This is a genomic window from Roseateles sp. P5_E1, assembly GCF_054049335.1.
The window spans coordinates 1-54,110 of record NZ_JBFUMN010000005.1 but is presented as its reverse complement, the minus strand read 5'-3'; the positions used below and the strand labels follow the sequence as shown (position 1 = coordinate 54,110).

The following is a 54,110-nucleotide window of genomic DNA, read 5'->3' as shown; positions in this document are numbered from 1 at the left end:
GCGGCGGCCGCGCTGCAACGGGCGGCGACGGCGCGCGGTAGCGAAGTGAGGGGCACGGTGCGGGTGACGGCCAGCGAGGTCATCGGCGTCGAGGTGCTGGCAGGCGTCTTCGCCACGCTGCGCACTGCTCACCCCGGCCTGGTCCTGGAGCTGGCCCTGAGCAACCAGCTGCAGGATCTGCTGCGCCGTGAAGCCGACATCGCTGTGCGCATGACGCCGCCCGAACAGGGCCAGTTGATCGCGCGCCGCATCGGCAGCATTGAGCTGGGCCTGCATGCGCGCACCGACTACCTCGACCGCCACGGCCGGCCGGCGACGCTGGCAGAACTGCAGGGCCACACGCTGATCGGCTTCGACACCGTGACGCCCTTCATCCGTGCCGGGTCCAAGCGCCTGAGCGGCATCAGCCGTGACAGCTTTGCGCTGCGCAGCGATTCCGACCTCGCCCAGCTGGCACTGGTGCGTGCTGGCGCCGGCATCGGCATGTGTCAGGTCGCACTGGCGCGGCGTGCGCCCGTGCTGGAGCGCGTGCTGGCCGACCAGTTCGCCTGGCCGCTGGAGACCTGGGTCGCCATGCACGAGGACCTGCGCCAGAACACGCCCTGCCGAGTCGTCTTCGAGGCGCTGGTGGACGGGCTCACGCGCCACATCGCCGTCTGAGGCTCAGCGCACGGGATTCGATGCCGGTGTGGACGCCGGTCCTGAGGCTGGCGGGAAGGATGGCGGCGAGGAGGAGGCGGGCGAAGACGGTGGCGGCAGCGGCGGCGGCGCAGCCTGCGAGGTGGCGGCGTTGGCCGACGGCAGCGGCTGCTGCTCGGAACGGCAGGCCGCCAGCGGCGCCACGGTGACCACGACCGCGAGCGTCAGTGCGCATCGACAGGATGTCAAAGCAGGGAGTGACATGGGCACCTCACTCAGCAGCGGCAAATGGACGCGTTACTTCTTGGGCGCAACGCTGAGCGCCTGGGCCATCTCCAGGTGGTGCCTCAGGCCGGGCAGGGTCCTTTCGGCCCAGGCCTTGATCTCGGGATCCTTGGCATTCTGGGCGGCGTCCTGGAAGAGCTTGATCGTGTTCTGGTGGGCCTTCACGCCGAAGGTCTTGGCGTAGCGTTCGTCGAACTTGTCGTTGTCGCCGGCATCGATGAGCTTGATCTCGGCCTTCTGCTTGACGGAAGGGCCGTCGGGCAGCGTGACGTTCTTGCTGGCAGCCAGGGCCTTGAGCTCATCGGCCACCTTGGTGTGGTCGGTGATCATCGAATCGGCGAAGGACTTCACATCGGCATTCTTGGCCTTGGACTGTGCGAGCTTGCTGGCCTCGATCTCGGCCGCGCCGGCGTGAGCTGCCTCCTTCATGAAGGACTTGTCCGAGCGGGCGTGGGCCTGGCCGGCAAAGGCGGCACTGGCAAGCATCAGGGTGACGCTCATGAATTTCTGGGCGGTGCGCATGGGGGCTCCTTGACGGGTTGAGGCGGACGGCTGAAGCCGGCATGCGCAACGGCACCACCGGACTAACGCCCAATCTAGGCGGCGGTACATGCCGACAGCGTCAGCCGAGGACGAAGCTGCTGTAGGAGAACCGGCGGCCGGCAGCTTCCGACAGCGGCGCGTGGCGCCGGCCGACAACCCGCCAGCCTCCTGCTGTCTAGGCTGCAGGATCAGTCAATGCCAAGGAGCCGACATGCACGACGACGACAGCCGCAGCTATCCATCGGACAATGACGTGAGCACCGAAGAAGACCTCAGTGGCCCGGCCGCCGCGAAGAAGATCACCGATCTCGTCAAGGCCGGCAACAGCTGCTTCTTCTGCACCCTCGGCATGGGCACGCGGCAACTGCATGCCCGCCCGATGACCGTCATCGAGGTCGACGACAGCGGCGCCCTGTGGTTCTTCAGCGAGATCGACAGCCTGAAGAACATCGAACTCGACCGCGATCCGCGCGTCACGCTGTTCTTCAAGGAGGGGGACAACGGCGGCCACCTCAAGCTCGACGGCAGCGTCGAGCAGGTCACTGACAAGGCCACCATCCACCGGCTCTGGAGTCCCAAGCTGCGGGCCTGGTTCACGCAAGGCGAGGACGATCCCCGCATCTGCTTACTGCGCGTCGACGCGCTCAGCGGCGAATACTGGGACAACCGCCACGGCAGCGCCATCGCCGGCCTCAAGCTGTTGTTCGGCGCCATCACGGCCCAGCGCGTTGACGAGGGTGTGCATGGGCATCTGAAGCTCTGAGGCACCTCCCCATTCGTCGCCCAACAAAAAAGCACCTGGCATTACTGCAAGGTGCTTGAGACTTTTGGTGCGCCCGGTTGGGATCGAACCAACAACCCCTGCCTTCGGAGGGCAGTACTCTATCCATTGAGCTACGGGCGCGAAGCCGTGCATTCTAGCAGCGGGGTACCAAGGCCCCGGGGCAGCGTCGGGGCCTGCCTATAATTCGGCGGTTTTTCGTGTCGCGCACCCAGCCCGGCATGAAGCGAGACCCGACCGACGAAGATCGACAAGAGGAATTCATGAGCGCCAGCCACGATCACGACCACGACCACGACGACGCCCACACCGGGCCGATCAAGACCCCCAAGCAACTCGCCTGGGCCGTGCTGTTCGCCTTCGTGGTGCCGGTCATCGTCATCATCCTGCTGGCCAATTACGTCACCACCGACACCAAGCCGGCGGCCGGCACGGCTGCCTTCGAGGCCCAGGCCATTGCCGCGCGCATTGCGCCGGTCGCTCACGTCGAGGTCAAGGACGTCAACGACGCCGCCACCATGAAGACGGGCGAGCAGGTCTTCCAGGCCCAGTGCTCGGCCTGCCACGCCACCGGCGCCGCCGGCGCACCCAAGCTGGGCGACGCGTCGGCCTGGGGCCCGCGCATCAAGAGTGGCTTCGACACGCTGGTGCATTCGGCGCTCAAGGGCAAGGGCAATATGGGCCCGCAGGGCGGCGGCGACTTCAGCGACTTCGAAGTCTCCCGTGCCGTCGTCTACATGGCCAACCAGGGTGGCGCCAAGTTCGACGAGCCCAAGATGGCCGCGCCGGCTGCTTCGGCCGCGCAGTAAAGCTTCGGCTTGAATCCCGCCAAGGGCTGCTTCGGCAGCCCTCGTCGTTTCTGGCTCAGGCGCCAGGGCGGCGCACGAAGCCGAAGCGCTCCGGCAGCTCACCCGACAGGAACTCCTGTGGCGTCCAGCGGCCCTGCTCGACGGCGTCGGCCGCCGGACCCATGTCGGCCGTGTGCACCAGGCCCAGACCGAGGTCAGTGAGCAAGTAGAGGCGCCCTTCCTCGTCCAGCCAGCTGGATTGCACGATGGCCTCGGCGCCGGTGTGGCTCAGCACCCGGCCATCGGGCTGCAGCCGCCAGATCCACGGCGTTGACTCCAGCTCCACATAGACCCGCTGCGGCCCGTTCTGGAAGAACCAGCAGCCAGCCGCGTCGGCCGCGTAGTTGCGCTCGATGAAGGCGCGCAGCTTGTCGTGGTTGATGCGGCTGCCTTTGACCTCGGGGAAGGGGCCGGCGTGCTGGATGCGTTCGTCGCGCATATACCAATCACCACGGGCGTCCAGCGCCAGCCAGCCGTAGCAGTGCGGGACGTTGGGCCACTTCTTGAGGGCCGCTTCGACGATGGGGTCCATGCAAGACCTCCTTCAGCGTTGCTTCCAGAGCCAGTCGCAGACCTGCTCGGGCATGGTCAGCAGATGGCCCGGCAAGCGGCCGGCGGGGAAGCCGACATGGCCGCCGTGGCCGGGCTGCCAGAGTGTCACATGGGCCCCCACCTCGGCGGCGTGTGGCAGGCTGCCCCCGGGCACGAAAGGGTCGTTGCGGGCGTTCAGCACCAGGGCCGGGATGCGGATGCGGTGCAGGTGCGGTTTGGCGGCCGCGCGGGTCCAGTAGTCCTCGGTGTTCCTGAAGCCGTGCAGCGGCGCGGTGAACAGGTTGTCGAACTCGTAGATGGTCGACGCGCGCTTGAGCCGCTCGCCATCGAACAGGCCCGGATGCTGCTGCAGCTTGCGCAGGGCCTTGGGAATCATGGTGCGCAGGAAGCGGCGCGCATAGACCTGCCTGTTGAAGCCGCGGTCGATGGCAGCGCCAGCGGCGGCGAGGTCGATGGGCGAGCAGATCGAGCAGACCGCCTGGGCGACCTGGGCCGCACTGTGGCCGGCTTCCTCCGCCCAGCGCATCAGTGCATTGCCGCCCAGGGACACGCCCGCGACGAGGAGCTTGCTGCCATGGCGCTCGCGCAGGCGCTGCAATATCCAGCCGACCTCCTCGAAGTCGCCCGAGTGGTAGGCGCGCGGGCCGCGGTTCAGTTCACCCGAGCAGCCGCGGAAGTGGGGCAGGGCCATGGCCCAACCGCGTGCGCGGGCGACGCTGGCGAAGGCGACGCTGGAGTGGCTGGTGCGATCGCCTTCCAGGCCGTGGAACAACACCAGCAGCGGCGTCTCCGGCGGGCGCCCAAGTCGGTCGCCGGGCCGCTCCCAAGACCGACTTGGCCCCCCCGGGGGGTCGGACGCGTACTCGCGTGCGGGGGGCTCACCACCAGCCAGGAAGTCGACATCAATGAAGTCGCCGTCCGGTGTGTCCCAGCGCTCGCGCGTCCAGTTCGGCGGCGGGCCGTCGTGTTGGCGGCTGAAGAGGGCGGGCCAGATGGTCTGGGCGTGGCCGCCGGGCAGCCAGCGGGGGGCGCGGTACTGCATGCGCCGACTCCTAGTGAAGCGTGCCGGCGTCGGCGACGAGCTCCTGGACATCACCCGCATTGCCGGGGCTGGCGTGGTGCAGCACCAGGCGCCAGCCGAGCGCCGTCTTCAGATAGACATTGGTCGCGATGACCCAAGCCTGCTGGGCCTCGCCATGCAACTGCACGCGCTCCAGCACATGGTGGATGGCGCAATCGCCGCTGTGCAGTCGGCGCACGCGCTCGGGGTGGACGCTGACCGCGCCACGCTGGAACACCGCTTCGAAGGCGGCGCGAATGGCAGGCAGGCCGACGATGCGCGGGCCGCCCGGGTGGACGCAGGCCACTTCCTCGTCATCGGCCCACAGGGCCATCAGGTGATCCAGGTCGGCGTGCTGCAGCGCCTCGTAGAACTGGGCCTCGGTGTCGTCGGGCGAGGCAAGCAGGGCGGCGGTCTGGGCGGCGGAGCGGGGCATGGCGCGATTGTAGGAAGTCGGACGGCGCTACATTGACCCCGCCCCAACCGCTGCCTGATCCCAACCGATGTTTTCGCTGAAAGCCGTTGCGTCCCTGTTCCTTTGTCTGTTGCTGGTGGCCTGCGGTGGCGGTGGCGGTGATGCCGCGCCAGCGCCTGGGCCGGTCACCGTGCCCCCCCTCGGGGCCCAATGCCTGAGCGGCTCCGTCGCGCGCCTGGCTCTGCCCGCCGCAGCCGGTGCGGGGCACAACCAGGAGCTGGCGGTGCTTGCCTGCCCCGGCTCGCGGCTGGACACGGTGCAGTGGCGCCAGACCGATGGCGCCGTGCAGGCCCTCGGTTCGGCGCGTTCGCAGGCCCTCAGCGTCGCACCGGCTGCGGCGGGCCGCTTCACGTTCAGCGTGGACTTCACCGACGCCAAGGGGGCGATCTACAGCGGCCAAGCCGAGCTCAACGCCACGGCACCCGACGCGACGCCGATGGTGATCCGCGGCGAACCGTCGGTGTGGGCGGGCGGCCAGACGTCGTTGCGCGCCTGGGTCGAGGGGCTGGCCGTGGCCGACTACCCGCTGGCGCGCGTGCGCTGGAGCCGCGTCGACGGCCCGGACGTGAACCTGGGCGATGCAAGCCAATGGCGCGTCATCTTTACCGCGCCTGCGGTGGCCGAAGACAGCCTGCTGCGCCTGCGCGCCGAGGCCACGCTGGCCGATGGGCGCAGCCTCAGCCAGGATTTCAGCCTGCTCGTGCAGGCCTCACCGCCCGCTGTGGCCTCGCCGCTGTTCGGCGCTGGCAACCTGTCCTCGCGCGCCTACCCCTATGTGGCCGGCGGCGCACACGCGGCCGAATTGCGCGACTGCATCTACACGCCCGCCCTGACCAATGCCACGCTCTGCACGCTGGGCCGCCTGCCGCTGCTCGGCACCGAGACGCGCGGCGAGCTGCCCACCGTGGAGCAGGTGATGGCCCGCGTGCTGGTGTCCAACGACTGGATGGGCCAGCGCTTCGAGGCCTTCCTGCGCGAGCAGGACGTGAACGGCGACTTCCGCCGCTTGCTCAACGCCACCACGGCCATCGTCATCGGCGGCCGGGTGCGGCCGGCCTTCTACTGGAGCGCCACCGGCGCCATCTATCTCGATGCCGACTACCTCTGGCAGACGCCTGCCGAGCGCGACAGCGTCAGCGAAGCGCCCGACCCGCGCAGTGACTATGGGCTAGACCTCGCCTACGCGATGCTGTGGCGCTATGTGCAGGGTAATCAGTCGGCCGGTGGGCGCCCGTCCGTGCTGGCGCGCGGCTCACGCGACAGCGCCGCGCTGATCCCGGCACTCGGCCGCCTGCTGTACCACGAGCTGACGCACGCCAACGACTTCCTGCCGCCCCGCGTGCACCTGCTGCTCAACAGCGGCTTGCGCGTCTACGAGGCCATTCCCGCCAACACTGCGTCCGAACAGCTGCGCACGCAACTGCCGTTCTATTCACAGGAGATGGTCGACCTGGGCCGCGTGCAGTTTTTCGGCGTGGCGTCCACGGCGGTGCAGCGCGCCTACCAGCCGGCCGACATCGTGCGTTTCTTCAGCAGCGACCGCGTCACCGACGACTACAGCTATTCCTGGCCCAGCGGCCAGAGCGTGCCGCGCGAGGATGCGGCGATGCTGGCCGAGGAGGCGCTGATGCAGCTGCGCCACGGCGTGCTGCGCGATGTCGCGGTGACGCCGCAATTCCTGAGCGGGGCGAGCGCCGACCAGCCCGTGAGCTGGGGCCAGCGCGGCCGCGTGGGTGATGCCGCCATCAAGTCGCGCGTGGCGCTGGTGCTGGCCCAGACCATGCCCTGGCTGCCCGCCGGTTTCACCGACGGCCTGGCCGCGCCAGTGCCGCTGCGGGCCGGCCTGACCTGGGGTCAGAACCTCGACCAGGGTGCGCTGGCTGTTGGGACGGTGAAGCCGCTGTCGGCGACGGAGCGCGCGCTGGAGGCTGATCTGGACACCCAGCGGCGCGGCAGCCGCAGGGCGGCCGCGTTGGCGCGTTAGTGTCCGCTGGAGAGGACCTCGCCGGCCTTGAGCTTGTAGGCCGTGCCGCAGTAAGGGCACTGGCCCTGGCCGCCATGGGTCAGGTCGATGAAGACCTTGGGATGCGCGCTCCACAGCGGCATCTTGGGGTTGGGGCAGAAGACCGTGCCGTTGTCGTTGCAGTCCTTGGCGGTCACTTCGACAGTGGCGGCGGGCGTGGTGGTGGTGCTCATGTTGTTTGCTCTCAGACCGCGGTCAGCCACTCGGCGTACTTGGGATTGCGGCCGTTGACGATGTCGAAGAAGGCCGACTGGATCTTTTCGGTGATGGGGCCGCGCGACCCCGAACCAATCTCGACACGGTCCAGCTCACGGATGGGCGTCACTTCAGCGGCGGTGCCAGTGAAGAAGGCCTCGTCGCAGATATAGACCTCGTCGCGGGTGATGCGCTTCTCGACCAGCTTGAGGCCCAGGTCCTGGCAGATCGCGAAGATGGTGTTGCGGGTGATGCCATTGAGCGCGCCGGCCGACAGGTCGGGCGTGTAGACAACGCCGCCCTTGATGACGAACAGGTTCTCGCCGGCGCCTTCGGACACGAAGCCGGAGGCGTCCAGCAGCAGGGCCTCGTCGTAGCCGTCGTCGGTGGCTTCCATGTTGGCCAGGATGGAGTTGGTGTAGTTGGACACCGTCTTGGCCTGCGTCATCGTGATGTTGACGTGGTGGCGCGTGTAGGAGCTGGTCTTGACGCGGATGCCGCGCTTCATGCCTTCCTCGCCGAGGTAGGCGCCCCAGCTCCAGGCGGCCACCATCAGGTGCACCTGGTTGCCCTTGGGGCTGACGCCCAGCTTCTCGGAGCCGATCCAGATCAGCGGGCGGATGTAGGCGCTCTTCAGGCCGTTGGCCTTGACCACCTCGCGCTGGGCCTCGTTGACCTGCTCCACCGAGAAGGGGATCTTCATGCGCAGGATCTTGCCGCTGTTGAACAGGCGCTGCGTGTGCTCCTGCAGGCGGAAGATGGCGGTGCCGTTGACCGTGTCATAGGCGCGCACGCCCTCGAAGGCGCCGCAGCCGTAATGCAGGGTGTGGGTCAGCACGTGGATCTTGGCGTCGCGCCAGTCGACGAGCTCGCCGTCCATCCAGATCTTGCCGTCGCGGTCATGCAGGGGGGCGGGAACCATCGTTACTCCAGTGCGTGCGGGGTGAAAGCGGGCGATTTTACGAAGCTTGGGCTGCGCGGATCAGCCGCCACTCGACGAGCTTGCCTTTCACCAGCTTGACTTCGACGGCGTCGCCACCGGCGTCGCGCCAGACAAAGGTCTCCGGCGCCTGCTTTTGCCCCAAGCTGCCGGCCAGGCCGATCAGGTCCACCAGCTTCATGCCGGCGTGCAGTTTGCTGTTCAACATGACGGCATTGGCCACCGAGCCCAGCGGGGCCGCGCCGGCCACCTTCATGACCCGCATCAGCCGCGAGATCTGCAACAGCAGCCAGAAGACGATGCCCGTCGTCGCGAAGATGACGCCCTGCCAGCCGAGCAGCGCCCCGCCACCAATGAGAGCCACCAGCGCCAGGCCAACACCGATCCACGGATTCATGCTTGCGGGTCCTTCAGCCCATCGTCGCGTTGCCAGGCATAGGCGCGCTCGACCTTGGCCACGCGCAGCGTGTAGTGCTGGTACCAATCGCTGCGGCCGGTGTCGCGCGCGATCTTGTGCTCGGCGTTGCGGCGCCAGGCGGCAATGTCCTCGGGGCTGCGCCAGTAGGAGACCGTGATGCCTAGGCCATCCTCGCCGCGGGTGCTCTCCACGCCCAGATAACCCGGCTGCTCGGAAGCCAGGGCCGCCATGCGGTCAGCCATGTCGCCATAGCCGCCGTCAACGGGCGTGCGCTGGCTGGTGAAGATGACGGCGTAGTAGGGGGGCTCGGGCAGTGCGCTCATGGCGCACATCCTGCCACGCCGTCAGGCCGCTAGCGGCAGGCGGGTCACCTCGACGCTGTCGGCCGAGCGCTGCGTCGGCCCATGGTAGACAGCCTCGATGTTGTTGCCGTCGGGGTCCAGCACGAAGGCGGCGTAATAGCCCGGGTGGTAGTGGCGCGGCCCCGGGGTGCCGTGATCGCGGCCGCCGGCGGACAGCGTCATCGCATGGAAGCGCCGGACCTCATCCTCGCTGTGGGCCTGGAAGGCCAGATGCACATGTGACACGCGGCCATCGGCCTTGTCGACGTAGAACTCGTCGGCGTAGAAGCAGCCCTCTGCTTCGCCGAAGGCCTCGAGCCGCCCGATGGCGTCCAGCGCCGCACGGTAGAAGCGCCGGCTGGCCGCCAGGTCGCTCACGCGCAGATGCACGTGGTCGAGCAGGCGGCCGCAGTGCTCCATATCCGTCCTACTTGGTTACTTTGAGCAGCACGCAGCGCACCCATTGCCCCGATTCGAGCGCGTCCTTGTGGCCGTTCAGGAACTGTTCGGCCGTCGAGTTGCGCGCGGTGAAGCACATGCCGTGCAGGATGCCCATGCGTGGCACGGGCCGCGACCATTTGCGCTCGACGACGCCGTTGAACCAGGACACCTGCTCATCGTCGCTGTCCACGTCGGCGCGGCCCAGCAGCAGCACGACCTCGTATTTGTCCTCGGTCAGCGGCTCGGCCGCGCTGGTCAGCACCTGCAGGCCGCCGTCGCTCATGTTCAGCACCAGGCCGGCCGGCCCCTGGCTGAACTGCACCGGCTTGAAGACCCAACCGGGCAGGGAGTCGGCATCGTGCTGGGCGGCCAGGAAATCGGTGCGGGCGTGCTGCCTGAGATTGGCGGGATCTGACATGAACGGGGTCCTCCGGTGCGAGGCCCCGATCCTAAGCAGACTTTGGCGTGGCGTGCACCATGGAAACCTGTTGTCTCAGTTTCAAATGAGCCCGCGCAAGACCTCGATGGCTTGCTCCACCCGCTCGACGGCATGGATGGTCAGCCCCTCGATGGCCTTCTTGGGTGCATTCGCCTTGGGCACGACGGCGACGCTGAAGCCCAGCTTGGCGGCTTCCTTCAGGCGCTCCTGGCCGCGCGGCGCGGGGCGAACCTCGCCGGCCAGGCCGACCTCGCCAAAGGCGATGAAGCCACGCGGCAGGGCCTTGCCGCGCAGCGAACTCTGGATGGCCAGCAGCACGGCCAGGTCGGCCGCCGGCTCGCTGATGCGCACGCCGCCGACCGCGTTGACGAACACGTCCTGGTCGCCCGTGGCCACGCCCGCATGCCGGTGCAGCACGGCCAGCAGCATCGCGAGGCGGTCGCGGTCCAGGCCGACGGACAGGCGCCGCGGGCTGACGCCGCCGCTGTCCACCAGCGCCTGCAGCTCGACCAGCAGCGGCCGCGTGCCCTCCAGCGTGACGAGCACGCAGCTGCCCGGCACGGGCTCGGCGTGGGTGGACAGGAAGATGGCGCTCGGGTTGGTGACGCCCTTGAGCCCCTTCTCCGTCATCGCGAACACGCCGATCTCGTTGACCGCGCCGAAGCGGTTCTTGATGGCGCGCACCAGGCGGAAGCTGCTGTGCGTGTCGCCCTCGAAATACAGCACCGTGTCGACGATGTGCTCCAGCACACGCGGGCCGGCCAGCGCACCTTCYTTGGTCACATGACCCACCAGCACGATGGCACAGCCGCGCGCCTTGGCCGTGCGTGTGAGCTGGGCCGCGCATTCGCGCACCTGGGCGACCGAACCGGGCGCGGACGAGAGTTGCTCGGAGTACAGCGTCTGGATGGAGTCGATGACGCAGAAGTCGGGCTCCTCGACGTCGATGGTGGCGAGGATGCGCTCCAGGCTGATCTCGGCCAGCACGCGCACCTTGGCGCCCGACAGGCCCAGGCGCCGCGAGCGCATCGCGACCTGGGCGCCACTTTCCTCGCCGGTCACGTACAGGACTTTCACGGTTTGCGACAACGACTCGACCGCCTGCAGCAGCAGCGTCGACTTGCCGATGCCCGGATCGCCGCCGATCAGCACGACGCCGCCGGCGACGATGCCGCCGCCCAGCACCCGGTCCAGCTCTTCCTGGCCCGTGGGCGTGCGCTCGAAGTCGCTGGCCTCGATCTCGGAGAGCGTGGCCACCGGCTGGCTCTTGGCCAGCGACTGGTAGCGGTTCTTGACGCCGCCGGTGGGCTCGGCGATGCCCTCGGTCAGCGTGTTCCAGGCGCCGCAGTGCGGGCATTTGCCCAGCCATTTGGCGTTGGTGCCGCCGCATTCGGTGCAGGTGTAGATGCTCTTGCTTGTCGCCATCAGCGCATTGTCGCGGCCGGGCGCACCCAGGCTGTCAGCAGCAGTGCCGCGGCCAGCGCGCAGCCGGCCGAGAAGCCGAAGGCGACGGTGGCCGACAGGCCCTCCCACAGCCAGCCGAACAGCAGCGAGGCCGGCAGCAGCATGGCGCCCATGACGAGGTTGAGCCAGCCGAAGGCGGTGCCGCGCTGTTCGGCCGGCGCCAGGTCGGCCAGCAGCGCGCGTTCGACGCCCTCGGTCGCGGCCATGAAGATGCCGTAGAGGCCGAACAGCAGGTACAGCCGCCAGCCCGGCGCGGCCCACGCCGCCATGCCGATGTAGAAGGCGGCATAGGCGACATAGCCGGCCACCAGCAGGTGAACGCGGCCGACGCGGTCCGACAACCCGCCCAGCGGCACCGCGAAGAGCGCCGCGACGCCCGACACCGCGGCCCACAGCAACGGCACCTGCGCCTCGGCGACGCCGAGCTCCTTGGCGCGCAGCAGCAGGAACATGTTGCTGGAGTTGCCCAGCGTGAACAGTGCAACGACGACGAGGTAGCGCCGCAGCGGCTTGGGCAGGCCAGCCAGCGTCCAGCTGAAGCGCGGTGGCGCGGTGGCCGGTGGCGGGGCTTCCCGCACCGCCAGCGTCAGCCCCAGRCAGAGCAGGCCGGGAATGATGGCCCACAGGAAAACCTGGCCCAGCGGCACGCCCGCACTCAGCAGCGCCCAGGCCAGCAGCGGCCCGATGACGGCGCCGGCGTTGTCCATGGCGCGGTGCAGGCCGAAGGCCAGGCCGCGCTGGCCGGGCACTATGTTGGCAGCCAGCAGCGCGTCGCGCGGCGCGGCGCGCACGGCCTTGGCGATGCGGTCGGTCAGGCGCAGGGCCAGCAGCAGCGGCCAGCCGGCGACAAAGGCGATCAGCGGCCGCGCGATGCCGGCCAGGCCGTAGCCGGCGATGACCCAGGGTTTGCTGCGCCCGCTGCGGTCCACCATGACGCCGGCCCAGAGCTTGAGCAGGCTGGCCAGCGCCTCGGCCAGGCCCTCGATGAGGCCGAGCATCCGCGGGCCGGCCATCAGCACGCCGCTCAGATACAAGGGCACGAGGGGGTAGACCAGCTCGCTGGCGCTGTCGTTGACGAGGCTGATCAGGCCGAGCAGCCAGACGCTGCGCGGCAGCGAGAAAAGGGCCCTGAGCATCGGGGCATGTTATGTCCTGGGTGCCAGACCGCCCGAGCGCAGCGAGTAGCTCTGGCATCCACTGAGCAGGGGCGTGGGACACTCGGCGCCTTGCAGTTTCTCGATGGAGCCGGTCATGGAGTTTTCGGTCTGGTTGGCCTTTTTTGCCGCATCCTGGGCGATCAGCCTCTCCCCCGGCGCAGGTGCTGTCGCGGCGATGAGCGCGGGCCTGAGCCATGGCTTCAGGCGCGGCTATTTCATGACCTTCGGCCTCATCCTGGGCATCCTGACCCAGGTCGTCCTCGTCGGCGCCGGCCTAGGCGCGCTGATCGCGGCCTCGTCGCTGGGTTTTGCCCTCGTCAAATGGGCTGGCGTGGCCTACCTCGTCTGGCTGGGTGTGCAGCAATGGCGTGCACCGGCCAAGCCCATGGTGGCGGCGGATGACGGCGCCGTGCTGGCCACGCRCCGCCAGCTGGTGCTGCGCGGCTGGGGCATCAATGCCGTCAACCCCAAAGGCACGGTCTTCCTGCTGGCCGTCGTGCCGCAGTTCCTCGACCTGCATGCCGCGTTGGCGCCGCAATACCTCGTCATCGGCTGCACGCTGGCCTTCACCGACCTGGTCGTCATGGCCGGCTACACCGTGCTGGCCGCGCGGGTGCTGGCGGCGCTGAAGAGCGAGAGCCACATCAAGGTGCTCAACCGCGTCTTTGGCTCGCTGTTCGTCGCGGCCGGTGCGCTGCTCGCGACCTTCAAGCGCGCGGCCTGATGGCGGCGGGAGACAAGCCCGGCCGCCTGCCCACCTGGTTCCTCTTCCTGGCCCCGGTCGCGATCTGGGCCAGCACCTGGCACGTCATCCTGTACCAGCTCGCGTCGACAGTGCCGGCGCTGACGTCGGTGGGCTGGCGCTTCGCGCTGTCGGCGCTGATGCTCGCCGGGCTGGCGCGCTGGCAGGGCGTGTCGCTGAAGCTGCCGCGTTATGCCCACGGCTACATGCTGGGCACCGGCGTCATCCAGTACGCCGGCAACTACTGGTCCATCTACGAGGCTGAGCGCTTTGTCCCCAGCGGCCTCGTCGCGGTGCTGTTCTGCCTGATGGTGTTCATGAATGCACTCGTCGCCTGGCTGCTGTGGCGCCAGCCGGTGAGCCGGCGCTTCCTCGTCGCGTCCAGCGGCGCGGTGCTGGGCGTGGCGCTGATCTTCTGGCCCGAACTCGCGTCTACCGGCGCGCGGCCGAATGCGGCCCTGGGGCTGGGCCTGAGCTTCTTCGCCGTCGTGGTGGCGGTCATCGGTGGCTTCTTCACCTTGGTGTTGACGCGCCGCGGCCTGCCGCTGGTGCCGGTGCTGGCCTGGAGCATGGGCTATGGCGCGGCCTTCCTGCTGGGGATGTCGCTGGCGCTGGGCCACGGCCTGCCCTTCGACGGCGCCTGGACCTATGTCGGCAGCCTCGTCTACCTGGCCGCCTTTGGCTCGGTCATCGCCTTCACGCTGTACTACAAGCTCGCCGAGCGCCGCGGCCCCGCTCAGGCGGCGCTCATCGGCGTGCTGGTGCCCGTCATCGCGCTGATCGTGTCGGCCGTGCTGGAGGGCTGGCAGGCGACGCCGCTAGCCATCGGCGGCATGGTGCTGTGCCTGGCCAGCCTGTTCGTCGCGACGCGGCCGCAGCGCTAAATGCGCTCGGCCGCCGCTTCGGCCTGGGCCCGCCGGACCTGCTTCAGCGCGGCCAGCGAGGTGGGGTCGGTCAGCGTGGGTGCGATGACGATCTCCTGCGCCACTTTGATGCCCAGGAAGCCGAGCCAGGCGCGCATCGCGGCCTTTTGCGTGTCCAGGTGACCCTGGGCCGAGCGGCCCTCGCTGCCATAGTCGCTCGCGCTGCTGTAGACCAGCACGGCGCGCTTGCCCGACAGCAACGGCCGGTAGCCGGTGTCACGCTGCCAGGCCCAGTTCTGGCCTGGCAGCGTGACCACGTCGATGTAGTGTTTGAGGCGGTAGGGCAGGCCCAGGTTCCACATCGGCAGGTTGATGACGTAGTGGTCGGCCCGGTTGAAGGCTTCGGCCAGCGCGACGGCGCGCGCCCAGTGGCGGCGCTGGTCGTCGGTCGCCTGCTGGCTGCGCAGCACGGCGAACTTGGCCGCGATCATGTCGGCGTCGAATTCGGGCAGCGCGAGTTGCCAGACATCGGCCACCTCGACCTGGGCGTCGGCACGGACGGCGCGGTAGCGGGCGACGAAGGCCTCGGCGATCTCGCGCGATGTGGAGGCCGGATTCGGCGAGCCCTGGATGTGCAGCAGCCGGCTCATCTTCAGCCCTCCAGCCAGCGCAGGCCGGCGATGCCGGCCACGATGAGGGCCATGCAGCCCAGCCGTGCGGGCGAGGCGCTGTCGCCGTGCACCCAGACGCCCAGCAGCGCCACGCCRASGGCGCCGATGCCGGTCCAGAYCGCATAGGCSGTGCCGGTCGGCAGGCTTTTGAGCGACTGCGTCAGCAGCACGATGGACAGCAGCGCGGCGAGCACGCCGGCTGCGCCTGGCAGCGGCCGGCGCCAGCCGTCGGACGCCTTCAACGCCGCGGCCATGGCGATCTCGACCAGACCGGCACTCACCAACAGAAACCAAGCCATGGGGTCTCTCCAAGTTGCAATGGGCTCACTGTGGGAGGCCAGGCACAGAATCGGAAGTACGCACCTTTTGGTAACCAGGGAAATCCAGACGATGGCCGACACCTCAACCGGCAATGTGCTCAGCGCCAGCTGCCCCTCGCGTGCCGCACTGGAGGTGGTGGGCAGCAAATGGGCGCTGCTGATCGTGCCGCTGCTGGCCCGGCAGCCGCTGCGCAACAACGAGCTGCTGCGCCAGGTGGGCGGCATCTCGCAGAAGATGCTGACGCAGACGTTGCGCGAACTGGAGCGCCACGGCCTAGTGCAGCGCACCGACCATCAGACCGTGCCGCCGCACGTCGACTACCAGTTGACCGAACTGGGCCGGTCCCTGAGCGAGGCGCTGGTGGTGGTGGACCGCTGGGCCGAACGGCACTACCCCGCCGTAGCATCGGCGCGCATGGCGTTCGACCGCCGGCGCTAGCCCTTCAGCTGCGCCTGTGCGCCGTCGATCAGCAGGCGCAAGGCGCGGTCGAACATCGTGTCGGGGTCGCCGCCCAGCGTCTGCGCCCAGCCGGCGGCCAGCAGCGGGTATTGCACCGCGTCGGGCCCGCTCAGCATCGACGAGGGCGGCGCATCGGGCGCTTGCGCGGACTGCTCCTCCAGCACCCAGCCGACGACGAAGCGCCCCACCGACATCATCAGTCGGGTGGCCTGCCCCGGCTCGAAGCCGGCATCGCACAGCAGGCGCAGGCGGGCCTCGATGGAATCGAAGTGCAAGGGGCTCGGCCGTGTGCCGGCATGCAGGCGCGCGCCGTCGCGGTAGGCCAGCAGCGCGCGGCGAAAGCTGTGGCCGTTGGCCATCAGCCAGTCCTGCCAGTGCTGGCCGAGCGTTGGCTCCGCCTGGGCGTGGTTCTCCAGCACGACGGCCTCGGACATCGCGTCCAGCAGCGCCGCCTTGCTCTTGAAGTGCCAGTACAGCGTCGGCGACTGCACGCCCAGGCGTTCGGCCAGCTTGCGGGTGCTCAAGGCGTCGATGCCGACTTCGTTGAGCAGCGCGAGCGCGGCGCGCAGCACGTCGTCGCGATTCAGTCGGCTGGAGCGTTCGGTGGCATTCATCCCTATCAATGATAGAGAAGTTCGTGCAAAATGTTCTCTATCGACGATAGAGAGGCATTCGTGAATCGAGCCCTGACCGTCATCTTGATGACGCTGCTGCTAGACGCCGTGGGCATGAGCCTGGTGTTTCCCATCCTGCCCGGCCTGCTGCGCGAGCTGGCCGGCGCCGAGGCCACGACCCACCACTACGGCGCCCTGCTGGCCGTCTACGCGGCGATGCAGTTCCTGTTTTCCCCGGTGCTGGGTGCGCTGAGCGACCGTTTCGGCCGCCGGCCGGTGTTGCTGGCCTCGCTGGCCGGGGCCGCGGCGGACTATGTGCTGATGGCGTTGGCGCCCAACCTGGCCTGGCTCTACGTCGGGCGGGTGCTGTCCGGCATCACCGGCGCCAGCATGGCCGTGGGCACGGCCTACATCACCGATGTGACGCCCGAGGCCGACCGCGCCAGGCGTTATGGCCAGATGGGCGCGGCCATGGGCCTGGGCTTTGTCGTCGGGCCGCTGATCGGTGGTGCTTTAGGCGAGTGGTCGCTGCGAGCGCCCTTCGTCGCCGCGGCCGTCATGAATGCCTTGAACCTGGGGATGGCCTGGTTCGCCCTGCCCGAATCCAACCAGAACCGCACGGCCCGGCTGGACGCCAGCAAGTTCAACGCCTTCTCGGCACTGCATCGCCTGGAGGGCAAGCGGCCCTTGCTGCCGCTGGTGGGGGTCTTTGCCGTCGTCGCGCTGGTGTCGCAGGTGCCGGCGGCGCTGTGGATCCTTTACGGCCAGGACCGCTACGGCTGGACTGCCTGGGTGGCGGGCCTGTCGCTGGCCTGCTATGGCGGCCTGCACGCGATCTCGCAGGCCTTCGTCACCGGTCCGATGGTGGCCAGGCTCGGCGAGAAGCGCGCGCTGCTGGCCGGCATGGCGGCGGACGGCCTGGGTTTCGTTGGCATGGGCGTGGCGGTGGCAGGCTGGATGCCGTTTGCGCTGCTGCCGCTGTTCGCCATCGGCGGGCTGGCCCTGCCGGCACTGCAGGCCATGCTGGCGCGGCAGGTGGACGAGCAGCGCCAGGGCGGGTTGCAGGGCACGCTGGCCAGCCTGACCAGCCTGATCGGCATCGGCGGGCCGCTGGTGGTCACGGCCGGCTTTGCGGCGACGCAGGGCGCCTGGCCTGGCTGCGTCTGGGTGATCGCCGCGGTGCTGTATCTGATCGCGCTGCCCATGCTGTTCAGTCGCCGCGCTCGCACCGCGTAACAACCAGCCGTTCCCCACCACTCGGCAAGGGCGTTACGCTGGCGCGCTCTTCACGGGGAGAACAGATGGCCTGGCAATTCGCTCTGACGCGCCTGTGCGGCGTTTTTGCCCTCGCGGGTGCCGCGCTGCTGGCCCATGCCGCCGACCCGGGCGTGCCGCCGACGCCGGTGAAGCCGGTCACCGACCGCTACGGCGACGTCAGCGTCAGGGACCCCTACCGCTGGCTGGAGAAAGCCAGCGACCCCAAGGTGAAGCAGTGGAGCGCTGCGCAAGACAAGCGCACGCGCGCCTATTTCGGCAAGCTGCCGGCGCGCCAGCCGATGTTCGACTGGCTGATGAAGCAGGCCACGGCCAGCTCCAGCGCCTATTACGACCTGCACGCCACGCCGGGCCAGCTGTTCGCGCTGTACAACCAGCCGCCCAGGCAGCAGCCCATGCTGGCCGTGCTGGGCCAGGACGCCGACCCCGCCAAGGCCCGCGTGGTGCTGGACCCGAACACGCTCAACCCCAAAGGCACGACGGCCATCGACTGGTATGTGCCTTCGCCGACGGGCAAGCTGGTGGCGGTGTCGATGTCGGAGAACGGCAGCGAGGACGGCTCGCTGCACATCGTCGACGTGGCCACGGGCAAGGATGTCGACAAGGTCATTCTCAACGTGCAATACCCCACCGGCGGCGGCAGCCTGGCCTGGCGCGAGGATGGCTCCGGCTTCTGGTACACGCGCTACCCCGGCGCCAAGGAACCGGCCGAGCGCCAGCACTTCTACCAGCAGATCTACTACCACCGCGTCGGCGACGATCCGGCAAAGGACGTCTATGTGCTGGGCAAGGACTTCCCGCGCGTCGCCGAAATCGCACTGGACGCCCGGCCCGGCGCGCCTGGCGTCATCGCCTCGGTCGCCAATGGCGACGGCGGCGAGTTCGCCCACTACCTGATCGCCAGGGATGGAGGCATCCGCCAGGTCACACGCTTCGAGGACAAGGTCGTCGCCGCAGCCCTGGGACCGGACGGGCTCTATCTCATCTCCCGCCAGGACGCGCCGCGCGGCAAGCTGCTCAAGCTGGCGCTGGACGACCTGACGTTAGCCAAGGCGCAGACCATCGTGCCCGAGTCTGATGCCGCGCTGGAGCCCGGCGGCGAGTTCGGCGCAGGCAACATCACCCTCACCAGGAACGCCATCTACCTGCGTGAGATCGTCGGCGGGCCGTCGCGCGTGGCCATCTACGGCCTGGACGGCAAGCCTCGCGGGCAGCTGCAGCTGCCCGAGGTGGCGACCGTGGACGAGATGGCCGTGATGGACGACGGCAGCCTGCTCGTCGCGGTGAAGACCTATCTCGAGCCGCCGCAGTTCATGCGCGTCGACGCCGACAGCGGCAGGAGCAAGCCCACGGCGCTGCGCCAGACCAGCCCGGTGTCCTTCGGCGACGTGGAGGTCGTGCGTGAGTTCGCGACAAGCAAGGACGGCACCCGCATCCCCCTCAACATCGTGCGCAGGAAGGGGCTGAAGCTGGATGGCAGCGCGCCGCTGCTGCTCAACGGCTATGGTGGCTACAACGTCAGCCTGGTGCCGCGCTTCCTGGGTGCGGCGACAAGGCTGTGGCTGGACGCCGGCGGCGTCTACGTCATCGCCAACCTGCGCGGCGGCGGTGAGTTCGGCGAGACCTGGCATACCCAGGGCGCGTTGACGAACAAGCAGAACGTTTTTGACGACTTCGCCGCCTCGGCCCAATACCTGGTCGACAAGGGCTACACCTCAAAGGAACGCATGGCGGCGATAGGCGGCAGCAACGGCGGGCTGCTGATGGGGGCGGTCTTCACCCAGCACCCGGAGCTGTTCCGCGCCGTCGTCTCGACGGTGGGCATCTACGACATGCTGCGCGTGGAGTTGGACCCGAACGGCGCATTCAACGTCACCGAATTCGGCACGGTGAAGAACCCTGAGCAATTCCAGGCGCTGTACGCCTACTCGCCCTATCACCACGTGAATGGCGGTGCGAAGTACCCGGCCATCTTCATGGCCACCGGCGAGACGGACGGGCGCGTCAACCCGATGCACTCGCGCAAGATGGTTGCGCGCCTGCAGGCGGCAACCGGCTCCGGCCGGCCGGTGCTGCTGAGTATCAACGCCCACGCCGGCCATGGCATGGGCAGCTCGCTGTCCATCCGCGTGAACCAGATGGCGGACATCTACGCCTTCCTGTTCGACCAGCTGGGTATGACGTCCCCGCTTCAGTAATCCTTGCTGCGCCGCCCGGCCTTGATGTCGCTGCGCTTGGCCTTGCCTTCCAGCCGGCGCTGCTTGGAGCCATAGGTCGGCTTGGTCGCGCGGCGCGCCTTGGGCACGTGCGCGGCGGCCTGCACCAGCTCGATCAACCGCGCGACGGCGTCCGCCCGGTTGCGTTCCAGGCTGCGCGAGTCCTGGGCCTTGATGACGACGACGCCTTCCGAGGTGATGCGCTGGTCGGCCCAGTTCAGCAGCCGCGCCTTGACGGCCTCGGGCAGGCTGGAGGCGTGGATGTCAAAGCGCAGATGGACCGCGTTCGAAACCTTGTTGACGTTCTGGCCGCCGGGGCCGCTGGCGCGGATGGCGTCGAACTCGAGTTCGTCCGGGCGCGGGGTCCAGTGGATGTCAGGCATTTCGAATTGGCACGCGCGGCGCGATGKCGCACATCAGCTCGTAGCCGATGGTGCCGGCCGATTGCGCCACTTCGTCGATGGGCAGGCGCGAGCCATGCGGGCCTTCGCCCCACAGCGTCACCTCGCTGCCAAAGCCGCTGGCAGGCAGCTCGGACAGGTCCACCGCCAGCATGTCCATCGACACCCGGCCCAGCGTGCGCGTGCGCTTGCCATCCACCAGCACCGGCGTGCCGGTGGGCGCGTGGCGCGGATAGCCGTCGGCATAGCCGCAGGCGACGATGCCTGCGCGCGTGACCTGCTCGGCCGTGAAGGCGCTGCCGTAGCCGATGGTGTCGCCGGGCTGCAGCTGCTGCACGCCGATGATCTTTGAGCGCAGCGTCATCGCCGGCCGCAGGTCCCAGTGGGCGGCATCGTGTTCGGGGAAGTCGGGCACGCCGCCATAGCTCATGATGCCGGCGCGCACCCAGTCCTGGGCTGTGCGAGCTGGGTGGCGCAGTGTTGCCGCGCTGTTGGCGATGCTGCGCTCGCCGGCCAACCCCTCGGTCACGGCTTCGAAGGCGGCGAGCTGGTGGGTGATGCCGTCGACACCTTGCCGCAAGCTGTCGGCGTCCGAAAAATGCGTCATCAAGCCGATCTCGTCGACCTGGGGCAGGGCGTCCAGGCGCGCATAGGCGGCGCGAAAGGCGGCCGGCGTGAAGCCCAGCCGGTTCATGCCCGAGTTCAATTTGAGGAAGACGCGGTGCGGCTCGTGCGTCTTGTGCATGGCCAGCCAGTCGATCTGCTGCTCGCAGTGCACGGTGTGCCAGAGCTTGAGGCGCGAGCACAGCTCCAGGTCGCGAGGCTCGAACACGCCTTCCAGCAGCAGGATGGGGCCCCGCCAGTCCAGGGCGCGCAACCGTTCGGCCTCGGCCAGGTCCAGCAGCGCGAAACCGTCGGCGGCGCGCAGGCCCTCAAAGGCGCGTTCGATGCCGTGACCATAGGCATTGGCCTTGACGACGGCCCAGACTCGGGCATTGGGGGCTTGAGCGCGCGTGCGACCCAGGTTGTGAGCGAGCGCTTCGGTATGAATCAGGGCTTCAATCGGGCGAGGCATGGCCGGATTTTGCGCCCGGGTTTGGGGCGCCGCTGCCGAACTAGGGGCGTGCTATAAACCCGCGCCGCTCCCGTTTTACCGGCCTACAAGCAGAAGACAGTTCAGGATTGCGCTCCGACCGATGAAACGCGGCTTTTACACCATCATGTCGGCGCAGTTCTTCAGCTCGCTGGCTGATAACGCACTGTTCGTCGCGGCCGTCGAGCTGTTGCGTTCCTCCGGCGCCGCCGAGTGGCAGCGCGCCGCGCTGGTGCCGATGTTCGCCCTGTTCTACGTCGTGCTGGCGCCCTTCGTCGGAGCCTTTGCCGACGCCGTGCCCAAGGGCAAGGTGATGTTCTTTTCGAACAGCATCAAGGTGGTGGGCTGCCTGATGATGCTGTTCGGCGCCCACCCACTGGCGGCGTATGCCATCGTCGGCCTGGGCGCGGCCGCCTAYTCGCCGGCCAAGTACGGCATCCTGACCGARCTGCTGCCACCGTCCCAGCTCGTCAAGGCCAATGGCTGGATCGAGGGCCTGACCATCACGTCCATCATCCTGGGCGTGCTGCTCGGTGGTCAGTTGATCGGTGACCGCGTCTCGCACCTGCTGCTGCTGATCGACATGCCGATGATGGAGACCGGCATCGACTCCCCACCCGAGGCGGCGATCGCCAGCCTCGTCGGCCTGTATGTGCTGGCGGCCCTGTTCAATCTGCGCATCCCGCGCACCTCGGCGCCGCTGCAGCCCTATGCGCACAGCTTCCTGGGCCTGGTGCGCGACTTCTCGTCCTGCAACAGCAGGCTCTGGCAGGACAAGCTCGGGCAGATCTCGCTGGCGACGACGACGCTGTTCTGGGGTGTCAGCGGCAATCTGCGCTACATCGTGCTGGCCTGGGCCGCGGCCGCCCTGGGCTACGGCACGACGCAGGCGTCCTCGCTGGTGGGCGTCGTCGCCATTGGCACGGCGGTTGGTGCCGTCGTCGCATCGCTGTATTGCCGGCTGGACCGCGCCACCTCCGTCATCCCGCTGGGCATCGCGATGGGGCTGCTGGTCATCTTCATGAACCTCATCCACAACGTGTGGGTGGCCGCCCCCTTCCTGATCCTGCTGGGCGGCATCGGCGGCTACCTCGTCGTGCCGATGAACGCGCTGCTGCAGCACCGCGGCCACAACCTGATGGGGGCCGGCCGCAGCATCGCGGTGCAGAACTTCAACGAGCAGGCCTGCATCCTGGGCCTGGGCGCCTTCTACACGGCGATGACCCGCTTCGGCCTGTCGGCCTTCGGCGCGATCACCATCTTCGGCGTCGTCGTGGCCGGTGCCATGTGGTGGATCCGGCGCTGGCATCAGCGCAACCTGGTCGTGCACAAGGAAGAGGTCGAGCATCTGCTCGACCTGGCCCGCACGGATCACCTGCCGCAGGACCGGTAATCCGGCCCCGGCAGACCTGGCAGACCTGGCAGAAAGACGGGACGTTCAGCTGCTGGCGCTGCTGCCGCGGCCCTTGCGGCCGGTGGGAACCGGGATCAGATGCTTGCCTTCCAGCACCATCTCGATGTGCTCGCTCCAGGCGCGTGCGATCTTGAAGCAGCCGCTGTGGTTGAGGTGGATCTCGTTGTGCCAGTCGCCGCTGATGCCGGTGGAGCCCGGCGCGGCCAGCGCCAGCGGCACGGCGGTCGAATCAAAGATGAAGAGGCCGCGGAAGGCTTCCTTGTCTGCGGCCATGCTCTTCAGCAGCTGGGCCAGATGGAAGACCATCAGCCGGCTGACGGCAGCCCAATCGGCGGCGGGCACGCCATAGGCCTTCAGCGCCGGGTAAAGCCAGGGGCCGCCCGCGCCCAGGTCATCGCCGCCCTCGGCGGCCGCCGGGCGCGGCATGGGCACGGCGTAGCAATGCATGAAGACCGGCTTGCCCGTGGACGGGCCCTGGTCGCGCAAGGACAGCAGGTGCTTGACGTTGGCACGCAGGTAGTCGGAATAGGTCGCCCAGCCGGGCTCGGAGAAATAGCGCGCGACGCCGGCCGAAGGCGGCCCCCATTCGGTCTGGCGGCGCAGCAGGCGCAGCTCCAGGGGGATGGGCTCGCCATTCCAGTTCTGGGCCGGCGTGCGTGCCGCGGCGATCAGGTCATTGCCACCGACGGACAGCAGGATGCCGTCCCAGGTCGGCGCGTCGGGGCCGGTCAGCAGGCGCACGAAGTCCGGGCTGGACTCGAGGTCCACCATGTGCGACAGCGCATTGCCGGTGCCGGCGCAATTGACCGCGGCCGTGTTGGACTTGAAGACCAGCTCCTGCAGCAGGTTGGCGTGGGCGTTGAGCTTGGCGCGCGCATTCGAGAACCACGAGTCGCCCTGGGCCAGCAGCTTCCAGCGGAAGGTGCTGAAGTCGGGCGGGGTGCGTCCGGCCAGGTCGGCCGGGGTGTAGCAAGCCAGGTGATCCATGAATGGGGTGGTTTCCGAAGTTGCTGACGTGAGCCTGTCCCGGAGGACGGGGCGCCAAGTTCGCGCGATTGGACGGCCAGCCGCGCGGGCGGCGCCATGCTACAAACCCTCGGGCCTGCCTGGGGTTAGTATGGACGGCCTTTCTAGGGAGGAAGCCCATGAGCGAGAGCGTCTTCGACTTCCAGGCCGTTTCCATCCGCGGCGAGCCGGCCGACCTGGCCTCGCAGCGCGGCAAGGTCCTGCTCATCGTCAACACGGCCAGCGAATGCGGTTTCACGCCGCAGTTCAAGGGCCTGGAGCAGCTTTGGGAGGATTACGGCCCCAGGGGGCTGGTCGTCATTGGCTTCCCGAGCAACGAGTTCGGCGGCCAGGACCCAGGCAGCAACGACCAGATCGCGTCTTTTTGCGAGCTGAACTACGGCGTCAGCTTCCCGATGATGGCCAAGACCAAGGTCAATGGCGGCGAGGCCCACCCGCTGTGGAAGTTTCTCAAGAGCGAGAAGCCGGGCTTCCTGGGCACCGAGGCCATCAAGTGGAACTTCACCAAGTTCCTGATCGGCCGCGACGGCCAAGTCATCAAGCGCTATGCGCCAAATGACCCGCCGGAAAAGATGCGGGGCGACATTGAAGCGGCACTCGCCGCGACCTGACTCGCTTCAGTGAGCTGTTACCTGCGGGGCCATCCCCTGCTGGCTGCGCAGATAGTCCCGCATCGTCGGTGACTGCTCCGATGCCGCGCGGCGGACGTCACGCACATGGGCCAGGGCCTGCTGGCTGACCTCCGCGGAGATGTGGGCGGCCAGGCCGATGCCCTGGCTGGGCAGGCGGTGCAGGCCGGCCAGCACATAGGACCAGTTGGACGGGCCGAAGGGCGACAGGCGACTGTCCAGATCGGTGGCCGTCGGCACCTTGGCATCCCACAGGGCCAGCAACTCGACGAGGCGCGGCGGCAGGGTCGCTGCGTCGGTGCAGGTACGCCAGAACGGCGTGTCACGTCGTTGCGAGAGTGTGTAGTGGGCGACGATGAAGTCGCGCAGCTCCTCGTGGAAGTCGCCCGCCAGGCGGTTCAGCCGGTCGCGGCAAACCGCGCTGTTGCCCGAGGGCGCGACATGGTCGACGAACATCTGCAGCGCCCATTCGACCAGGTAGAGGCTGGTGGACTCCAGCGGCTCGACGAAGCCGCCCGCCGCACCCAGGGCCAGGCAGTTCTGCTCCCAGATCCGCGCGGCATGGCCGGCCCGCAGCGTCGTGAAATGAGGCGCGGCCAGCGCGCGGTGCCCGGCATTGAGCTGTTGCAGCCGCTGCAGGGCCTCGTCGTCGCTGCAAAAGCGCGACGCATAGACATAGCCCGTGCCGCGGCGGCTTTGCAGGTCGATCTCCCAGCTCCAGCCGGCGTCCTGGGCCGTGATGGCCGTGTGGCTGCGCAGCGCGGTGTCGTCCCGCGCATAGGCCACCGGCACGGCGATGCTGCGGTCGCAGGGCAGCCAGTCGGCATAGGACACCCAGGGCACGCCCAGGGCCCGCTGCAGCAGCAGTGAATCTGCCCCGCTGCAGTCGACGAAGAAGCTGGCGGCAAAGCGCCGGCCGTCGGCCAGTTCGACCGCCTCGATGCCGGCTGCGCCGCGCTGCACCTGGGCCACCTCGCCCTGCACATGGCGCACGCCGCGCCGCAGCGCGGTCTGCTGCAGCAGCATGGCCAGCTTGGCGGCRTCCAGGTGGTAGCCATAGYTGACCGGCGCCTGGTAGTCGGGCGAGTCCATCAGCTTCGGTGACTGGTGGCCGTCGAACAGCGTCGTCTGCACCGTGCAGGCCTGGGCCATGGGCTGTTGGGTCAGGCCGCGCTGCATCAGGTTCAGCCAGTGGGCCGTCGTCGCGAAGCCGCCGAAGGGTGGAGGCGCGTCGAAGGGGTGGTCGTAACTGTCGTCGAGCGCGCTGCCGCCGCTGCGCCAGCCGTGAAAGCGCACGCCGTTGTTCAGCGTCGCATCGGCCGCACCGAACAGGGCGGCCTCGGGCAGGCCCAGCGCCTGCATCATGCCGCGCAGCGTCGGCAGCGTGGCCTCGCCCACGCCGATGCCGGCAATGCGCGGTGACTCGATCAGCGTGATGGGCAGGGGTGTCTGGCGCACCGCGCCGAGGGCGCGCTGCAGGAAGCAGGCCGCCAGCCAGCCGGCGCTGCCGCCGCCCACGACGACGATGGATTGGATGTCGGACAAGGCAGTAGCTCCGGAAAAACGCCGGCGGGTCGGGAAGCCCGGGCCGGTGGTTGCCACATTACGGCCGAAGCCCGGCGCGCCGACATGTAACGCGGCGAGCGAGCGTGCCGTCCTGCACGCCCGTTCCGGCCGTTACCGAGCCCGCCACAGCCAGCGGCCTCGGCCCCGCCTGACCTGGCCGGCGGCCTCCGCCTCGCCCAGCAGCTCGTTGGCCGTCTGCCGCGACAGATGGGCCAGGCGCGCCAGCTCGGCCTGCGTGGCCTGCACTTCGACCCAACCCTCGTCAGCCGCACGGCCACGCTCGCGGGCCAGCTGCGCCAGCGCCAATGCGAAGCGTTCGGCTGCACCCTGGTGACGCGCCGCCTGCAGCAGGCGCAGCGTGCCGTCATAGCGGCGGGCGAACTCGGCCAGCAGGGCGCGCGCGAAGCCCGGCACCTCGTCCATCAGGCGCGTATAGGCCTCGCGGCCGAAGACCAGCACCTCGGTGGCGCCGCGCGCGATCGCCTCGTATTCCGAAGGCTGGCCGGCGGCGAAGGCGGCGAGGCCGAAGAGTCGCGGCGGGCCGACGTTCTCGATGACCGACACCGTGCCGTCCGCGGCCGTGAAACGGGTCTCGATCTCGCCGGCCGCGACCGCGTAGAAGGCCGCCGTTTTCTGGCCCTGCACGAAGAGGCTGCGCCCATCGGCCAGGCGTCGCCGTGCGATGCCGGCCGCGATGTCGATTGGCAACGCGATCCCCGGGAAATGGGCCGCGAAGACGCGCTGCAAGGCGGGGTCGTGGGACATGCTGCATTGTCGGCTGGCCGACGCAAGGCGACGCCCGACCTGCCTATGCTGGGTGCATGGAAAGACCTGACCTGTCGATGCTGCTGGCCCGTTTCGGGCGCGAGGAATGCAGCCAGGAGCCCCTCTACGTCGCGCTGTGCCGCGTCGCTGCCGATCAAGAGGGGGCGCTGGCGCTGCTGGCCGAGGCGCCGCCCGAGCAGCGCAAGGTCAATCTGCTGCTGGCGGCCCTGCATGAACGCGTGCTGGCCGGTGCGGCGCCCGAACTGGCCGCCTACTATCCCAGCGCCGGTGGCAGCCGTGAGCCGGACGCGGCCTTGGCCACCGCGCTGTCGGCCTGCCTCGAGCGCGAATGGCCGGCGCTGCTGCACCATCTGCGCCATGGCGCGACGCAGACCAACGAGATCGCCCGCGGCGCGGCGCTGTGGCCCGCCCTGGGCGACGCGGCGCGCGCGACCGTCGCCCGCCACCTCGCGCTGTTGGACCTGGGTTGCAGTGCCGGCCTCAACCTCGGTGTCGACCAATACGCGCTGCGCTATCGCACTGACGATCGTCGCTGGCATGAGCGCGGTCCGGCCCGCGATGGTCGGCGCGCCGAGATCGAATCGCGCTGGCTGGGCACTGCGCCGCCGCCCGCGGCCGCCGACTGGCGACTGACGCTGCGCTACGGCCTCGATCCCGCCCCCGTCGATCCGGGCGACCCGGAGCGCCTGCGCTGGTTGCAGGCCTGTTTGTGGCCGCACGACGCCACCCGCCGCGAACGCCTGGCCCGCGCCGCGCATCAGATGCAGTCTCTGCCGCACACGGTGCGCCAGGCCGACGACTGCATCGCCGCGATCGAGCCGTGGCTGACCGGTCTGCCCGCGGGCGTTCAACCGGTGCTGCTGACGAGCTGGGTGCTGTACTACCTGAATGACGCTGACCTCGACCGGCTGCGCGCGACGGCCGACCGGCTGGCGCTGAGCCACGGCCTGGCCTGGATCTGCGGCGACCTGCCAGCGTTGAGTGCGCAGGAGGCGGTGCCTCCCGAACCGGTCCTGCCTGCCGACGAGGCCGCCTCGTCGATGACCTTGTGGACGCTGCGCCACCTCGAAGCCGGCCGGGTCGCGGAGCGGGCGCTGGGCTGGAGCCACCCGCACGGGCGCTGGGTGGCCTGGCGCTAGACCGGCGCCGCCGCCGTGCGTCGGGCCCGGCGCTTCACGCGGTCACGGTGCGCCTGAGCGCGTGCACCCACCTCCTGCACGTACTGGGCGACGTGCGACGGGAATTCGGGATCGTTCAGCGCCGCCTTGCGCTTGGCGCGGAACTGGGCCGGGGTCAGCGGCTTCAGATTGCCGACGGGGCGGTCGCCCGATGCGGCCGTCATCGCACGGTCGAGCTCGTGCGCGATCAGCGCGCGGCCGGCGAGGAAGCCGTCCACCTCGTCGCGGTGAGGCGGCGCGGCGGCCGGCGCGGCATCGCGCACCGGGTCCGCCAGCGTCAGCGGCCCCGCATCGGCGCCCTGGCGGGCCGCGGGCAACAGGCCGGTGGTCCAGCTCGGTGCTGCCGCGTCGCGGGCCGTCAGCGCCGGGCCGAGGCCGAAGGTGTCGAACACCGACCTGACCACCGAGCTGTGGTCGAAGGACTGGCCGGGGAAAACCTGGCTGCCCAGGCTGCCGCGCGCCACCCACGGCGAGACGAGCAGGGCGGGCACGCGCACGCCCAGGCGATCGAAGGCGAAGCCCACGTCGGGCGTCGGCCGGTTCAGCGGCGCGTCGCCCGGCGGGGTGGCGCCCGGCGGGGGTTCGCGGTCGTAGAAGCCGCCGTGCTCGTCCCAGGTGATGAGCAGCAGGCTGTCGGGCCACAGTGGCGAATTACGCAGGCTCTCGTAGGTGGACTTGATCAGCGCCTCGCCGGCGCTGACCCGGCCCAGCGGGTGCTGGGAGTTGCCGCTGCCGAAGCTGCCGCTGGGGTCATAGGCGGGCTCGATGAAGGTGTAGACGGGGGCGTAGTTGGCGTGGGCGACGTCGGTCGCGAAATCGCTGTGCACGGGGTGCTCTTCATCGCCATTGCTGAACGGATGAAAGCGCTCGTTGGGCTTGATGAAGGTGCTGGCCATGCCGGGCAGGGCCAGCACCTGGGGGACGACGTCGCCGTGATAGATGCGCCAGGGCTGGCTACGCTGGTTGAGGCGGTCGAAGAGGGTGCCGTGCTCGAAGCGGAAGACCGAATTGCTCGCGATCACCGAGCCGGCGATCTGCAGGTTCGTCGGGCTGGTGGCCAGGCCGCCGCTGGACGCGGCATGCACGAAGAAGCGGTTGGGCCATGTCGGGCCCGGCAGCGAGGAGAACCAGTTGTCGAACAGCAGGAACTCGTCGGCGAGCTGCTGGATCACGGGCACCTGTTCAGGATCGAAGCCCTGCCAGGCTATGCCCTGGAAGCCGTCCATCGCGCCGCCGTTGATCTGCTGCTGAACGGCTTCGAATTCGTGCGCAGGGTCTGCGCTGGCACGGTCCGTGGCGCCGGGGCCGAAGCGAGGGTCGGCGGGCCGGGGCATGCGGCCGCTGAGCCCGAAGAAGTGATCGAAGGAGCGGTTCTCCAACATCAACACGAAGACATGACGCACCGGCATAGGGCTCTCCCTGAGCCGCCGCAGGCTAGCACCGGTGGGTTCAACCGCGGTCCACAGCCTTGATGACGAGGCTCTGGATAATCGGCGCTTCCCATCGGAGACCCACCCCATGTTCGAGCATGTCGATGCCTACGCCGGCGATCCCATCCTGAGCCTCAACGAGGCCTTCCAGAAGGACCCCCGCGCCGGCAAGATCAACCTGTCCATCGGCATCTACTTCGACAACGACGGCCGCATCCCCATGCTGCCCTCGGTGCGCGCGGCTGAACTGGCCGTTGTCGAGGTGGCCGGCCCACGGCCCTATCTGCCGATGGAAGGCGCAGCCAACTTTCGCAGCGCCGTGCAGGCCTTGCTGTTCGGCGCCGATCACCCGGCCATCAAGGCCGGCCGCATTGCCACCATCCAGGGCGTGGGTTCCAGCGGCGGCCTCAAGGTCGGCGCCGATCTGCTCAAGCGCTACTTCCCGGACAGCAAGATCTACCTGTCCGACCCGACCTGGGACAACCACCGCGCGGTCTTCGAAGGCTCGGGCCATAGCTGCGAGACCTATCCCTACTACGACCCGGCCACCGGCGGCCTGCGCTTTGACGCGATGCTGGCTCATCTCAAGGCCCTGCCCACGCGCAGCATCGTCGTCATGCACGCCTGCTGCCACAACCCGACCGGCGTCGACCTGACGCAGGACCAATGGCGCGCGCTGGTGCCCRTGATCCGCGAGCGCGGCCTGCTGCCTTTCCTGGACCTGGCCTACCAGGGCTATGGCGACGGCATCGACGAAGACGCCTTCGCGCCGCGCCTGCTGGCCGACGAGGGCCTGAGTTTCCTGATCGCCAACAGCTTCTCCAAGAGCATGAGCCTGTACGGTGAACGCTGCGGAGGCTTGAGCGTTGTCTGCCCGGATGCTGACCAGGCCGCGCGCGTGCTTGGCCAGATGAAGTTCATGATCCGCCGCAACTACTCCAACCCGCCCATGCATGGCGGCCAGGTCGTGGCCAAGGTGCTGACCACGCCGGTGCTGCGCGAGATGTGGGAGGCCGAAGTGGCCGACATGCGCGAGCGCATCCAGTCCATGCGCCGCCAACTGCACGACGTGCTCGCCGCCAAGCTGCCGGGCCGCGATTTCAGCTACTTCCTGACCCAGCGCGGCATGTTCAGCTACACCGGCCTCACCGCCGAGCAGGCCGAGCGGCTCAAGACCGAGTTCGGCGTCTACATCCTGCGCTCCGGCCGCATGTGCGTGGCCGGGTTGAACACCCGCAACGTCGAAGCCACCGCCGAGGCGATGGCGGCCGTGCTGGCTGGTTGAGGGCCCGCGCATGCGAGTCCGGGAGGCCGGCCTTGCCCTTGCTATTGCGGTAGCCAGCAGCACCGGCCTGGCCGCCGACGCACCGCCGGCGGTCGACTCCATCCTCTGGCTGGTCAGCAACACCATGGTGGTGCCGGATGGCGACGTCATGCGCCACCCCGCAGACGAGCTGACGCGCTGGCTGCAGGCGCGGCTGCCCGGTGTGGCCTTGCAGCCCACGGTGGCCAATGCCGAGCGCAGCTGGGTGCTCATCCGCGAGCGTCGGCGGGCCTGCCATGCCGGCGCCGCGCGCACGCCGGAGCGCGAGCGCCTGGCCTATTTCACCGACACCTGGCTGGTGCCGCCGCCCCAGCTCATCGTGCGCCGGGACCGCCGCGCCGCGCTGCCGCTGGACGCAAACGGCGCCGTGGACCTCAAGGCCCTGCTGGCCGACGCCTCGCTGCGCGGCGTGCTGGCCCAGGGACGCAGCTACGGGCCGGCCCTGGATGCGCTGATCAAGGCCCAGCCCGCCGGCCCGCAGGTGCAGCACCTGTTCGGCGGCGACTACGGCAGCAGCCTGTTGCCCATGCTCATGCAGCGCCGGGCGGACTACACCCTCGACTACCCGAACGTCCTGATCGCCCAGGCCAGCCAGCCCGCGGACGAACAATCGGGCGAACCGGCGCTGGCGGCGCTGCCCATCAAGGGTGCGAGCGAGGCCATCGTCAGCGGCATCGCCTGCCCGCGCACCGCCTGGGGCCACGCGGCCATCCGCATCATCGACGCGGCTCTGGGCACGCCAGAGGGCGCCGCGATGCTGCGCGACACCTTGCGCATCTCATTGCCGCCCGACACACAGCGCGCCTATCTGGATGTGCTTGACGATCATTTCAACCGCCGCGCCCGGCCGACGCCCGGCCTCTGAGTGCGCCCGCTCCCATGTCGCACGGTTATGGCCGTGGCCGCCGGTTTCATTGGCAGCGGCCGCACGCCGTCTTTACCCTGCCGCCAGGTTCAAGAAGTTCAGGGCAGGATGAAGCATTGCGTGGTGATCGGCGGCGGTGTGGTGGGCCTGACCACCGCCTGGGCGCTGCTGGAGCGTGGCCACGGCGTCACGCTGATCGAGCGCGACGGCGAGGTGGCCCAGGGCGCCAGCCGTGCCAATGGCGGCCAGCTCAGCTATCGCTACGTGTCGCCGCTGGCCGACGCTGGCGTGCCGCTGAAGGCGCTGCGCTGGCTGCTCGACCCCGACGGCCCGCTGCGCTTCAAACCCGAGGCCCATTGGGCGCAATGGGCCTGGTTGATCGCCTTTTTGCGCAATTGCCGCGGGCCTGTCAACCGGCGCACCACCGAGAGGCTGCTGGCCCTGGGCGCCTACAGCCAGGCCTCGTTCGCGCGGCTGCAGGCCCAGGCGCAGCTGGGCGACAGCATCGCGCTACGCACGCCGGGCAAGCTGGTCGTCTACCGCAAGCCGACGGAGTTCGCGCGTGTCGCCGCCCGTGTGAGGGGCAGTGGTGCCGAACAGGCCCTGTCGCATGACGAGTGCGTCGCGCTGGAACCCGCCCTGGCTGACACCGAGGCCACGCTGGCCGGCGGCATCTTCACGCCCGGCGAGGCGGTGGCCGACTGCCATGCCTTCTGCACGGCGCTGTACGAAAGGCTGGGCCAGCACGAGCGCTTTCGCGGCCGGCTCGGCGGCCGCGTCAAGAGCCTGCAGCGCGATGCCCAGGGCGGCGTGCTGGGCGTGCAGACCGAACTCGGCGGCATTGGCGCGGATTCGGTCGTCCTCGCCGCCGGCCTGCACAGCCGGGCGCTGGCGGCCACAGTGGGCGTCGAGCTGCCGATCTACCCGTTGAAGGGCTACAGCCTGACGGCGCCCATCCAGCCTGGTCACCGGCCGCCCGAGGTCAGCGTGACCGACTTCGAGAAGAAGATCCTTTACGCCCGCATCGGCCAGGAACTGCGCATCGCCGCCATGGTCGACCTTGTCGGCGACGACCTGAGTCTGGACGGCAGGCGGCTGGCCTCGCTGCAGCGTTCGGTGCGAGCCACCTTCCCGCACGCGGCCGACTATGACCGCGCCACGCCCTGGGCCGGCCTGCGCCCGGCCACGCCCAGCGGGGCGCCCATCCTCGGCGCCAGCGGCGTGCCCGGGCTGTGGCTGAATGTCGGGCATGGTGCCCTGGGGTTCACGTTCTCTTTCGCAACGGCCAACATCGTGGCCGAACTGGTGTCGGGCCGCGCGAGTCCGCTGCCCCTGGAGGGATTGAGCTTGTGAGGAAAGACGACCTGGCTGCAGCGCTGCTGCAAGCCGTCCAGGCCCGGCATTTCGAGCAGACGGCCGACAGCCTGCGTGGCGGCGAGCCGCTGGATGCCCAGCCCAGCATCGACCTCGCGGTGGCGGTTTTTCCGCGCGACGGCAAGGCGCCGGTCTGCGCCAATGTGTTGTTCTCGCGCGAGCATCCGCAGGGGCTGATTGCGCGCTTCGATGCCACCACCGGTGCCGTCGCCAACATCGCCTTTCATGCCGACGTGCGCGACGCCAAGGGCGATTCCTACGCCTGGCTGCCTGGCGCGGACTGGACTCGCATCGACTTCCCCGCCTGGTTCGGCAGCGGGCCGCGCTTTGTCGCGCCCTATCCGGCCTCGTTGCTGAAGATGATGGTGGCCGTCGGCATCGGTCATCTCGTCGATGCGGGTCGCAGCGACTGGGCGCTGCCTCTGAACTTCACGGGCAAGACCCGCGCAATGGCCGACTGGCTGTTTGACATGATCACCGTCAGTAGCAACGAAGCGACCTCGGCGCTGGTTGCCCATCTGCACGAGCGCGGTGCCATCCGTCGCGAAGGCGGCCGCGAGGTGCACAACGAGATGCACGAGTTGTTCGCTGCCGCTGGCCTGCCGGGCTTGATGATCGCCAACACCCAGCCCGATGGCGGTTGGGGCAATGCGGCCGGCTCGGGCGTGGGCCAGATCCAGATGACGGCCTGGGACGCACTGCGGCTGATGTGGCGGCTGGACGCTGATGCGCCCGCCCAGCCCACGCTGATCAGCCCCGCCAGCCGCGAAGTCATCCGCCGCGCGCTCGATGCACAGAAGCTGCACCACAACCTCAGCAGCGAGTCGCTGCGAGCCTTGCCGGGTTGGGTGCCCGGCATTCCGGCGCCCCCAGCAAGTTATGCCCACAAGACCGGCAACACGCAGAACTACGCCAGCGATGCCGGCATCGTCCACGACGGCGACCTGCACTACCTGATCGCGGTGACCACCAGCCTGGGCATGCGCTACGCACCGCATCCGGAGGCTTCGACGACCTGGAAGCTGCCGGCCCTGGGCGCAGCCGTTCACCAATGGCTGAAGACGAATTCCTGATCCCGCCGCTGCGCCCGGGCGCATGCGTCGCCGTCATCGCGCCGGCCGGCCCGCCCAAGCCAGGTCGGCTCGATTCAGTTGAAGGCTGGTTGTGCGAGCGCGGTTATCAAGCCCGGCTGCTGCCAAGCTGCTTCGGCCCGCCACCGCTGGACTTCCTCGCCGCACCCGACGTCGTGCGCCTGGCCGACGTGCACACGGCCTTTGGCGACCCGCAGTTCGACGCCGTGCTTGCACTGCGCGGCGGCTCCGGTTGCATCCGGCTGATGGATGGCATCGACCTCGGCCTGCTGGCGCACACGCGCAAGTTGCTGATCGGCTACAGCGACCTGACCGTGCTGCATGCACTGCGCAGCCAGGCGGGCATCCCGTCCCTGCACGCGCCGATGCCGGCCAGCGACTGGGGCCTGCCCGGCGCGCAAGCCGACACCGATGCGCTGTTCGAGGGCCTGGCTCGCGGTTGGCGCGTCGGTGACGTCATCGGCCAGGCTCCGCCACATGCGCTCAGCCACGGCGGCAGTGCGAGGGGCCACCTGATCGGCGGCAATCTGGCGATGTTCTGTGCGTTGCTCGGCACGCCTTATCTGCCCGATGCCGACGGCGCCTTGCTCTTCATCGAGGACATCAGTGAAGAGCCCTATCGTGTCGACCGCATGCTGAGCCAGCTGCGCCTGGCCGGCGTGCTGGACCGTATTGCAGGCCTGGTGGTTGGCAGCTTCAGCGGCGCTGAGAGTCCCGACGCCGTGCTGGCCGATCACCTCCCGCGTCTGCGCTGCCCGGTGCTCGCCGGCTGGCCTTCGGGCCATGGTCAGCCGAATCGGCCGCTGCCGTTGGGCGTAGCCGCCGAGATGGCCGTCGCTGCCGGCACGCTGACCCTCGTGTGAACGGCCTTCTCGACTGCGAAGCAGCCGAGTGAGGAGGGCCAGTCGCGCGCCGCCAGGCGTGCCGCGCTTGCGCGGGTTGGGCCGCCTCGCGGCACAACTGGCACTCATCAAAAAAACAGCCCCGACACAGGCGGGGCTGGAAACCGGCTTCCGGGGCCGGCAGGGAGTCAGAGGGGTCAGAACATGCGGTACTCAAGGCGCAGCGTGAACGAGCGGCCGCGCGGGTCGGCCACGCGCGGTTCCCAGCTGGAGCCGGCGCCGGTGTTGGTGTCGTAGGTGACGCTGAACGGCGGGTCTTCGTTGAGCAGGTTCTTGATGCCGGCCGTGATGGTCAGGTTCTTGATGCCGCCGTAGGCCAGGCTGGCGTTCAGGATGGAGTAGGCCCCCACGCGCGGGTTCCAGTTCGCCGGCGTCACGGTGCCGTTAGCCACGCCGGGCAGCACGAAGTCCTGGTAGCCGGTGCGGTAGACATGCTGGAACGTGGCCGCCCAGTCGCCCTCGGTGCGGGTCAGCGTGGCGGTGTGCTTCCAGCGGATGCCCAGGTCGCCGGCGCGGGTGAAGCGGCCGACCTCGCTGCTGCCCATCGGCGCGCTCGGCACCAGGCGCGACTTCTTGTCGAGCAGGTAGGACACGTCGAAGCTGCCCGTCCACGCCGCGCCGAAGGCGTTGGTGTTGCCGCGCAGGCCCAGTTCCAGACCCTTGGTGTTGGTCTCGCCGGCGTTCACATAGCGGGTGTCGACGGCGAGGAGCTTGCCGCTGCCGTCACGGATGAAGTTGTCCTTGAAGTACTGGTAGTTCTCGGCCAGCGTCGTCAGGCCGAAGGACTGGATCGTGCCGGTGCGTTCGATCGACCACCAGTCCAGGCTGGCCACCAGGTCTTTCGTTGGCTGGAAAACGACGCCCGCGCTGTACATCTTGGCCTCTTCAGGGCCCAGCGTCGATTTGCCGCCGAACAGGGTGCTGAAGTCGCGCACGGACTGGCAGCCCGGCGTGTTGGAGACGACGCGCGAAGAGCAGGTGGCCGGGTCGGTGAAGTCGGCGCCGACGAAGGTGCTCTCCGTGATCGGGTCGAACATCTGCTTGAAGGTCGGCACGCGGAAGCCCGTGCTGTAGGCCCCGCGGAACAGCAGCTGCTCGGTCGGGTTGTACCGCAGCGAGACCTTGGGGTTGGTCGTCGAGCCGAAGCCGGTGTAGTCGTCGCGACGGATGGCGCCGGTGATCTCCATGTCCTTCATGACTGGCACGGCCACCTCGGCGAACACTGCCTTGATGGTGCGCTTGAGGGTGCCGGCCGTGGCCAGTGCGTTGTCGAAGGGCACGTTGAAGATCTGTGCGGCGACGGTGTTGGCATTGGAGCGCTGGTCGCCGTCGAACTTGTACTTTTCGGTGCGCGAGTCAACGCCCAAGGCAGCCATCACCGTGCCGCCGGGCAGCTTGAACACCGGGCCCGACACGGTCGCGTCGGCCTGCTCCATCGTGAATTTGCCGCCGTACAGCGTCACGCCCTCGGCTTTGATGGCGTCCAGCGCCTTCAGGGCCTCGGGCGTCTGCGTCAGCGAGAAGGGATTGAGCACGCCGGTGTTGATCAGGTCGGCGAAGGGCTGCCAGTAGTGATAGCCCTTGCCGACCGTGGAGCTGCCTTTGCTCTCGGCGCGCGAGAAACCGACGCGGTAGTCCCAATCGGTGAGGAAAGGCAAGGCACCGTCCGCGCCGACCAGGAAGCGCGCGGTGTCGGCCGTGGTGTCGATCTCGCGGTTGCCGCAGGGCATGCAGCGCCAGCGGAAGGCCATCGGCAGGCCGCGGTTGGCCTCCAGCGCCGGGAATGACTTGACCAGCGCGTTGAACACGTCGTTGTAGCCTGCGCCGGTGCTGGGGTAGCGCAGGTTGCGGAAGGGGCTGGGGTAAACAGTGCCGGCCAGATTGATGGTGGCGGTGCCCGAGCCGCTGGTGATCTGGTTGGGCGAGAAGCTCTTGGTGGACTCGGCCCGGCCCAGCACGGCCTCGCCGAACACGCGGTGGTCGCCCAGCTTGAAGGTCAGGCGGCTGACGAGGTTGGTGTTCTTGATCGGCTGCTGGATGACGGCGGCACGGCCGGTGTCCCAGGCGCAGCCGTACTTGGACGCCGCGGTGGCCCAGAGCGTCTCCTGGTAAGGGCTCATGCCATCCACCGACGAGCAGCCGGCGCCGCCGGGCAGGTCGAGGATGTTGATGCCGTTGACGCGCAGCGCCGGGTTGGCGAAGTCGAACGGCCCGGCGGTGTTGTTGCCACCCTGGCTGAGCACGTTGCCCAGCGCAGCGCCGGTTGGCGTGGTGCCGGCCACAGCGAACAGCGTCGCAATCGGCGTGCCGCGCGTGTCGGGCGACAGGCCGCGATCGGGCTGGTAGGTGTTGACGAAGTCGCGCTGGTCGCCGCGCAGCACCTTGTTGTCGCGCACTGACAGCGAGGCCAGGAAGTTGAAGCCCTGCGTGTCGAGGTTGCCGTAGCCGGCCGTCACCGAGGCGCCGTAGATCTCGCCGCCTTTTTGCTGCGGCACGTCGGCCAGCGCGTTGATCGTCACGCCGCTGTAGTTCTGGCGCAGGATGAAGTTGATGACGCCACCGATGGCGTCGGTACCGTAGATGGCCGAGGCGCCGTCCTTGAGGATCTCGACGCGGTCGATGGCGGCGAAAGGAATCTGGTTCAGGTCGACCGTGCCGCCGTTCAAGCCGTGGGCCGCCACGCGGCGGCCGTTCAGCAGGATCAGCGTTGCATTGCTGCCCTGGCCGCGCAGGTTGGCGCTGCTGGCGCCGTTGTTGCCGCGCGCGGCGCCGTCCACCACGTCGGCATTGCCGGCCAGGTTGTCCAGGCCGTTGCCGTTGATGTTGAGCTGCATGATCATCTGCTCGGCCGACGCGATGCCGGCCCGCTCCAGCTCACGCCGGCTGATCACCTGGATGGGCAGGGCACCCTCATCCTTGATCCGCTTGATGCTGGAACCCGTCACCTCGACGCGCTCCAGTCGCGCGCTGTCGTTCTGCGCCAGGGCAGCGCCGGTATGGCCGGCGAGGCCGACGATGGCGAGCTGGGTTGCCAGACGATTCAACTTCATCTCAAGGACTCCTGCATGTGATTCGATTGCCGCCGATGTTCGCTGGCGCGCGGGGGAGCGCCCAGGGGGCCGCACCCCAGGTGTTGCGCGCTGTTCAATGAATGCTTGTGCGCTGCACATAACCTGCGGGAATGCGTGCTGATGTGAAAGCACGCGCACGGTGCGCGGCGGCCCTCATACAGTGCCGGCGGAGGTTTTCTTCATGCGATTGATCACTGAGGCCGATGTCGCGGCCGTACTCGACCCGGACAGCGCCGTGGCCGCCCTGCGTGCCGCCTTTGCCCAGCACGGCCGCGGCCAGGCGCAGGTGCTGGCCCGCCACCGTGCCACCGCCACGCAGGGCGGCGCCGCGCTCGCGATCAGCGCGATGGGCGCCATCCTCGACGCCGACGGTGAGTTGCCGGCGGTGCTCGGCACCAAGGTCTATTCGGCGCGCAACGGCAAGTACCACTTCCTCGTCAGCCTATTCTCGGCCGAGACCGGCGAGGCGATTGCGACGCTGGAGGCCAACGAGTTCACGCGGCTGCGCACGGCCGCGGCCAGCGCCGTGGCGGCCGACCTGCTGGCTTTGCCAGAGGCCAGGACGTTGGCCGTCTTTGGCGCCGGCATCCAGGCGCGAGCCCATGTCGAGGCGCTGACGCGGGTGCGGCGCTTCGAGCGCGTGCTCGTCTGCGCGCGCAGTGGCGGCGAGGCCTTCGCGAGCGACATCGAGGCGCAGATCGGCTTCCCGGCCCAGGTTGTGGACGCCGCCACGGCGGCTGCCGAGGCCGAGGTGGTTGTCACGGCGACGCGCTCGGCCACGCCTTTGTTCGGCGGCGCTCTCGTCAAGCCCGGTGCCTTCGTTGCCGCGGTTGGTTCCAGCACGAAGACGGCGCGCGAGCTGGACGATGCGTTGCTGGCCCGTGCGGCCCTGGTCGTCGTTGAATGGCGCACCGCCGCCGAGCTGGAAGCCGGCGACATCGTGCAGGCCGTGCCGGGCGTCATCGCGCCCGAGCGGCTCGTTGAGCTGGGCGAACTGATCGTCAGCCCGCGTCCGCGCGAGGCGCAGGACATCGTCGTCTACAAGAGCGTGGGCATCGGCCTGGAGGATGTGGCCCTGGCCCGCTTCGTCGCTTATTCCCTGGGGCTGTGCTGATGCGCGCCTGGCTACTTGCTGCCGCGCTGGCCTTGGCCGGCTGCGCGACGACCTCGGTGCCCGACCCCGTACAGGCTGCGCTGGCCAAGGCCGGCCTGCCGGCGGAAAGCCTCGGCTTTGTGCTGCAACCGCTGGACGGCTCTCGGCCGGCCTTGAGCCAACGCGCCGACGCGGCGATGGCGCCGGCCTCGACGATGAAGCTGGTGACGGCGACCGTCGCCATGGACAAGCTCGGCATCAACCACCGCGGCCGCACCGAGCTGCTGGCAGGTTCGGTTCCTGTCGGAGGGACCATTGACGGCCCGTTGATCCTGCGAGGAGGCGCCGATCCCGACCTTGACTGGCCGGCGTTGTGGTGGCTGCTGCGCCAGCTGCGCGAAAGCGGCGTGCGCGAGATCCGCGGCGGCCTCGTCATCGACCGCACGCTGTTCAAGCCGACCCGTTTCGACGTTGGCCTGCCGCCCTTCGACGATGCCCCCGAGTTCGACTACAACGTCATCCCCGACGCCTTGCATCTCAACGGCAGCCTGCTCGACTTCGAGCTGCAAGCCATGGCCACCGGCGTTACGGCGCGCGCCCTGCCGGCCCTGCCAGGGCTGAGCGTGGATGCGAGCTCGATGACCTTGTCAGCAAGGCCGTGCAAGGACTGGGACGAGGATTGGAAACCCGCTCTTGTCCAGCCCGCCAGCGAGGGCTGGGCGCTGAAGCTGCAAGGGGCCTTCCCGGCTGGCTGCCATCAGCGCGCCCCGCTGCAGATCGTCGACCGGCAGTGGCTGGCCACACGGGCCGTGCGCCAGCTCTGGGCCGAACTGGGCGGCAGCATGGGGCCGGGTGACGCCGAGGCGGCCGCGCCGGCCGGTGCCGTCGTGCTGGCCACGCACCGCGGCCGGCCGCTGGCCGAGGTGCTGCGCGGGGTGATGAAGCGCAGCGACAACGCGCTGACGCGGCTCATCTACCTGCAGCTCGGCGCCCAGGCGGCGCAACCCGGCGAGCCGACGCTGGCGGCGTCTGAGCGTGTCGTGCGCGACTGGCTTGCCGGCCATGGCGTCGACACGGCAGCCCTGGTGCTGGACAACGGTTCGGGCCTGTCGCGCGGCGAGCGGGTCAGCCCGGCCCTGCTGGCCGGTGTGCTGCGCGCGGGCCAGCGTGGCGCCCAGGGGCCGGAACTGCTCGGCACCCTGCCCATTGCCGGTGTCGACGGCACGCTGTCACGCCGCCTGAAGGACGGCCCGGCCACGGCCCGAGCGCGGCTCAAGACCGGCACGCTGCGCGATGCCGTCGGCCTGGCCGGCTTCGTGCCGGACGCGTCGGGCAAGCCCTGGGTCTTCGTCGCGCTGCTCAACCATCCCGAGGCTGCGGCCAAGGGGCGGCCGGTGCTGGATGCGCTGGTGGAGTGGGTGGCAGGGCAGCGCTGAAGGCTTGATCCCGAGCGGCGTCAGGCGGCGGCGTTTGTTGGCCGACTGACCGCGCTGCAACACGACCCGTCGACATCACGCCGGATCGTGTGTGTCAATCGCCTTGCCGAACCCCTAGTTGGAAAGTTGCTTAAGCCGCAGCGTCACCTATGTTTTCTGCTCGGCACCCGGTTAGGTATCGGGCGCCATGCCAAGGCAACAGGAGATCGCGATGGCTAGATTTGCAGGGTTCAGGCAGGCGGCATTGGCATTGGCCGCGACGTGGTTCGCGACAATGGTGGGGCAAGCGCACGCGATGACCCGGGAGGTCGACTTCAACGTGCTCAATGCCACAGCGACGCTCCAGGGAACGTTCGGCTCTGGCGACACGCTGATCGTCGACACGGTGGTGACGCAGGAAACCGGCGCGCTGTCGCAGAGCGTCACGTTCACGCTAGGGGCGGGCATCACCGGCTTGACCGGGCGTGCGGTGTGGGAGATCTCGACTGCCGCCGGCCCGGGGCCGCGCCTCGTCGGCGTCAACATCGACATCTTCGATGCCAGCAACACCCTCGTTATCAGCGATGCGTTCGGTGGTGTCCTGGGCGGATACGCCGTGTCGGCCTTCGACGGGGCCATCGGTCCCGGCACCTATCACCTGGTGGCCAATGGCACTGCAGTGCGCGATGCGGTGCTCAATATTTCCATCAGCGCGGTTCCCGAGCCGCGCACCTACGCGTTGCTGCTCGCCGGGATTGGGGCGGTGAGTCTGCTGGCGCGCAGGCGGCGCTTGGGTTGAGGTGCTTGGGCGTGCGGCAGGCGGTCCGTCGCAGTTGCGTCGGGACGTCCCCACCGCGACGGCAGCGCCTTCATCGGGCAAGCCAGCGCAAGGACTGAGGGCGCCGCCGGGGAGGCGGCTTCGGCCGTGGCCCTCAGGCGACGGCCGGCGCCAGCAGGCGCAGCGTGACGGCGTCGGCATCCATCTGGGCCATCGCTCCCACCGGCACGGTCAGCTTGCGCTTGATGTGGCCGATGGCTGCGCCGCGGAAGACGGGGATGTTCAGAGGCAGGAAGTAGTCGTCGCCGGGCTCGCGCGTCGTGAAGCGAGCCCAGCCCGACGCCGACCCTGTGTTGTCATCCCGCAGTGCTCACCGGCGACCGTCTTCGTGCCGATCGGGCGTTGAAATCCATGCGTAGACGCTTGCGACGCAATGGCCACAGGCGCGGGCGCTTCGTGCCGCCGCCTGAGCTGCTCGCGGCGAACGCGCGGAGGCGGGATTCCATCGAAACGGGAGCGACGTCCAGGTTTTGCGTGATGGTCCTACGATCCCAATCCCAGCCGGGATATCTCTATGCGCTTGTCGCTACTGTCGCTACTGTCGCTCCTCATCGCCTGCCTGACGATCCAGCCCGCGCCAGCGCAGGCCGACGCGGCCGATGCGCCAGTCAGGGTCAGTTTGTCGGTCAAGAGTGGCCGGGCGGCGTTCAAGGCCGGCGAGCCCATTGCGCTGGATCTGAGATTCCACGCGCTGCAGGCGCCGGAGCGCATCGTCACCAATTCGCTGGGCGACTACCTCTCTGACGAGGTCGTCATCACGGCGCTTGAGGGCAGCCCTCCCGCCGCGATCGATCACGAGCGCTGGATGCCGCAGCAGCACGACGTGATCAACCGGCAGGCTGTGCCCGAGGGGCAGGAGTTGTCGCTACCGCTGGTTCTCGATCAGCGGTACCGCTTCGATCGCCCGGGGCGTTATTCGGTGCACGTCGTTACTCGGCGGGCGGGACGCAAAACACTCACCACGAACGACGTCACGTTTGCCGTGGAGATGCCGTCGCCCGATGAGGATGCGGCGCGCGTCCGCATGCTGGCTGCAGAAATCACCGGTGCGCGGTCAGGGCGCAAGGCGGCGGCGGCCGTGCAAGCGCTGGCCCAAATGTCTTCCGATGCCGCGACGCAGGCCAAGCTCGATCTGGTTCTCGAACCGCAAGGCGCTCATCCGTACCGCATCGACATCCTGCGGGGGCTTTGGCATGCCAGCGACCGTCAACGAGTCATCGAGGCGCTTGAGAAAGCCGTCATGGACCCGGCGCCGGCGCGCACGGATCTGATCGACGACCTCGTGCTCCTGAAGAGCAGCGTCGAGGCTTCATGGCCGGCGGATTGGGCGGCGGACGCCGCGCTCAGCAAGCGCATCCGCGCGACGGCGCTGCATCGGCTCGCCGCGACCCTGCCGCTGCGCGATGGGGAGTCCCGTCTGCAGGCCAGCTGGCTGGTTCTCGGACCCTTCCGCGGTGACGCAGCGGCCATGGATGTGGCCGACTTTGTCGTCGCTCGGGATTTCATCGCCGCGCATCTCGACAAGTTGCAAGGCTACCAACTGGTCGGCTTGGCGCGCGACTTCCGTGGCGCCTTCGACGGCCTCGCCATCGTCGCCGCGTTGCAGCACTACCTGGACGCGCACCCGGACGACGCCAACGCGCTGAGCCTGGCCGTGAACCAATATCCCGACCTGGCCCAGCCATATGTCGTCCGCCACGCGTGCGGCGATCATCCGATGTATTTCGAGCAGGTCCGGGACTTGCCCGTGGCGACGCTGGCCGGTGTTGACGATTGTCTTCGCCGCAAGCTGCTGAAGGAGGCGCCGACAGCGGCAACAACCTCCGGTCAGATCGGGCTGGGTGTGACCCTGGCTTTCGTGGCGCGTTTCGCCACACCGGATCTGATCCAGGACGTCGCCCGGCTGATGCCCTCGCTTCAGGGGCGCTGGTTGCCCAATGCCAGAGCTGCCGCGCTTGTCTACCTGATGCGCTGGGACCCCAAGACCTATTCGGCGCAGTTCGAGGTCGCTGCGCAACAAGACGAGGGCGATGTGATGAGCTACACCGCCAAGGTCACCAGCCACTTACCCGCTGACGCGATGCGCGCCTTTTATCGCAGGACTCTGGAGAACGGTTCCGCGCACGACACGGCGCAGGCGGCGATGGTGCTGGCCAGCATCGGCGCAGCGGACGACCGGCCGTTGTTGAACGCGCGCCTGCAGCGCCTGCGCGAGGCACTGCGGGCGGGCCGAGGCTCTCATGATGACGAGAACCTGGAGGCGTCCTTGGTCTTCGCGATCCTCGACGGCTACGGCTGGCCGCGGGAGGAAGGTCTTGCGCTGGTGGCGACGTGCGTTTCCTCTTTCTGCAAGACAAGCTTTCACGTTCAATGACCTGCGCTGGGGTGCGTGACAGTCGATCCGGCGCCTTCGGGATGCCGGAGCTGTTGCGTCATCAAGAAGCCGTAAGCGGTAATGCTCAGGCTGGCGTGATGATGGAAGCCCCGCCAGCCTCTGCCTTCGTAGTGCCCCAGCCCCAGCTGCTGCTTGAGGTCTTGGTAGTCGCGCTCGATGCGCCAGCGCATCTTGCCCTCCAACACCATGCTGGATGCGCTCGTGAACTGGGTGGCGGTGCAGCGCTGACGGCGCGGGCCCTGCGACCGTCGCTGGTTCACTGCGCCGGTGGCGACGCCAGCGACCGAGCCACGACCGCCTCGTTGCGCGCCATCACCGCCGACCAATCGAATTCCAGCCGCGCACGCGCCAGCCCGTTGTGAGCCAGGCGGCTGGCCTGCGCCGGTGTGCGCAGCAGGGATCTGATCGCCGCGGCCAGCGCCTGGGCGTCGCCCGGCGCCACGAGCAGGCCGTTGTCGGCGTCACGCAGCACACTCGGCGTTCCGCCGCTGGCGGTGGCCACCACGGGCACGCCGGCGGCGTTGGCCTCGCACAGCACGCGGCCCATGGTCTCGACGTCACGCGCGCCGGCGTGGTGGCTTTCGTAGCTGGCCAACGCAAACACGTCGCTCGCCCAGTAGTAGCGGGCAATCTTTTCGTGCGGTACACGGCCCTCGAAGCGCACCACGTCAGCCAACCCCAGGCGCGCGCAACAGGCCTCGTAGGCTCGGCGGCGGCGGCCGTCGCCGACGATCAACAGGCGGATGGCCGGGAATTCACCGCGCAACCTGGCGAGGGCATCGAGCAGAACTTCAACGCCCTTCTTTTCGACGAGCCGGCACACCGTCAGCACCACCTGCGCAGCCTCGGGCACGCCGAGCTCCGCGCGCGCGGCAGCCCGCGCACCGGGCGGCGGGCGGAACTCGCCAGCGGCGACCCCACCCGAGACGACCTCGATCCGCTCGCCCGCCACGCCAATCGCCCGCAGCAGGTTCGCCGTGTAGTCGCTGTTGGCCAGGATGCCGTTGTGGGCCACCGCGGCGTGGCGCATCACTCGTTGGCGGCCGTCACGGAACAGGCGGTCGACCCAGTCGGGATGCTGGCCATGCTCCAGCCACCAGCTCAGCGCACGCTGCATGGCCGCCGAACCGATGGCCCGGCTGCCCCAGGGATAGGGATAGCCCAGCCAGGGCCGCAGCACGTCGTTGCCCACCGAGCGACAGACGACCGGTACGCCGGCGCGCGAGCGCAGCAGGCCGTAGAACACGGTCGATGCATAGATCGCATCGGGCCGGAACACGCGGATGCGTTCCAGCAGCAGCTCCTGGTTGTGCCAATAGCCCAGCCGCGACAGGACCCGATGCACCGCATGGGAGCAGCCCCCGTCGAACGCGCGCGCGGCCTCGGCCATGGCCGGGTCGGTCACGCGATAGGTCAGCACTTCCACGCAGGCGGCGTGGCGCGCGAAGTGCGCCGCCAGATACCTCGCGTGCGTCTGCATGCCGCCGATGGCGGGCGGCCATTCGGTGAGGATGAGCAGCAGGCGGGGTCCGCTGGCACGCATGCGGCAGTCTGGGGGCCGGGCGCCGGGGAACCTAGGCCACGGCCGGGCTCAGCAGCCGGATCGTTCCCGCGTCGGCATCCATCTCGGCCGGCGCACCGACCGGCACGGTCAGCTTGCGCTTGATGTGGCCGATGGCCGCACCCCGGTAGACCGGCACGTTCAGCGGCAGGAAGTAGTCGTCGAACACCTCGTCCAGTGTCAGGCTGCCGTAGCCCTCGCCGGGCTCGCATTTGGTGAAGCGGCCGAGCACGACGCCGCTCAGTTGCGACAGCGCGCCGGCCAGGCGCAGCGTGGAGAGGCAGCGGTCGATGCGGTAGATGTACTCGTTGATGTCCTCGAGAAAGAGCAGGGCGCCACGGCAATCGGGGAAATAGGCCGAGCCGGCCATCGACGCCAGCACGGTGAGATTGCCGCCCACCAGCCGGCCTTGCGCCTTGCCGGGGCGCACGGTGGTGATGCGCTCCTCGCGGGCGATCAGGTCGTCCACCGGCTTGACGACAGGGTTGCGCAGCACGGCGGCCTCGGCATTCATCGCGATGGCCTTGAAGCTTTGCACCGAGTAGTCGTTCCATTCCGACACGGCCACGGGGCTGTGGAAGGCGACGAGGCCGGTCTGGCGGTGGATGGCGTTCACCAGGCAGGTCAGATCGCTGAAGCCGCCGAAGAATTTCGGCTTGCGACAGATCAGCTCGTAGTCGAGCTTGTCGACGATGCGGTTGCAGCCCGAGCCGCCGGTCATGGCGAGGATGCCGGCCACGGAATCGTCGGCAAACATGGCGTTGATGTCGGCGGCACGCTGGGCGTCGGTGCCGGCGAAGGGCCCACGGCGTGCGGCGACGAATTCGCCCGGCTTGACCTTGAAGCCCAGGGCCTGCAGCACCTCGACGGCCATCTTCAGCGGCTCGCGCTCGAAGGTGGCGTTGGCGGGGCTGACGAGGCCGATCGTGTCGCCCGGGCGCAGCCGTGGCGCGAGCAATGGCCCGCCCGCGGCGCGCACCGGTTGGGCGGCGGCCAGCAGGCCGGCCGTGGCGGCGCTGAACTGCAGGAGTTGACGGCGTGACGGGTTCATATCGCTCGCAAACAATCAGAGATGAGGGGCTGGCCGCGTGCTCGGTCGCGCGGATTCGACGATTTGCGCGGCATTGTGTGCGCCCTGGCGGCATCAGCTGCCGCGGCCTGTTGCCAGTCGCGTGCAAGGGCAGGCACGGGTGGCTGTCCTCAAGGTGAATTTTTCGGGGCCTTCGAAGGATTGACGCTATGGCCGTAGCCTCGCTATGTTGCGCGATCTGCGAAGAACAAGACGAGGAGAAGCTCATGAAGCATGCACTCACCTGGCTGCTGCTCACGCCGATGCTGCTGGCCGGCTGCATCAGCACCACCCCCCAGGCCAGCCTGGACGACACCAGGAACTGCACGGCCATGGTGGCCGGGGGCTTTCGCAAGGTGGCCGACGAGCGCGGCGAGCGCTTCAATGGCAAGGTCGGCGAAGAGGTGGCGCGCTGCCGCGGCAGCGACAAGGCCGCGGCCTTCCGCAACACGCCCTATGTCGACTGGTCCAACTACTGGGCCACCGGCGACAAGGCCACGCTGCTGCCGGGAACGAATGGCGTCGGGAGTCATCTCGGGCCCAACGGCCGCGGCGTCGACGGTGCGCTGCTGGACCTCGAGTACCAGCGCATGGAGCTGATCAAGTTCAACCTGTTCGACAACTCCGGCAGCTTTGCCGACTACGCCCTGGGCCGTGAAGGCGTGGCGGGCGCGGCCGTCAAGACCTGGCCCTCGATGCGGCTGGCGGCCGATTCACCGTTCTACGCGGCCGTGGGCGGCGACGGGCAGCAGCTCTGCCAGGGTGATCTGATCCGCTGGCGCCAGCTCAGCGGCGTCTGCAACGACATCCGCAATCCCAAGATGGGCTCGGCCGGCGCGTTGTTCGCGCGCAATGTGCAGTTCGAGGCGACCTACCCCGACATCAGCGACGACGCCCTGGCGCGCAACCGCCATGGTGACCGCATCGCGTTGCTGCAGCCCGACCCGCAGCTGATCAGCCGCAAGCTCTTCACCCGCGCGCAGAGCGACCCCGCCAAATGCCGCGACGGGCAAGGCCTGCCCGGCAATCCGGTGGACGCCAACTGCGACTACCAGAAGGCGCCTTTCTTCAACGTGCTGGCGGCGTTCTGGATCCAGTACATGACGCATGACTGGTTCTCCCACATGGAGGAGGGCCGCAACGAACCCAAGTGGATGCCGGTGGGCTGCACGGGCGATGCGGCCAAGCTGGGCTGCCGGCCCGATGACCGCATCGACCGCGCCTTTGTCGCCGACGGCAATGCGCCGCCGCGCTACACGGCGGCTGACGGAACCAGGCCGTTGGCACGCGCCTTCCGCACCCATGCCAACAACAACACGGCCTGGTGGGACGCCTCGCAGATCTATGGCTACAACAACGTCTCGCGCCAGCGCGTGAAACGCGACCCGGCCGACCCGGCCAGGCTCCTGATGCCGCCCGGCGCACGTGGCGGCGCGGGCGAAGCCCTGGGCCAGTTGCCCGTCTTCGCGGCGAACGACCCCATCCTGCCGCAGTGGGCCGGCCAGGGCGCGGCCGCCTTCCCCGACAACTGGAGCATCGGCGTCGGCTTCTACCAGACGGTGTTCTCCCGCGAACACAACGCCTTCGTCACCGAGTTCCGCCGCCGCGCCGCGGCCACGCCGGATGCCGACTCGGGCCTGCGCGACCCGGCGAACCCGACAGCCGTGATCCGCTACCGCGACGTGTCGCCCGACGTGCTGTTCGAGGTGGGGCGCCTCGTCGTCGCCGCCGAGATCGCCAAGATCCACACCATCGAGTGGACGACGCAGCTGCTCTACGACGAGCCCCTCTACCTCGGCATGAACGCCAACTGGGGCGGCCTGTTCGAAGGGCATCCGTTCGTCGAGAACGCCCTCGAAGCCATCGTCGTGCAGAACTACGGCAAGAGCACCGACGCCAAGAAAGCCGGCCAGTGGTATTCGGCCCTGGCCTCGGGGCCGGGCATCTTTGGCCTCGGTGCGCGGGTCTACAAGGACGACAGCTTCTTTGCGCGCCATGACGCCAAGAAGGACGACATCTGGAACCTCGCCAACCCCGACCACGTGAACGGCGGCGTCAACCACTTCGGCTCGCCCTTCAACTTCCCCGAGGAGTTCGTCAGCGTCTACCGCCTGCATGCCTTGGTGCCCGACCTCATCGAGCTGCGCCACTGGGACAGCGACCCCAATCGCATCGCCGCCAAGGTGCCCGTCATCGAGACCTTCCGCGGCAAGGCCACCGGCGCGCTCGCCAACGAAGGCGCGGCCGACTGGGCGCTGTCGATGGGCCGCCAGCGCCTGGGCCTGCTGACGCTGGGCAATACGCCGGCCTTCCTGCAGAACCTGGCCATACCGCGGCTGCAGTCCAGCACCGGCAAGATCGACGTCGCGGCCCTGGACATCATCCGCGACCGCGAGCACGGTGTGCCACGCTTCAACGAGTTCCGCCGCCAGTACGGACTGCGCCAGCTGACGAGCTTTGATGATTTCATCGACGCCCGCCTGCCGGCGGATTCACCCGAACGCGCGCGCCAGCAGAAGGTCATCAACGACCTGCGCGGCATCTATGGTCAGCACAAATGCGATGCGAAGAAGGTCATCACCGCCGCGCAGAGGAACCTCGACGGCAGCCCCATCAACGACTGCCTGGGCAAGCCCGACGGCAGCCTGGTGGACAACATCGAGGACGTGGACACGGTAGTGGGTTGGCTCTCGGAGTTCACGCGGCCGCATGGCTATGCGATCTCCGAGACGCAGTTCCAGGTCTTCATCCTGAATGCGTCGCGGCGCCTGTTCAGCGACCGCTTCTTCACCAGCAGTTTCCGCCCCGAGTTCTACGGCAACCTGGGCATCGAATGGCTGATGAACAACGGCCCGACGGGCAAGCAGTTCGAGGCCAAGGAAAGCAACGGCCACCGCATCGAGGTCTCGCCCTTCAAGCGCGTGCTGTTGCGCACCGTGCCCGAGTTGGCGCCCGAGTTGGCGCATGTGACCAACGCCTTCGACCCCTGGGCGCGTGACCGCGGCGAGTATTACGGCCTGGGCTGGCAGCCGCGCCGCGGCGCGGAAAGCGACCCCGCTTTCCGGTGAACCCCTCGTCCAGTCTCGCCCCGCTGCACGCGGGCGTGCCCAGCCGGTCCCCCGAGGGGACGGCGATGCTTGCGGCATTGAGCCGCAAGCACATCGCCAGAGCGGGCCGGCTAGGGAGCGGCCCGGCGCTCGGCCCGCAAGAACGTCGGTACGTCGACCACTGAGGTGAAATCGGGGGCATGAGCTCAGACTTGCCCCCGCTGCCCCACCTGGCCCCCGGCCGCTACCGTCACTACAAGGGCGGCGAATACGAAGTGCTTCATGTGGCTCGCCATAGCGAGACGCTGGAGGTCGTGGTGGTCTACCGGCCGCTGTACAACGACAGCGGCTGGTGGGTGAGGCCTTACGAGATGTTCACCGGCACACTGGAGGTTGACGGCGTCGTGCGGCAGCGCTTCGAGCGCATCGGCTAGAGACGATGGCCGGTAGGGGAGGGCGGGTGGATGAATGAAGAAGATCAGGCGCAGGACGCGCCTGCAGGCGGGCCGTTGCTGACGGCTGCGGCGCTGGACGACGGTGCACCCGCAGTGGGTGGCGCGTCATGGCTGCGCGAAGGCGCGCGCGTGCTGGCGTTCCGCGCGCCGCGCTGGGAGGGCCTGGAGGCCGCGCCGGTGACGGTGGCGGCGCCGATCCTGGCGGGCTATCTGCTGCAGTTCATCGCTCAGCGCGTGATGATGCAGGGCGCGCCGATGTTGCTCTGGCAAGGCTTTCTCGCAGGTTGGGCGGGCATCGCCATCATGGCCTGGCTGTGCTGGGTGGTGGCGCGGTCTCGCTCGGCACAAGCGCCAGCGATGCCAAGGCCAGCCACGCTGTTTGCACTGGTTTGCATTGCCGGACTGATGCTCGGCCTGTTTTCCGGCGGTGTCTTTCTTGGGATGCGAGCCGCGCTCGATCCGTTTGAGAGCTGGCCCCTGAGCCTGCAGCTGACGGCATGGCTGGTGCCCTTGTGCTGGGCTGGCCTGACGCAGCTCGTGCTGCTGTGGCGGGCAGCGGGTTCCGGGCTGGCGCGTGGTGCTGCCCTGCTGCTGGTCCCTATCCCGCTGATGCTGAACGGCTGGCTCGCGCCGCCGACATTCTGGTGGGCCGAGCCAGCGGTCAGTGCCGAGGCGGACGCCGAACCCGAGGTCGGGTTGCCGTTGACCGACAAGACCATAGGCAGGCAAGCGCAGCTCGTCGCTGTTGCATTGCAGGGCCTGCGACCACCGCAGCCGGGCCGGGTCAACGTCTATGCAGCGACCTACGCGCCCAACGCCTCGGAAGACGTCTTCATGCGCGAGAGTGCCACCGTTGCCAAGACCATGCGCGAACGCTTCGGCGCGGACAGTCGTCTGGTGGAGCTGGTGGCCAACCGCGCCACCACTGACACGCTGCCCTGGGGCACGCCGGCCAACCTGCGCCAGACCATCGCCCGCATGGCCGCCGTGATGGACCGCGACCGGGACGTGCTCTTTCTGCACCTGACCTCGCACGGCGGCCGCGACGGCAAGCTGGCCAACGACACCTGGCCCCTGAAGACCGAGCCCGTCACGCCTGACCTGCTCAAGCGCTGGCTGGACGAAGCCGGCGTGCGCTGGCGCGTGATCTCCGTGTCGGCCTGCTACTCGGGCAGCTGGATCGCGCCGCTGGCCGGCGACGGCACGCTGGTGATGACGGCGGCCGACGCGGACCACACCTCCTACGGCTGCGGCAAGCGCTCCGAGCTGACCTTCTTCGGCCGGGCGATGTACGAGGAGGCGCTGCGCAAGACCTGGTCCTTCACCGAGGCACATGCATGGGCACGCCAGGTCATCGAGGTGAGGGAGAAGGAGGCGGGCAAGAGCGACGGCTATTCCAACCCGCAGATCAGCGAAGGCGCCGGCATCCGCGGCGTGCTGAAGCGGCTGGCGGAAGAGCGTGCGCACTGATCACGCCACCCGTATCCAGTCCATCGACCAGTCCATCAACCACGTCTTCCCGCCATCGCGCGACGCGGCCTGCTGCCAGCGGCAGCTCGTGGGCGTGATGCGGTCCCAGACGCTGCGGTAGATGACGGTCTTGCCGTCTTCCTCGGACTGCTCCTGGAAGATGCCCGCCCCGCCTTCGAAGCTGCCTGGCAGACCTTGTGCGCCCAGCTCGCCCGAAGCGGCGTTGACCCAGAAGTCCGACCACTGCGCCTTCTTCACGTCCAGCAGCCGCAGGCCCATGCCGCCGAACTGCCGTGCTGGGATGCGCAGCTCCTCGACGCTGCAGACGCCTGCAAGGATGGCGTGCACCGTGGCCTCGCCCTCGAAGACATCCCAGACCCCATTGCGACGCCTGTGGTTGAGGATCTTCCAGCGGCCGGTCAGGAAGTCGAAGTCGCCGGGCTTGCCGGGCGTGCGCGTGGCGGGTGGGTTGGCGGTCATCGCCGGACCGGGCTGGGGTTCGGCAGGCGCGGCGATGCTCGGCGTCAGCGCAAGGGCTGCGGCAGCTTGCAACAGGCGGCGGCGTTCGGAGTTGTCGGTCATGCGCATCTCGTGAGTGAGTGGAGGTGGCGCATGCTGCGCGGCATGACATGACAATCGGCGTCATGTTTTGCGGAACATCATCCAACCTGGACTCGGCTGTTGGGCGCGCCCGAGGGGGTGGCGAGGCGGGCCGCGGGCAAGGCGCGCCGACGATGTGGGCTCAAGCCCACAAGGAGAAGCAACGCAGCCAGCGGCCCGAAGCGCCGAACCAGCGGACGTGCAGCGCCTGGCAACGAGGTGGTGAGGGTGGGGGCCACGGCCACTTCATAAAGCGCCGAGGTTTTTGATGAGTAGCAAGCGGCCAACTGCCGAGTCCAGGTTTCAAGCATGCGCGCCAGCCGACTCCTCTCCATCCTGATCCTGCTGCAGCTGCGCCCGCAGATCACGGCGCCGGCGCTGGCACGCGAGTTCGAGGTGTCGGTGCGCACCATCCTGCGCGACATCGACGAGCTGTCGGCTGCTGGCGTGCCCGTCTATGCCGAACGCGGCCGCAGCGGTGGCTTCAAGCTGCGCGAAGGCTTCGCGACGCGACTCAACGGCTTGCTTGGCGACGAGGCCCAGGCCCTGCCGCTGCTGGGCCTGCCAGGTGCAGCCAGCGAGCTGGGTCTGGGCGGTGCGTCGCAGCGGCTGCGGCTCAAGCTGCAGTCGGCGCTGCCGGGCGAGTCCGCCGCGCTGGCCGGCCGGTTGCAGGCGCGGCTGCATGTGGACCCGCTGGACTGGTACCAGGGCGGCGAGCCCGCCGCGCACCTGCCGGCGCTGGCCCAGGCGGTGCTGGAATGCCGCCGCGTCGAGCTGCGCTATCTGAGCTGGAAGGGCGAACGGGATTGGCGCGCCGAGCCGCTCGGCCTCGTGCTCAAGGGCGGCAGTTGGTATGCCGTCGCACGGGCCGGGGCGCGCACGCTGACGCTGAAGGTCGCCAACATCCAGTCGCTCAGCGTCGGCGAGGAGAGCTTCGAGCGCCCGGCTGACTTCGATCTGTCGACTTGGTGGCAGGCTTCGCTGCAGCGCTTTGAGAGGGAGTTGCGGCCCGAGGTCGCCGTCATCCGCATCACCGCCGAGGGCCGCCGGCGGCTGGCCGAGAAGGGCAGCTATGCCGCCCAGGCCGTCGCTGCGGCCGTGCCCGAAAAGGCGGCGGGGCCGCAGCGGTGGGCGCGGGTCAGCCTGCCGATAGAAAGCGTGGATCAGGCGGCGCGATTGGTGTTGTCGCTGGCGCCGGAGGCTGAAGCGATAGGGCCGGTGGAGGTGAGGGCGAGGGTGGCGAAATGGGCAGGAGAGTTGGTGCGGCGTCATGCAATGGCAGAAGGAGGCATCGTGACAATCCCGGCAGCAGAAGAACCAGATCATCGTGGCCGCTGAGGTGACGGGATCAGGCTCAGAACAGCACATGCTGCTGCCCATGATCGAAGCGACGGCCGCGGTGCGCGCGCCCGACACCTTGATCACCACAGACGCCGGCTACCACTCGAACGACAACGTCCAGGCCTTGTGCRAGGCCGCCATCCCGGCCCTCGTGGCCGACAACGCGATGMGCCARCGCGACGAGCGCTTCGCMGAGCAGGCCAAGCACAAGGCGAAGGGCGAAGTGCTCGCCGACAAGCGAGCGCGAGGCGAAAGTCCCAATCCGAAGGTCAAGGGCTTCTTCGGCACARGCGACTTCGTCTTCCACGGCGACAACACCTGCACATGCCCGGCGGGCTGCACGCTGCGAAGCAGTGGCGCGCTGTACAAGGTGGGGCTGTACCTGCGGCAGGACTTCAAGGCYAGCGCCAGCGATTGCACGAGCTGCGCGCAGCGCGCTCAATGCATCCGCAAGCCAGACGCCRCGCGCAGAACGGTGGCGCTGCACACYCGAATGCCTGACGATCCTCAAGACCCGCTGCATCGCATGCGCCARGCCATCGACAGCCCCCGAGGTCGCCGGCTCTACAGCCAGCGCATCGCCACCGTCGAGCCGGTGTTCGCCAACCTGCGCCACAACAAGCGGTTGAGCCGATTCACGCTGCGCGGCAAGGACAAGGTCGGCACGCAGTGGCGGCTGTTCTGCCTGGTGCACAACATCGAGAAGATCGCCAACAGAGGCGAACGATCATGAGGAATGGGAAAGATGCGCAACGCGAGCAAGGCGCCGAGAGCGCCACGCAGGGCATTCACGAGGTCCAATCCAATCGGGCCGGCGGCTCGATGCATCAAACGATGAAGAATTCCTCAGCATCCACGGTGATCAGCCGCTGCGGGCATCGCAGAAATCGGGTTATTGCCCAGCCTCGTTATGC

At 68.8% G+C, this 54,110-nt stretch carries 52 protein-coding genes, 1 tRNA gene and 2 pseudogenes (1 of these 55 running past the window's edge); 27 read left to right on the top strand and 28 right to left on the bottom strand.

The genetic code is table 11. The features are described 5' to 3' along the window. On the top strand, window positions 1-660 hold the 3' portion of the coding sequence (locus ACXJKJ_RS07395; RefSeq protein ID WP_457389641.1) for a LysR family transcriptional regulator. Its footprint begins 231 nt before the window's first position; only the last 660 of its 891 coding nucleotides appear in the window; its start codon lies off the left edge, out of view; it ends in the stop codon at window positions 658-660. 276 nt (window positions 661-936) lie between these two features. Here ACXJKJ_RS07395 and ACXJKJ_RS07390 read toward each other — a convergent pair whose 3' ends face one another. After that, window positions 937-1,446: a DUF4142 domain-containing protein gene (locus ACXJKJ_RS07390; protein WP_457351084.1), complete on the bottom strand. Its 510-nt coding sequence runs from the start codon at window positions 1,444-1,446 to the stop codon at window positions 937-939. A 232-nt stretch (window positions 1,447-1,678) separates the two neighbouring features. On the opposite strand from ACXJKJ_RS07390, the gene ACXJKJ_RS07385 reads away from it, so the two are divergent. Continuing rightward, the gene (locus ACXJKJ_RS07385; protein ID WP_056191953.1) at window positions 1,679-2,230 is read left to right on the top strand and encodes a pyridoxamine 5'-phosphate oxidase family protein; all 552 of its coding nucleotides are present in this window, start codon (window positions 1,679-1,681) and stop codon (window positions 2,228-2,230) included. Between the two features lie 65 nt (window positions 2,231-2,295). Here ACXJKJ_RS07385 and ACXJKJ_RS07380 read toward each other — a convergent pair. After that, window positions 2,296-2,371 (bottom strand) — tRNA-Arg (locus ACXJKJ_RS07380). A gap of 140 nt (window positions 2,372-2,511) precedes the next feature. Between ACXJKJ_RS07380 and ACXJKJ_RS07375 the strand changes: the two genes are divergently transcribed. Further along, window positions 2,512-3,057: a c-type cytochrome gene (locus ACXJKJ_RS07375; RefSeq protein WP_457389640.1), complete on the top strand. Its 546-nt coding sequence runs from the start codon at window positions 2,512-2,514 to the stop codon at window positions 3,055-3,057. Window positions 3,058-3,112: 55 nt separating this feature from the next. On the opposite strand, the gene ACXJKJ_RS07370 is transcribed toward ACXJKJ_RS07375, so the two are convergent. From ACXJKJ_RS07370 to ACXJKJ_RS07360, 3 genes are read right to left on the bottom strand one after another with little or no spacing between them, the layout of a single operon-like run. Further along, on the bottom strand, window positions 3,113-3,628 hold the full coding sequence (locus ACXJKJ_RS07370; RefSeq protein WP_056191956.1) for a DUF2946 family protein: 516 nt from the start codon (window positions 3,626-3,628) through the stop codon (window positions 3,113-3,115). Between the two features lie 12 nt (window positions 3,629-3,640). Further along, a complete protein-coding gene (locus ACXJKJ_RS07365; protein WP_457389639.1) occupies window positions 3,641-4,690 on the bottom strand; it encodes a YheT family hydrolase in 1,050 nt (349 codons plus the stop codon). Between the two features lie 10 nt (window positions 4,691-4,700). Beyond that, window positions 4,701-5,144, bottom strand: coding sequence for a YybH family protein (locus tag ACXJKJ_RS07360; RefSeq protein ID WP_056191962.1), 444 nt, complete (start codon window positions 5,142-5,144; stop codon window positions 4,701-4,703). A gap of 67 nt (window positions 5,145-5,211) precedes the next feature. Between ACXJKJ_RS07360 and ACXJKJ_RS07355 the strand changes: the two genes are divergently transcribed. Further along, window positions 5,212-7,167 (top strand): hypothetical protein, encoded by a 1,956-nt coding sequence (locus ACXJKJ_RS07355; protein ID WP_457389638.1) that lies wholly within the window; start codon window positions 5,212-5,214, stop codon window positions 7,165-7,167. On the opposite strand, the gene ACXJKJ_RS07350 is transcribed toward ACXJKJ_RS07355, so the two are convergent. The 8 genes from ACXJKJ_RS07350 to ACXJKJ_RS07315 all read right to left on the bottom strand — a co-directional run bounded on the left by ACXJKJ_RS07350 (window position 7,164) and on the right by ACXJKJ_RS07315 (window position 12,580). After that, complete coding sequence (locus ACXJKJ_RS07350) at window positions 7,164-7,379, bottom strand: zinc-finger domain-containing protein (RefSeq protein WP_056191969.1); 216 nt, start codon at window positions 7,377-7,379, stop codon at window positions 7,164-7,166. The two genes, ACXJKJ_RS07355 and ACXJKJ_RS07350, sit on opposite strands and share 4 nt — an antisense overlap. An 11-nt stretch (window positions 7,380-7,390) precedes the next feature. After that, window positions 7,391-8,323 (bottom strand): branched-chain amino acid transaminase, encoded by a 933-nt coding sequence (locus ACXJKJ_RS07345; RefSeq protein WP_056191971.1) that lies wholly within the window; start codon window positions 8,321-8,323, stop codon window positions 7,391-7,393. A gap of 37 nt (window positions 8,324-8,360) precedes the next feature. Next, window positions 8,361-8,738 carry a hypothetical protein gene (locus tag ACXJKJ_RS07340; protein WP_056191972.1) on the bottom strand — a complete coding sequence of 126 codons (378 nt, stop codon included), beginning with the start codon at window positions 8,736-8,738 and terminating at the stop codon, window positions 8,361-8,363. Then, window positions 8,735-9,082: an antibiotic biosynthesis monooxygenase family protein gene (locus ACXJKJ_RS07335; protein ID WP_457351071.1), complete on the bottom strand. Its 348-nt coding sequence runs from the start codon at window positions 9,080-9,082 to the stop codon at window positions 8,735-8,737. Before ACXJKJ_RS07335 ends, ACXJKJ_RS07340 begins: the two co-directional genes overlap by 4 nt. 21 nt (window positions 9,083-9,103) lie before the next feature. Beyond that, window positions 9,104-9,520 carry a VOC family protein gene (locus ACXJKJ_RS07330; protein ID WP_056191978.1) on the bottom strand — a complete coding sequence of 139 codons (417 nt, stop codon included), beginning with the start codon at window positions 9,518-9,520 and terminating at the stop codon, window positions 9,104-9,106. A 7-nt stretch (window positions 9,521-9,527) separates the two neighbouring features. Beyond that, window positions 9,528-9,959: a hypothetical protein gene (locus ACXJKJ_RS07325; RefSeq protein ID WP_056191980.1), complete on the bottom strand. Its 432-nt coding sequence runs from the start codon at window positions 9,957-9,959 to the stop codon at window positions 9,528-9,530. 81 nt (window positions 9,960-10,040) lie between these two features. Next, window positions 10,041-11,405, bottom strand: coding sequence for a DNA repair protein RadA (gene radA, locus ACXJKJ_RS07320; RefSeq protein ID WP_056191984.1), 1,365 nt, complete (start codon window positions 11,403-11,405; stop codon window positions 10,041-10,043). Then, window positions 11,405-12,580, bottom strand: a complete 1,176-nt coding sequence (locus ACXJKJ_RS07315) for an MFS transporter (protein WP_457389637.1) — start codon at window positions 12,578-12,580, stop codon at window positions 11,405-11,407. Before ACXJKJ_RS07315 ends, radA begins: the two co-directional genes overlap by 1 nt. Window positions 12,581-12,695: 115 nt before the next feature. Here ACXJKJ_RS07315 and ACXJKJ_RS07310 point away from each other — a divergent pair, with 115 nt between their 5' ends. Together ACXJKJ_RS07310 and ACXJKJ_RS07305 are read left to right on the top strand one after the other, a co-directional pair. After that, on the top strand, window positions 12,696-13,325 hold the full coding sequence (locus ACXJKJ_RS07310) for a LysE family transporter (RefSeq protein ID WP_457389636.1): 630 nt from the start codon (window positions 12,696-12,698) through the stop codon (window positions 13,323-13,325). Beyond that, window positions 13,325-14,227 (top strand): DMT family transporter, encoded by a 903-nt coding sequence (locus ACXJKJ_RS07305; RefSeq protein WP_457389635.1) that lies wholly within the window; start codon window positions 13,325-13,327, stop codon window positions 14,225-14,227. Before ACXJKJ_RS07310 ends, ACXJKJ_RS07305 begins: the two co-directional genes overlap by 1 nt. Here the strand turns inward: ACXJKJ_RS07305 and ACXJKJ_RS07300 are convergent. Beyond that, complete coding sequence (locus tag ACXJKJ_RS07300) at window positions 14,224-14,856, bottom strand: FMN-dependent NADH-azoreductase (protein WP_457389634.1); 633 nt, start codon at window positions 14,854-14,856, stop codon at window positions 14,224-14,226. The genes ACXJKJ_RS07305 and ACXJKJ_RS07300 overlap by 4 nt on opposite strands. Before the next feature lie 2 nt (window positions 14,857-14,858). After that, a complete protein-coding gene (locus tag ACXJKJ_RS07295; RefSeq protein WP_457389633.1) occupies window positions 14,859-15,176 on the bottom strand; it encodes a DMT family transporter in 318 nt (105 codons plus the stop codon). Between the two features lie 91 nt (window positions 15,177-15,267). Here ACXJKJ_RS07295 and ACXJKJ_RS07290 point away from each other — a divergent pair, with 91 nt between their 5' ends. Beyond that, on the top strand, window positions 15,268-15,636 hold the full coding sequence (locus ACXJKJ_RS07290; RefSeq protein WP_457324114.1) for a winged helix-turn-helix transcriptional regulator: 369 nt from the start codon (window positions 15,268-15,270) through the stop codon (window positions 15,634-15,636). Here ACXJKJ_RS07290 and tetR read toward each other — a convergent pair. After that, window positions 15,633-16,271, bottom strand: coding sequence for a tetracycline resistance transcriptional repressor TetR (tetR, locus tag ACXJKJ_RS07285; protein ID WP_457389632.1), 639 nt, complete (start codon window positions 16,269-16,271; stop codon window positions 15,633-15,635). The two genes, ACXJKJ_RS07290 and tetR, sit on opposite strands and share 4 nt — an antisense overlap. 30 nt (window positions 16,272-16,301) lie before the next feature. On the opposite strand from tetR, the gene tet reads away from it, so the two are divergent. Together tet and ACXJKJ_RS07275 are read left to right on the top strand one after the other, a co-directional pair. Beyond that, window positions 16,302-17,507, top strand: coding sequence for a Tet(A)/Tet(B)/Tet(C) family tetracycline efflux MFS transporter (tet, locus tag ACXJKJ_RS07280; protein ID WP_457389631.1), 1,206 nt, complete (start codon window positions 16,302-16,304; stop codon window positions 17,505-17,507). A gap of 65 nt (window positions 17,508-17,572) precedes the next feature. Next, entirely contained in the window at window positions 17,573-19,744 is a 2,172-nt protein-coding gene (locus tag ACXJKJ_RS07275; protein ID WP_457389630.1) for a prolyl oligopeptidase family serine peptidase, read from the top strand. Here ACXJKJ_RS07275 and arfB read toward each other — a convergent pair. Beyond that, a complete protein-coding gene (gene arfB / locus ACXJKJ_RS07270) occupies window positions 19,738-20,145 on the bottom strand; it encodes an alternative ribosome rescue aminoacyl-tRNA hydrolase ArfB (protein ID WP_457389629.1) in 408 nt (135 codons plus the stop codon). The genes ACXJKJ_RS07275 and arfB overlap by 7 nt on opposite strands. Then, entirely contained in the window at window positions 20,138-21,238 is a 1,101-nt protein-coding gene (gene alr, locus ACXJKJ_RS07265; protein ID WP_457389628.1) for an alanine racemase, read from the bottom strand. Before alr ends, arfB begins: the two co-directional genes overlap by 8 nt. A gap of 121 nt (window positions 21,239-21,359) precedes the next feature. Here alr and lplT point away from each other — a divergent pair, with 121 nt between their 5' ends. After that, window positions 21,360-22,649, top strand: coding sequence for a lysophospholipid transporter LplT (gene lplT, locus ACXJKJ_RS07260; RefSeq protein WP_056192011.1), 1,290 nt, complete (start codon window positions 21,360-21,362; stop codon window positions 22,647-22,649). 45 nt (window positions 22,650-22,694) lie between these two features. Here the strand turns inward: lplT and ACXJKJ_RS07255 are convergent, their stop codons facing one another. Next, on the bottom strand, window positions 22,695-23,657 hold the full coding sequence (locus ACXJKJ_RS07255) for a hypothetical protein (RefSeq protein WP_457351053.1): 963 nt from the start codon (window positions 23,655-23,657) through the stop codon (window positions 22,695-22,697). Between the two features lie 158 nt (window positions 23,658-23,815). Here ACXJKJ_RS07255 and ACXJKJ_RS07250 point away from each other — a divergent pair, with 158 nt between their 5' ends. Further along, window positions 23,816-24,307, top strand: a complete 492-nt coding sequence (locus tag ACXJKJ_RS07250) for a glutathione peroxidase (RefSeq protein WP_457351051.1) — start codon at window positions 23,816-23,818, stop codon at window positions 24,305-24,307. 6 nt (window positions 24,308-24,313) lie between these two features. Here the strand turns inward: ACXJKJ_RS07250 and ACXJKJ_RS07245 are convergent, their stop codons facing one another. Further along, window positions 24,314-25,870, bottom strand: a complete 1,557-nt coding sequence (locus tag ACXJKJ_RS07245) for a tryptophan halogenase family protein (RefSeq protein ID WP_457389627.1) — start codon at window positions 25,868-25,870, stop codon at window positions 24,314-24,316. 132 nt (window positions 25,871-26,002) lie between these two features. After that, entirely contained in the window at window positions 26,003-26,656 is a 654-nt protein-coding gene (locus ACXJKJ_RS07240) for a Crp/Fnr family transcriptional regulator (protein WP_457322815.1), read from the bottom strand. A 56-nt stretch (window positions 26,657-26,712) separates the two neighbouring features. Between ACXJKJ_RS07240 and ACXJKJ_RS07235 the strand changes: the two genes are divergently transcribed. Beyond that, window positions 26,713-27,816: a DUF2332 domain-containing protein gene (locus ACXJKJ_RS07235; RefSeq protein WP_457389626.1), complete on the top strand. Its 1,104-nt coding sequence runs from the start codon at window positions 26,713-26,715 to the stop codon at window positions 27,814-27,816. Here the strand turns inward: ACXJKJ_RS07235 and ACXJKJ_RS07230 are convergent. Continuing rightward, window positions 27,813-29,264, bottom strand: a complete 1,452-nt coding sequence (locus ACXJKJ_RS07230; protein WP_457389625.1) for an alkaline phosphatase family protein — start codon at window positions 29,262-29,264, stop codon at window positions 27,813-27,815. The two genes, ACXJKJ_RS07235 and ACXJKJ_RS07230, sit on opposite strands and share 4 nt — an antisense overlap. 109 nt (window positions 29,265-29,373) lie before the next feature. On the opposite strand from ACXJKJ_RS07230, the gene ACXJKJ_RS07225 reads away from it, so the two are divergent. The 5 genes from ACXJKJ_RS07225 (at window position 29,374) to ACXJKJ_RS07205 (ending at window position 34,802) form a co-directional block, all read left to right on the top strand. Then, window positions 29,374-30,570 (top strand): amino acid aminotransferase, encoded by a 1,197-nt coding sequence (locus tag ACXJKJ_RS07225; RefSeq protein WP_457389624.1) that lies wholly within the window; start codon window positions 29,374-29,376, stop codon window positions 30,568-30,570. A 10-nt stretch (window positions 30,571-30,580) separates the two neighbouring features. Beyond that, window positions 30,581-31,474, top strand: a complete 894-nt coding sequence (locus ACXJKJ_RS07220; protein WP_457389623.1) for a hypothetical protein — start codon at window positions 30,581-30,583, stop codon at window positions 31,472-31,474. A 108-nt stretch (window positions 31,475-31,582) separates the two neighbouring features. Then, window positions 31,583-32,827, top strand: a complete 1,245-nt coding sequence (locus ACXJKJ_RS07215; protein WP_457389622.1) for a D-amino acid dehydrogenase — start codon at window positions 31,583-31,585, stop codon at window positions 32,825-32,827. Then, window positions 32,824-33,921, top strand: coding sequence for a serine hydrolase (locus tag ACXJKJ_RS07210; RefSeq protein ID WP_457389621.1), 1,098 nt, complete (start codon window positions 32,824-32,826; stop codon window positions 33,919-33,921). Before ACXJKJ_RS07215 ends, ACXJKJ_RS07210 begins: the two co-directional genes overlap by 4 nt. Next, on the top strand, window positions 33,900-34,802 hold the full coding sequence (locus tag ACXJKJ_RS07205) for a S66 peptidase family protein (protein WP_457389620.1): 903 nt from the start codon (window positions 33,900-33,902) through the stop codon (window positions 34,800-34,802). Before ACXJKJ_RS07210 ends, ACXJKJ_RS07205 begins: the two co-directional genes overlap by 22 nt. A 176-nt stretch (window positions 34,803-34,978) precedes the next feature. Here ACXJKJ_RS07205 and ACXJKJ_RS07200 read toward each other — a convergent pair whose 3' ends face one another. Further along, window positions 34,979-37,891, bottom strand: a complete 2,913-nt coding sequence (locus tag ACXJKJ_RS07200) for a TonB-dependent receptor domain-containing protein (RefSeq protein ID WP_457389619.1) — start codon at window positions 37,889-37,891, stop codon at window positions 34,979-34,981. A gap of 202 nt (window positions 37,892-38,093) precedes the next feature. Here ACXJKJ_RS07200 and ACXJKJ_RS07195 point away from each other — a divergent pair, with 202 nt between their 5' ends. The 3 genes and pseudogenes from ACXJKJ_RS07195 to ACXJKJ_RS07185 all read left to right on the top strand — a co-directional run. Then, a complete protein-coding gene (locus tag ACXJKJ_RS07195) occupies window positions 38,094-39,026 on the top strand; it encodes an ornithine cyclodeaminase family protein (protein ID WP_457389618.1) in 933 nt (310 codons plus the stop codon). Beyond that, on the top strand, window positions 39,026-40,441 hold the full coding sequence (gene dacB / locus ACXJKJ_RS07190) for a D-alanyl-D-alanine carboxypeptidase/D-alanyl-D-alanine endopeptidase (protein ID WP_457389617.1): 1,416 nt from the start codon (window positions 39,026-39,028) through the stop codon (window positions 40,439-40,441). Before ACXJKJ_RS07195 ends, dacB begins: the two co-directional genes overlap by 1 nt. Window positions 40,442-41,108: 667 nt before the next feature. Continuing rightward, window positions 41,109-41,219 (top strand): annotated as a pseudogene (locus ACXJKJ_RS07185) (PEP-CTERM sorting domain-containing protein); the annotation flags it as partial. Window positions 41,220-41,352: 133 nt separating this feature from the next. Here ACXJKJ_RS07185 and ACXJKJ_RS07180 read toward each other — a convergent pair. Then, window positions 41,353-41,565 carry a hypothetical protein gene (locus ACXJKJ_RS07180; RefSeq protein WP_162247734.1) on the bottom strand — a complete coding sequence of 71 codons (213 nt, stop codon included), beginning with the start codon at window positions 41,563-41,565 and terminating at the stop codon, window positions 41,353-41,355. A gap of 207 nt (window positions 41,566-41,772) precedes the next feature. Between ACXJKJ_RS07180 and ACXJKJ_RS07175 the strand changes: the two genes are divergently transcribed. After that, window positions 41,773-43,632, top strand: coding sequence for a hypothetical protein (locus tag ACXJKJ_RS07175; RefSeq protein WP_457389616.1), 1,860 nt, complete (start codon window positions 41,773-41,775; stop codon window positions 43,630-43,632). A gap of 38 nt (window positions 43,633-43,670) precedes the next feature. Here ACXJKJ_RS07175 and ACXJKJ_RS07170 read toward each other — a convergent pair. From ACXJKJ_RS07170 to ACXJKJ_RS07160, 3 genes and pseudogenes are all read right to left on the bottom strand, one after another. Further along, window positions 43,671-43,832 (bottom strand): annotated as a pseudogene (locus tag ACXJKJ_RS07170) (IS701 family transposase); the annotation flags it as partial. 77 nt (window positions 43,833-43,909) lie between these two features. Continuing rightward, complete coding sequence (locus ACXJKJ_RS07165; protein ID WP_457389615.1) at window positions 43,910-45,196, bottom strand: glycosyltransferase family 4 protein; 1,287 nt, start codon at window positions 45,194-45,196, stop codon at window positions 43,910-43,912. 31 nt (window positions 45,197-45,227) lie between these two features. Continuing rightward, a complete protein-coding gene (locus ACXJKJ_RS07160) occupies window positions 45,228-46,265 on the bottom strand; it encodes a S66 peptidase family protein (protein WP_457389613.1) in 1,038 nt (345 codons plus the stop codon). A 245-nt stretch (window positions 46,266-46,510) separates the two neighbouring features. Here ACXJKJ_RS07160 and ACXJKJ_RS07155 point away from each other — a divergent pair, with 245 nt between their 5' ends. From ACXJKJ_RS07155 to ACXJKJ_RS07145, 3 genes are all read left to right on the top strand, one after another. Further along, window positions 46,511-49,351 carry a peroxidase family protein gene (locus tag ACXJKJ_RS07155; protein WP_457389612.1) on the top strand — a complete coding sequence of 947 codons (2,841 nt, stop codon included), beginning with the start codon at window positions 46,511-46,513 and terminating at the stop codon, window positions 49,349-49,351. Window positions 49,352-49,530: 179 nt separating this feature from the next. Further along, window positions 49,531-49,764, top strand: coding sequence for a DUF1653 domain-containing protein (locus tag ACXJKJ_RS07150; protein WP_457325277.1), 234 nt, complete (start codon window positions 49,531-49,533; stop codon window positions 49,762-49,764). 30 nt (window positions 49,765-49,794) lie between these two features. Continuing rightward, window positions 49,795-51,255, top strand: coding sequence for a C13 family peptidase (locus tag ACXJKJ_RS07145; protein ID WP_457389611.1), 1,461 nt, complete (start codon window positions 49,795-49,797; stop codon window positions 51,253-51,255). Here the strand turns inward: ACXJKJ_RS07145 and ACXJKJ_RS07140 are convergent, their stop codons facing one another. Further along, complete coding sequence (locus ACXJKJ_RS07140; RefSeq protein WP_457389610.1) at window positions 51,256-51,837, bottom strand: hypothetical protein; 582 nt, start codon at window positions 51,835-51,837, stop codon at window positions 51,256-51,258. It abuts the gene before it with no gap. A 327-nt stretch (window positions 51,838-52,164) separates the two neighbouring features. On the opposite strand from ACXJKJ_RS07140, the gene ACXJKJ_RS07135 reads away from it, so the two are divergent. The 3 genes from ACXJKJ_RS07135 to ACXJKJ_RS07125 form a co-directional block, all read left to right on the top strand. Further along, window positions 52,165-53,193, top strand: coding sequence for a helix-turn-helix transcriptional regulator (locus ACXJKJ_RS07135; protein WP_457389609.1), 1,029 nt, complete (start codon window positions 52,165-52,167; stop codon window positions 53,191-53,193). A gap of 28 nt (window positions 53,194-53,221) precedes the next feature. Continuing rightward, a complete protein-coding gene (locus tag ACXJKJ_RS07130) occupies window positions 53,222-53,929 on the top strand; it encodes a transposase (RefSeq protein WP_457389608.1) in 708 nt (235 codons plus the stop codon). After that, window positions 53,926-54,110, top strand: a 185-nt coding sequence (locus ACXJKJ_RS07125; RefSeq protein WP_457389606.1) for a hypothetical protein, incomplete at its 3' end; no start/stop codon positions are given. The genes ACXJKJ_RS07130 and ACXJKJ_RS07125, both read left to right, overlap by 4 nt.

Bases quoted from the DNA above. Each gene is read 5' to 3' on its own strand.
- ACXJKJ_RS07390 (WP_457351084.1), bottom strand. From the start codon at position 1,446: ATGCGCACCGCCCAGAAATTCATGAGCGTCACCCTGATGCTTGCCAGT.
- ACXJKJ_RS07385 (WP_056191953.1), top strand. From the start codon at position 1,679: ATGCACGACGACGACAGCCGCAGCTATCCATCGGACAATGACGTGAGC.
- ACXJKJ_RS07375 (WP_457389640.1), top strand. From the start codon at position 2,512: ATGAGCGCCAGCCACGATCACGACCACGACCACGACGACGCCCACACC.
- ACXJKJ_RS07370 (WP_056191956.1), bottom strand. From the start codon at position 3,628: ATGGACCCCATCGTCGAAGCGGCCCTCAAGAAGTGGCCCAACGTCCCG.
- ACXJKJ_RS07365 (WP_457389639.1), bottom strand. From the start codon at position 4,690: ATGCAGTACCGCGCCCCCCGCTGGCTGCCCGGCGGCCACGCCCAGACC.
- ACXJKJ_RS07360 (WP_056191962.1), bottom strand. From the start codon at position 5,144: ATGCCCCGCTCCGCCGCCCAGACCGCCGCCCTGCTTGCCTCGCCCGAC.
- ACXJKJ_RS07355 (WP_457389638.1), top strand. From the start codon at position 5,212: ATGTTTTCGCTGAAAGCCGTTGCGTCCCTGTTCCTTTGTCTGTTGCTG.
- ACXJKJ_RS07350 (WP_056191969.1), bottom strand. From the start codon at position 7,379: ATGAGCACCACCACCACGCCCGCCGCCACTGTCGAAGTGACCGCCAAG.
- ACXJKJ_RS07345 (WP_056191971.1), bottom strand. From the start codon at position 8,323: ATGGTTCCCGCCCCCCTGCATGACCGCGACGGCAAGATCTGGATGGAC.
- ACXJKJ_RS07340 (WP_056191972.1), bottom strand. From the start codon at position 8,738: ATGAATCCGTGGATCGGTGTTGGCCTGGCGCTGGTGGCTCTCATTGGT.
- ACXJKJ_RS07335 (WP_457351071.1), bottom strand. From the start codon at position 9,082: ATGAGCGCACTGCCCGAGCCCCCCTACTACGCCGTCATCTTCACCAGC.
- ACXJKJ_RS07330 (WP_056191978.1), bottom strand. From the start codon at position 9,520: ATGGAGCACTGCGGCCGCCTGCTCGACCACGTGCATCTGCGCGTGAGC.
- ACXJKJ_RS07325 (WP_056191980.1), bottom strand. From the start codon at position 9,959: ATGTCAGATCCCGCCAATCTCAGGCAGCACGCCCGCACCGATTTCCTG.
- ACXJKJ_RS07305 (WP_457389635.1), top strand. From the start codon at position 13,325: ATGGCGGCGGGAGACAAGCCCGGCCGCCTGCCCACCTGGTTCCTCTTC.
- ACXJKJ_RS07300 (WP_457389634.1), bottom strand. From the start codon at position 14,856: ATGAGCCGGCTGCTGCACATCCAGGGCTCGCCGAATCCGGCCTCCACA.
- ACXJKJ_RS07290 (WP_457324114.1), top strand. From the start codon at position 15,268: ATGGCCGACACCTCAACCGGCAATGTGCTCAGCGCCAGCTGCCCCTCG.
- tetR (WP_457389632.1), bottom strand. From the start codon at position 16,271: ATGAATGCCACCGAACGCTCCAGCCGACTGAATCGCGACGACGTGCTG.
- tet (WP_457389631.1), top strand. From the start codon at position 16,302: ATGTTCTCTATCGACGATAGAGAGGCATTCGTGAATCGAGCCCTGACC.
- ACXJKJ_RS07275 (WP_457389630.1), top strand. From the start codon at position 17,573: ATGGCCTGGCAATTCGCTCTGACGCGCCTGTGCGGCGTTTTTGCCCTC.
- arfB (WP_457389629.1), bottom strand. From the start codon at position 20,145: ATGCCTGACATCCACTGGACCCCGCGCCCGGACGAACTCGAGTTCGAC.
- ACXJKJ_RS07255 (WP_457351053.1), bottom strand. From the start codon at position 23,657: ATGGATCACCTGGCTTGCTACACCCCGGCCGACCTGGCCGGACGCACC.
- ACXJKJ_RS07250 (WP_457351051.1), top strand. From the start codon at position 23,816: ATGAGCGAGAGCGTCTTCGACTTCCAGGCCGTTTCCATCCGCGGCGAG.
- ACXJKJ_RS07240 (WP_457322815.1), bottom strand. From the start codon at position 26,656: ATGTCCCACGACCCCGCCTTGCAGCGCGTCTTCGCGGCCCATTTCCCG.
- ACXJKJ_RS07235 (WP_457389626.1), top strand. From the start codon at position 26,713: ATGGAAAGACCTGACCTGTCGATGCTGCTGGCCCGTTTCGGGCGCGAG.
- ACXJKJ_RS07230 (WP_457389625.1), bottom strand. From the start codon at position 29,264: ATGCCGGTGCGTCATGTCTTCGTGTTGATGTTGGAGAACCGCTCCTTC.
- ACXJKJ_RS07220 (WP_457389623.1), top strand. From the start codon at position 30,581: ATGCGAGTCCGGGAGGCCGGCCTTGCCCTTGCTATTGCGGTAGCCAGC.
- ACXJKJ_RS07215 (WP_457389622.1), top strand. From the start codon at position 31,583: ATGAAGCATTGCGTGGTGATCGGCGGCGGTGTGGTGGGCCTGACCACC.
- ACXJKJ_RS07205 (WP_457389620.1), top strand. From the start codon at position 33,900: ATGGCTGAAGACGAATTCCTGATCCCGCCGCTGCGCCCGGGCGCATGC.
- ACXJKJ_RS07200 (WP_457389619.1), bottom strand. From the start codon at position 37,891: ATGAAGTTGAATCGTCTGGCAACCCAGCTCGCCATCGTCGGCCTCGCC.
- ACXJKJ_RS07195 (WP_457389618.1), top strand. From the start codon at position 38,094: ATGCGATTGATCACTGAGGCCGATGTCGCGGCCGTACTCGACCCGGAC.
- dacB (WP_457389617.1), top strand. From the start codon at position 39,026: ATGCGCGCCTGGCTACTTGCTGCCGCGCTGGCCTTGGCCGGCTGCGCG.
- ACXJKJ_RS07175 (WP_457389616.1), top strand. From the start codon at position 41,773: ATGCGCTTGTCGCTACTGTCGCTACTGTCGCTCCTCATCGCCTGCCTG.
- ACXJKJ_RS07165 (WP_457389615.1), bottom strand. From the start codon at position 45,196: ATGCGTGCCAGCGGACCCCGCCTGCTGCTCATCCTCACCGAATGGCCG.
- ACXJKJ_RS07160 (WP_457389613.1), bottom strand. From the start codon at position 46,265: ATGAACCCGTCACGCCGTCAACTCCTGCAGTTCAGCGCCGCCACGGCC.
- ACXJKJ_RS07155 (WP_457389612.1), top strand. From the start codon at position 46,511: ATGAAGCATGCACTCACCTGGCTGCTGCTCACGCCGATGCTGCTGGCC.
- ACXJKJ_RS07150 (WP_457325277.1), top strand. From the start codon at position 49,531: ATGAGCTCAGACTTGCCCCCGCTGCCCCACCTGGCCCCCGGCCGCTAC.
- ACXJKJ_RS07145 (WP_457389611.1), top strand. From the start codon at position 49,795: ATGAATGAAGAAGATCAGGCGCAGGACGCGCCTGCAGGCGGGCCGTTG.
- ACXJKJ_RS07140 (WP_457389610.1), bottom strand. From the start codon at position 51,837: ATGACCGACAACTCCGAACGCCGCCGCCTGTTGCAAGCTGCCGCAGCC.
- ACXJKJ_RS07135 (WP_457389609.1), top strand. From the start codon at position 52,165: ATGCGCGCCAGCCGACTCCTCTCCATCCTGATCCTGCTGCAGCTGCGC.